The sequence below is a fragment of the Autumnicola musiva genome (assembly GCF_031846585.1).
Lineage (GTDB): Bacteria > Bacteroidota > Bacteroidia > Flavobacteriales > Flavobacteriaceae > Autumnicola > Autumnicola musiva.
In genome coordinates, this window is the sequence record NZ_JAVRHK010000007.1 from 173,014 (window position 1) to 219,678 (window position 46,665).

General features: G+C 39.2%; 35 protein-coding genes, 1 tRNA gene and 5 pseudogenes (1 of these 41 only partly in view). 12 read left to right on the forward strand and 29 right to left on the reverse strand.

Translation table 11 applies throughout. The features are described 5' to 3' along the window. Positions 1–55: the start of a glycoside hydrolase family 78 protein gene (locus RM539_RS11365; RefSeq protein WP_311503518.1), read on the reverse strand. The gene continues 2,705 nt to the left of window position 1, outside the view; 55 of the gene's 2,760 nt are visible here — the first part of the coding sequence; the start codon lies at positions 53–55; its stop codon lies off the left edge, out of view. 216 nt (positions 56–271) lie between these two features. Here RM539_RS11365 and RM539_RS11370 point away from each other — a divergent pair. The 4 genes and pseudogenes from RM539_RS11370 to RM539_RS11385 all read left to right on the forward strand — a co-directional run. Beyond that, positions 272–493 (forward strand): annotated as a pseudogene (locus RM539_RS11370) (transposase); the annotation flags it as partial. Between the two features lie 974 nt (positions 494–1,467). Further along, positions 1,468–2,730, forward strand: a complete 1,263-nt coding sequence (locus RM539_RS11375) for an ROK family transcriptional regulator (RefSeq protein ID WP_311503519.1) — start codon at positions 1,468–1,470, stop codon at positions 2,728–2,730. Positions 2,731–2,777: 47 nt separating this feature from the next. After that, positions 2,778–4,697 carry a glucosamine-6-phosphate deaminase gene (nagB, locus tag RM539_RS11380; RefSeq protein WP_311503520.1) on the forward strand — a complete coding sequence of 640 codons (1,920 nt, stop codon included), beginning with the start codon at positions 2,778–2,780 and terminating at the stop codon, positions 4,695–4,697. A gap of 236 nt (positions 4,698–4,933) precedes the next feature. After that, positions 4,934–5,620: a carbohydrate-binding family 9-like protein gene (locus tag RM539_RS11385; RefSeq protein WP_311503521.1), complete on the forward strand. Its 687-nt coding sequence runs from the start codon at positions 4,934–4,936 to the stop codon at positions 5,618–5,620. Positions 5,621–5,712: 92 nt separating this feature from the next. Here the strand turns inward: RM539_RS11385 and uxuA are convergent, their stop codons facing one another. The 11 genes from uxuA to RM539_RS11440 all read right to left on the reverse strand — a co-directional run bounded on the left by uxuA (position 5,713) and on the right by RM539_RS11440 (position 20,870). Continuing rightward, positions 5,713–6,903: a mannonate dehydratase gene (gene uxuA / locus RM539_RS11390; RefSeq protein ID WP_311503522.1), complete on the reverse strand. Its 1,191-nt coding sequence runs from the start codon at positions 6,901–6,903 to the stop codon at positions 5,713–5,715. A 17-nt stretch (positions 6,904–6,920) separates the two neighbouring features. Beyond that, positions 6,921–7,061 (reverse strand): hypothetical protein, encoded by a 141-nt coding sequence (locus RM539_RS11395; RefSeq protein WP_311503523.1) that lies wholly within the window; start codon positions 7,059–7,061, stop codon positions 6,921–6,923. A 60-nt stretch (positions 7,062–7,121) separates the two neighbouring features. Further along, the gene (locus RM539_RS11400) at positions 7,122–8,729 is read right to left on the reverse strand and encodes a beta-N-acetylhexosaminidase (RefSeq protein ID WP_311503524.1); all 1,608 of its coding nucleotides are present in this window, start codon (positions 8,727–8,729) and stop codon (positions 7,122–7,124) included. Positions 8,730–8,842: 113 nt separating this feature from the next. Then, positions 8,843–9,991 (reverse strand): N-acetylglucosamine-6-phosphate deacetylase, encoded by a 1,149-nt coding sequence (locus tag RM539_RS11405; RefSeq protein WP_311503525.1) that lies wholly within the window; start codon positions 9,989–9,991, stop codon positions 8,843–8,845. Positions 9,992–9,996: 5 nt separating this feature from the next. Continuing rightward, the gene (locus tag RM539_RS11410) at positions 9,997–11,469 is read right to left on the reverse strand and encodes a sodium:solute symporter family protein (RefSeq protein ID WP_311503526.1); all 1,473 of its coding nucleotides are present in this window, start codon (positions 11,467–11,469) and stop codon (positions 9,997–9,999) included. Positions 11,470–11,552: 83 nt separating this feature from the next. Further along, positions 11,553–13,121, reverse strand: coding sequence for a family 20 glycosylhydrolase (locus tag RM539_RS11415; RefSeq protein WP_311503527.1), 1,569 nt, complete (start codon positions 13,119–13,121; stop codon positions 11,553–11,555). A gap of 99 nt (positions 13,122–13,220) precedes the next feature. Next, entirely contained in the window at positions 13,221–14,018 is a 798-nt protein-coding gene (locus RM539_RS11420) for a 6-phosphogluconolactonase (protein WP_311503528.1), read from the reverse strand. A 125-nt stretch (positions 14,019–14,143) separates the two neighbouring features. Beyond that, positions 14,144–14,908 (reverse strand): glycoside hydrolase family 16 protein, encoded by a 765-nt coding sequence (locus RM539_RS11425; protein WP_311503529.1) that lies wholly within the window; start codon positions 14,906–14,908, stop codon positions 14,144–14,146. A gap of 12 nt (positions 14,909–14,920) precedes the next feature. After that, positions 14,921–16,363 carry a CBM96 family carbohydrate-binding protein gene (locus RM539_RS11430; RefSeq protein ID WP_311503530.1) on the reverse strand — a complete coding sequence of 481 codons (1,443 nt, stop codon included), beginning with the start codon at positions 16,361–16,363 and terminating at the stop codon, positions 14,921–14,923. A 31-nt stretch (positions 16,364–16,394) separates the two neighbouring features. Beyond that, on the reverse strand, positions 16,395–17,762 hold the full coding sequence (locus tag RM539_RS11435; RefSeq protein WP_311503531.1) for a RagB/SusD family nutrient uptake outer membrane protein: 1,368 nt from the start codon (positions 17,760–17,762) through the stop codon (positions 16,395–16,397). Between the two features lie 15 nt (positions 17,763–17,777). After that, on the reverse strand, positions 17,778–20,870 hold the full coding sequence (locus RM539_RS11440) for a SusC/RagA family TonB-linked outer membrane protein (RefSeq protein ID WP_311503532.1): 3,093 nt from the start codon (positions 20,868–20,870) through the stop codon (positions 17,778–17,780). A 248-nt stretch (positions 20,871–21,118) separates the two neighbouring features. Between RM539_RS11440 and RM539_RS11445 the strand changes: the two genes are divergently transcribed. Further along, positions 21,119–22,153: a LacI family DNA-binding transcriptional regulator gene (locus RM539_RS11445; protein ID WP_311503533.1), complete on the forward strand. Its 1,035-nt coding sequence runs from the start codon at positions 21,119–21,121 to the stop codon at positions 22,151–22,153. A 40-nt stretch (positions 22,154–22,193) separates the two neighbouring features. Here RM539_RS11445 and RM539_RS11450 read toward each other — a convergent pair. After that, positions 22,194–22,707 (reverse strand): annotated as a pseudogene (locus tag RM539_RS11450) (IS1595 family transposase); the annotation flags it as partial. Between the two features lie 234 nt (positions 22,708–22,941). Between RM539_RS11450 and RM539_RS11455 the strand changes: the two are divergent. Next, a complete protein-coding gene (locus RM539_RS11455) occupies positions 22,942–23,064 on the forward strand; it encodes a hypothetical protein (protein ID WP_311503534.1) in 123 nt (40 codons plus the stop codon). A 239-nt stretch (positions 23,065–23,303) separates the two neighbouring features. Here the strand turns inward: RM539_RS11455 and RM539_RS11460 are convergent, their stop codons facing one another. From RM539_RS11460 to RM539_RS11525, 15 genes and pseudogenes are all read right to left on the reverse strand, one after another. Continuing rightward, positions 23,304–23,852, reverse strand: coding sequence for an MFS transporter (locus tag RM539_RS11460; RefSeq protein WP_311503535.1), 549 nt, complete (start codon positions 23,850–23,852; stop codon positions 23,304–23,306). A 76-nt stretch (positions 23,853–23,928) separates the two neighbouring features. Further along, entirely contained in the window at positions 23,929–24,594 is a 666-nt protein-coding gene (locus RM539_RS11465) for an MFS transporter (RefSeq protein ID WP_311503536.1), read from the reverse strand. Positions 24,595–24,612: 18 nt separating this feature from the next. Further along, positions 24,613–25,488: an ROK family protein gene (locus tag RM539_RS11470; RefSeq protein WP_311503537.1), complete on the reverse strand. Its 876-nt coding sequence runs from the start codon at positions 25,486–25,488 to the stop codon at positions 24,613–24,615. Between the two features lie 255 nt (positions 25,489–25,743). Next, positions 25,744–26,510 (reverse strand): annotated as a pseudogene (gene mobB, locus RM539_RS11475) (MobB family relaxase); the annotation flags it as partial. 10 nt (positions 26,511–26,520) lie between these two features. Beyond that, on the reverse strand, positions 26,521–26,910 hold the full coding sequence (locus RM539_RS11480; RefSeq protein ID WP_311503538.1) for a BfmA/BtgA family mobilization protein: 390 nt from the start codon (positions 26,908–26,910) through the stop codon (positions 26,521–26,523). Positions 26,911–27,227: 317 nt separating this feature from the next. Beyond that, positions 27,228–27,446: pseudogene (locus RM539_RS11485) on the reverse strand (single-stranded DNA-binding protein); the annotation flags it as partial. Positions 27,447–28,703: 1,257 nt separating this feature from the next. Next, complete coding sequence (locus tag RM539_RS11490; RefSeq protein WP_311503539.1) at positions 28,704–29,267, reverse strand: site-specific integrase; 564 nt, start codon at positions 29,265–29,267, stop codon at positions 28,704–28,706. A gap of 5 nt (positions 29,268–29,272) precedes the next feature. Then, positions 29,273–29,548, reverse strand: coding sequence for a phage integrase SAM-like domain-containing protein (locus RM539_RS20115; RefSeq protein ID WP_432264627.1), 276 nt, complete (start codon positions 29,546–29,548; stop codon positions 29,273–29,275). 112 nt (positions 29,549–29,660) lie between these two features. Next, positions 29,661–29,735, reverse strand: a tRNA-Val gene (locus RM539_RS11495). A 229-nt stretch (positions 29,736–29,964) separates the two neighbouring features. Further along, positions 29,965–31,155: a bifunctional folylpolyglutamate synthase/dihydrofolate synthase gene (locus tag RM539_RS11500; RefSeq protein ID WP_311503557.1), complete on the reverse strand. Its 1,191-nt coding sequence runs from the start codon at positions 31,153–31,155 to the stop codon at positions 29,965–29,967. 30 nt (positions 31,156–31,185) lie between these two features. Continuing rightward, positions 31,186–32,010, reverse strand: a complete 825-nt coding sequence (locus RM539_RS11505) for an energy transducer TonB (protein WP_311503540.1) — start codon at positions 32,008–32,010, stop codon at positions 31,186–31,188. Positions 32,011–32,012: 2 nt separating this feature from the next. Further along, entirely contained in the window at positions 32,013–32,405 is a 393-nt protein-coding gene (locus tag RM539_RS11510; RefSeq protein WP_311503541.1) for an ExbD/TolR family protein, read from the reverse strand. A gap of 1 nt (position 32,406) precedes the next feature. Next, positions 32,407–33,108 carry a MotA/TolQ/ExbB proton channel family protein gene (locus RM539_RS11515; RefSeq protein WP_311503542.1) on the reverse strand — a complete coding sequence of 234 codons (702 nt, stop codon included), beginning with the start codon at positions 33,106–33,108 and terminating at the stop codon, positions 32,407–32,409. Between the two features lie 136 nt (positions 33,109–33,244). After that, positions 33,245–34,471: a Glu/Leu/Phe/Val dehydrogenase dimerization domain-containing protein gene (locus tag RM539_RS11520; protein WP_311503543.1), complete on the reverse strand. Its 1,227-nt coding sequence runs from the start codon at positions 34,469–34,471 to the stop codon at positions 33,245–33,247. A gap of 102 nt (positions 34,472–34,573) precedes the next feature. After that, positions 34,574–35,638, reverse strand: a complete 1,065-nt coding sequence (locus RM539_RS11525) for an anhydro-N-acetylmuramic acid kinase (protein ID WP_311503544.1) — start codon at positions 35,636–35,638, stop codon at positions 34,574–34,576. An 89-nt stretch (positions 35,639–35,727) separates the two neighbouring features. Between RM539_RS11525 and RM539_RS11530 the strand changes: the two genes are divergently transcribed. From RM539_RS11530 to RM539_RS11540, 3 genes are all read left to right on the forward strand, one after another. Then, entirely contained in the window at positions 35,728–36,870 is a 1,143-nt protein-coding gene (locus tag RM539_RS11530) for an acyl-CoA dehydrogenase (RefSeq protein WP_311503545.1), read from the forward strand. 310 nt (positions 36,871–37,180) lie between these two features. Continuing rightward, positions 37,181–41,701, forward strand: a complete 4,521-nt coding sequence (gene gltB / locus RM539_RS11535; RefSeq protein ID WP_311503546.1) for a glutamate synthase large subunit — start codon at positions 37,181–37,183, stop codon at positions 41,699–41,701. A gap of 2 nt (positions 41,702–41,703) precedes the next feature. Next, positions 41,704–43,164 carry a glutamate synthase subunit beta gene (locus RM539_RS11540; protein ID WP_311503547.1) on the forward strand — a complete coding sequence of 487 codons (1,461 nt, stop codon included), beginning with the start codon at positions 41,704–41,706 and terminating at the stop codon, positions 43,162–43,164. A gap of 280 nt (positions 43,165–43,444) precedes the next feature. On the opposite strand, the gene RM539_RS11545 is transcribed toward RM539_RS11540, so the two are convergent. Further along, positions 43,445–44,914 carry an SLC13 family permease gene (locus RM539_RS11545; RefSeq protein ID WP_311503548.1) on the reverse strand — a complete coding sequence of 490 codons (1,470 nt, stop codon included), beginning with the start codon at positions 44,912–44,914 and terminating at the stop codon, positions 43,445–43,447. Positions 44,915–45,387: 473 nt separating this feature from the next. Here RM539_RS11545 and RM539_RS20120 point away from each other — a divergent pair, with 473 nt between their 5' ends. The 3 genes and pseudogenes from RM539_RS20120 (at position 45,388) to RM539_RS20130 (ending at position 46,631) form a co-directional block, all read left to right on the forward strand. Continuing rightward, positions 45,388–45,621: an ISAon1 family transposase N-terminal region protein gene (locus RM539_RS20120; RefSeq protein WP_432264628.1), complete on the forward strand. Its 234-nt coding sequence runs from the start codon at positions 45,388–45,390 to the stop codon at positions 45,619–45,621. A gap of 249 nt (positions 45,622–45,870) precedes the next feature. After that, positions 45,871–46,038 (forward strand): annotated as a pseudogene (locus RM539_RS20125) (transposase); the annotation flags it as partial. A 116-nt stretch (positions 46,039–46,154) separates the two neighbouring features. After that, positions 46,155–46,631 (forward strand): transposase, encoded by a 477-nt coding sequence (locus RM539_RS20130; RefSeq protein WP_432264626.1) that lies wholly within the window; start codon positions 46,155–46,157, stop codon positions 46,629–46,631. Positions 46,632–46,665: the final 34 nt, after the last annotated feature.

Here is a 46,665-nt window from a genome sequence, read left to right on the forward strand (position 1 = left end):
AAAATAGTATTGATGTAAATAAGAGAATAAATAAAACTTTAACTCTACTTCTCATGTTTCTTAATATTAATATTTCATCCGCTCCTACGGTTTAAAAAATTCTTTTACATTCCAAATAATTCTGAATTACTTGTAAATAAAGTTAACTTTTCCCATATCTCTAACAAATAGTAATTAAAATGCGACTCCTTTTTAAAATAGCATGAAAACAATAGTAAATAAACCTTATGATTTACCTATCCTTCTGTGTCCTGCTATCTTCATAGTTAACAGGGACAATCGGGAAGACCTTACCGCCTTTAGCGTATTATCTATACCACGAATTATCGAGAATCTGAACGGGAAGATCAGAAAGTACACTAAATACAAATTATCATTCCCTACAGATGATGCTGTAATGAAATCTGTATATTTGGGTTTAAGAGAGGCCACAGAGAAGTGGACAATGGCCATTAGAAAATGGGGAGGATTAGGCTTGATCCCTGATCTGTAAAAATTCGAAAGAAAAACAAAAAAGGCTTCCCATATTAGGGAAACCTTTTATATAGTGGGCGCGAAGGGATTCGAACCCCTCCCGCAAGCACTATATTTAAAGACTTTTCCCTACAAAAACCTCTTTGTTGACCGAATTACAGCACAAAAAAATTTGTTTAACATTCGAGAAATCAAATATAATTATTTCCTATTAAATTTTGCCATTCCTTTTTGGTTTTTCGAATTTACTATCTTGTCCAGATAATAAAAAAAGATGAAGTTTGGATATAAGACATTAATCCTCTTTACAGTACCACTTTTATTCATTCTACTCCAATCTTTCGATTCCCCGGCAGGAATGGGAGAACCAGCCTGGGCTGTTGTTGGAGTCACTTTATAGATGGCCCTCTGGTGGGTAACCGAAATTGCACCAATAGCCGTAACAGCACTCCTTCTAATAGGGTTTTTTCCAAATGATCCTGTTGCTGAAATTTTTCTTAAACGTATATGACCATACGCGCGGCACTCCTTTTATCGTTTCCCTCCCTCCTCCGATTTTTCAGCGTGTGGTAGAAATGGGATATTCCGGAGTGCTAAATTTTCATAATGTTGTTCTTCGAATAATTGTCTCTGCCAAATGATTGTGATAATTTTTTATTGGCTGATTTCCAGAGTACCTGTGATAGAGCTGCTGACCAAAATCTGCTTATTAAAAACCATGATTTTAACTGTATCTCTCAAATAACTATCTAGATTAGTCCTACAGCTCAATATGGTTGTAAGTCTTTGGATAAAACATACAACTGTTTCCTCATTTTTATAATCTTATTAATTGAAATATGAATATATTTTTATTGTAATAAACACTCTTATGTAAAATTTTTAGAAAAGGTTGCTGTGATTTTCAATTTAATTATATTTTTATAAGCTCTTAAGATTTAACCGCTCTAAAAAAGAATATTTTTGTCCCTAAAAAAATGAATTTTTGCAAATATGACAAAGCCACAATTATTAACTGAAACAGAATATCTGGAAAGCACCAGTAATGTGGAGCGGAAAAAATACCTTCAAAAAATAAAGATCCTTGAGAATCTTTACTTTCAGGGCGCACAGACAAACACAGAGATATGCGATAGGTATAATATCAGCTCGCCCACATCCATTCGATTATTAAATCAGCTCATTGAAGAAGCTTGGGTCAAAAAAGATGGCGTTGGGAAATCTGCCGGAGGAAGGAAACCCGACCTCTACGGATTAAGAGAGAAATCTTTTTATATCATAGGGATTCAACTTGTAAAATTCAAAATCAAAATGGCCATTTTTGATAACCATAATAACAAGATAGCTGAATTTGAAGATCTTCCGTTTGAAATCGAGGCGGAACTGAGTATTGCCGATCATCTATATGAACAAACTAACGCCCTCCTGGAAAAATCGGGTATAGATATCGAAAAATTACTGGGAATTGGAATCAGTATGCCAGGTTTGGTTTCTTCGAAAGAAGGAAAAAACTTTACGTATTTTCTGAATGAAGAAGAACCAGAGTCACTTGAAGAGGTTCTAAAGAGAAAATTGGGCAAACCTGTCTTTATTTTAAATGATGCCAAAAGTGCATGTTTGGCGGAATCTAATTTTGGTCTTGCTAAACATAAAAAGAATGTACTGGTAATTTCGATGGATTGGGGAATAGGTCTGGGGATTTTAATAGAAGGAAAAATGCACCAGGGATCCTCAGGTTTTGCCGGTGAATTCGGTCATAATCCCTTAATTGACGACGGGATATTATGTTATTGTGGAAAAAGAGGGTGTTTAGAAACAGTAGCTTCAGGAATGGCACTTGCAAGAATGGCCAAAGAGGGCATAAAAGCTGGAGAAAGTTCAATCCTAAGCAAATTTTCAGAGAAGGACGTAGAAAAACTGCAACCTCAAACAATTATTGATGCTGCGAATAAAGGCGACCAATTTGCTATAAATATTTTATCACAAGTAGGAATTAACCTGGGGAAAGGGATCGCTATCTTAATTCAACTCTTTAATCCAGAGCTTATAATTCTGGAAGGCAAATTTGCAGAAGCCAAACAATTTATTACTACTCCAATTCAGCAATCGATCAACACTTATTGCATGGCCCAGTTAAGGGAAAAAACCACTATATCATTATCTAATCTAGGTGGAGATTCTGTCTTACTGGGGTCGGTCGCAATGGTTATGAAAAATATTTTTAAGAATCAAATTCTTAAAGCCAACAACATATAAAATTTGCTCAAGCAATTTGTACAACCTAAAAATTATCTGAACATATTATGGCCAGACTAAACCTTCTTGAAGAAACACGTTTCGAAAAAGTTCCTGTAACAGTATATGAAAATCAGCATCAAGCTTCAAAGAGAGTAGCCGAGCGCATCGCTACTTTAATAAAAAACAAACAGTCGCTAGGTGAGAATGCCGTCCTGGGTCTAGCCACAGGAGCTACTCCTGTAAGGGTATACGAAGAACTGGTGAGGCTCCACAAAGAAGAAGGCCTGAGCTTTAGTAACGTGGTTACGTTTAACCTGGATGAATATTATCCTATGAATCCGACCTCAAAGCAGAGCTATGTAACCTTCATGTACGAAAACCTCTTTGATCATATCAATATTGAAAAGGAGAACATACACATTCCCGATGGTACGCTTTCAAAAGAAAAAATAGCGGACTATTGTATTGCATATGAGAATAAGATAGGGGAATTGGGGGGGCTTGACCTTCAGGTACTGGGAATAGGTAGAACAGGCCACATAGGTTTTAATGAGCCAGGATCTGCACCAAATTCTGGTACCAGGTTAGTCACACTAGATGACCTTACCAGACGCGACGCTTCAAGGGATTTTGGAGGAAAAGAAAACGTTCCCACCAAAGCGATAACCATGGGCATAGGAACAATATTTAAGGCTCGTGAAATCATCCTGATGGCCTGGAATACTAAAAAGGCAACAATTATAAAAAAAGCAGTAGAAGGAGAAATTTCTAGTGACGTTCCCGCAACTTATCTTCAATTGCCAGAGAACACAGAGTTTGTTCTGGATAAGGATGCTGCTTCAGAACTTACCAGATTTGATACACCATGGTTGGTCAAAGATTGTGTATGGGATGAGAAATTAATCAAGAAAGCAGTTATCTGGTTATCGGGAGCAGTTAAAAAACCCATTCTTAAGCTCACAGATGAAGATTATAATAATCATGGAATGGCGCAGCTGGCTACAGAACAGGGACCAGCTTATAATATAAATATCAATGTCTTCAATAAACTGCAGCACAGCATCACCGGTTGGCCTGGTGGAAAACCTAACGCAGATGATTCACAACGTCCTGAGCGAGCAGAACCTGCAAGAAAAAGGTCTGTGATATTTTCGCCGCATCCCGATGACGATGTTATTTCCATGGGAGGGACCTTTAGCCGATTGGTAGATCAAGGACACGATGTGCATGTGGCATACCAAACCTCCGGAAATACAGCAGTGTGGGATACAGATGTACTGCGATACGTTGAGTTTGCAATAGATTTCAACAAGAGCATTGGGGAAGATGTTTCAAAGCTTGAGAAAACCTATGAGGAGATGAGAATTTTCATAGAAAAGAAGGAGCCTAACCAAATAGACGTTCCGGAAGTAAGAAACGTTAAAGCATTCATCAGAAAATCGGAAGCTATTGCCGGCGCAAGATATGTTGGACTTGAGGATAAGAACATACACTTTATGGCACTTCCTTTTTACGAAACTGGAAAAACAGTAAAAAATTCTGTTACCGAACTTGATGTGGAGTTGACTATGAAACTACTCCAGGAGATTAAGCCTCATCAAATCTTTGCTGCCGGAGATTTTGCTGATCCCCATGGGACTCACCTGGTCTGTTTTAATATAGTTATTGAGGCTATGGAGCGATTACGCAAAACAGAAGAATGGACTAGTGAAGCCAGGCTATGGATGTACAGAGGTGCGTGGCACGAATTCGCAACTCATGAAATTGAAATGGCTGTACCTCTTTCCCCACAGGAAGTGGAAAGAAAGAAAAATGCTATATTCCAACACCAGTCTCAGAAAGACCGTCCTGTTTTTCCGGGGGATGACGAAAGGGAATTTTGGGTTCGGGCTCAGGAGAGGAATAGGGAAACTGCCATTAATTATCACCAATTAGGATTAGCAAATTACGAAGCAATGGAAGCTTTTGTGAAATGGAAATTTTGAAAATGAGAAGATAATTTTCTTTTGTTTGAATTGATGCTCTCCTGTTATCCCTACTAATGGGCAAAGTGGTAAAGTGGACCGCTGATTAATTTTACTGAAAAAAATTTGAAAATGAAGAGCAATGTCATCCTGAGATTTATTTCATTATTCGATATCTATTCGGCTCGGAATACCCTTGTCCGACATATAATGCACAGTGCATAAAAAATTAGTTATACCTCGTAAGTAGCATCTCCATGAACAGCTTCTCCCGAAATAAGAATGTTGTAATCCATACACTTGGAAAACTGACTCAGCCAGTGGAGATAAACAATGACTGGTATAAATCTCCCTGGGAAGGGATCGAGCCGCTGGAAGTGAAAAAGTATATGGGCCCCAAACCTGTACATAAGCCAAGGGTTCAGGCCAAGATGGCTTATGATAAGGAGGCAGTCTACGTAATTTTTCGGGTGGTAGACCGCTATGTAAGATGTGTCAGGACAGATTACCAGAACCCGGTGTACAAAGATAGTGCGGTGGAGTTTTTCTTCAGTCCCTCGAAAGATCCTTCCAAGGGCTATTTCAATCTGGAGGTAAATTGCGGGGGAACAGCTTTGTTCAAGTTCCGGTCTGAGGAAAAAGGCAACGTCTTAATTCCTGAGTCTGATTTTAGGCAGATTGATATTGCCCATTCCCTTCCCAAGGTCGTGGATCCCGAGATCAAGAGCGAAGTTATCTGGACGATTGAAATGCGTATTCCAATTAATATTCTGAAGCAATATTACGATGTTACTCCTCCGGCACCAAGAGCAAAATGGAGAGCGAATTTCTACAAGATCGCGGATGAGAGTTCACATCCGCATTATCTCACCTGGTCTAAGGTGGATTATCCGAAACCTAACTTCCACCTTCCGCAGTTCTTTGGAATCCTAGTGTTTGAATAAGGAACTGGAAGATTGGCTGGCAAAAATATTTCTATTCATTGTTACTGAGCAATGCTTTCTCATCAATTTCACATGCTGCTGAAACTCAAAATCTATAAGCTGGTTAAGCTCCTTTCAACCCCCATCTCCAAACCTCGCAATTCAGCAAGACCTCTTAACCTGCCAATTGCCGAATAACCGGGATTCGTTTTTTTCTTAAGATCATCCAGTATTTGGTGCCCGTGATCGGGACGCATCGGTAACCGGTGATCTTTTCTTCCCTCAAAAATTCTTTTTTGCTGCTCCAGAACCAGAGCCTTCATTACAGCGTACATATCCACATCTCCGTATAAATGATCTGCTTCATGGAAATTCCCTTCTGCGTCCCTGCTCGTACTCCTCAGGTGGATAAAGTGAATACGGTTACCAAGCCTTTCGATCATTCCGGGTAAGTCGTTCTCTACTATCACTCCATAGGATCCGGTACAAAAACAAAGTCGGTTATTGGGACTGTCTACAGCTTGTAATAACTTATTTGCATCTGCCTCGGTACTAACGACCCTCGGAAGACTCAGGATCGGGAATGGCGGATCATCGGGATGAATGGCCATGAGAACTCCGGCTTCTTCGGCTGCAGGAATTATTTCCTTCAGAAATGTATAAAGATTCTCCTTAAGCTCCTGTTCCCGTATATCCTGATATTGATCCAGTACAGCCTGGAATTGATCCAGAGTATAGCCTTCTTCAGCTCCGGGCAGACCTGCAATTATGTTGTTGACTAGCAGGTTCTTTTCCTCTTCAGACAATTTCTCAAGTGCGGCTTTTGCAGTTTGCTGTTGTTTTTCAGAATAAACCTTTTCGGCTCCGGGTCTTTTCAGAAGGAACAATTCAAAGGCAGCAAACTGGGCGGCATCAAATCGCAAAGCCCTTGAGCCATCGGGCATTTCAAAGGCAAGATTTGTACGGGTCCAGTCAAGCACCGGCATGAAATTGTAACATACAGTATCAGTTCCGCAGCTACCCAAGTTCCTGATGCTCTGCTTATAATTATTTATATAATCCTGAAATCTTCCTGTACGCTTCTTAATATCCTCATGCACCGGAATACTTTCAACCACAGACCAGGATAAACCGGAAGCTTTCACCTCCTGTTTTCGCTTATTGATCTCTTCTACCGTCCATACTTCCCCGTTGAGGATGTGGTGTAATGCGATCACAACTCCTGTAGCGCCCGCTTGTTTTATATCCTGAAGACTAACGAGGTCCTTAGGACCATACCATATCCAAGTTTGTTCTAATGCCATAGAATGTATTTTAAGTATTAAACTCCGCTAAAGCTGCTGAAACCGCCATCTACAGGAATAACAATTCCTGTGACGAATCTGGAAACAGTCTGAGAAAACCTCAGGTGTTCCGGAGGGGATAGCCGCAACATTTCCCCGAATGTCACTACTTTTTTCATGTTATAGTTCAACCTTATCATTTAGATATTACCTGGTGCAAATGGAGGTACAAAAAGATTTTATTCTGTAGCTTCGTGGTAATTGATACCGGCCAAGTTCCACCTCTCCTTCAGAATTATCAGGGAATTTTCAAACCTTTCAAAATCCTTCTCTGATAAGGAAGTCCATCCCACTTCTGCATATGCCGCTAAACGGGGAAATATTTGTTGATCCATTTGAGCCACAGTGGGAATATATTCGCTCCACATCTGAGTTCCGAAACCAAGGATCTTCGAATGGTATTTTTCATCAAGCCCTTCCGGAATGGGATTAAAAGAATACGACCTGGACAAAGGTATCCTTTCATAAGTATAATCGAGGTAGGTATCCCAGTGATTCGAATTCACGACGTCATAACCTTCCTCAACAGCGTTATTAATAAGGTCCAGCTCTCCTTTCCAGAAATGCACAATTGCTGATTCTGCCAGTTTTTGCTCAACTTCCCCAATATCGGCTCCATGTTCTTTATGAATGTCATCCCCCATTATTTCATTCCATCCCATCATCCTTTTTCCGGCTTTATCTACATAATTAGAGATTTGGTTTGTAAAATATATCTGGAGATCAACAGGTGATTTCAGACCTTCTTTTTTCATAAAAGCCTGTATAGATTCAGAGTTTTTCCAGGGTTCAAAATTCACCTCATCTCCGCCTATGTGAATAACCTCACCCGGAAAAAGGGCCATCACCTCATCCAGAACATTTTTTAAGAAATTTATTACCTTGGGATCGGAAATATTGAAAGAATCATCCATTTTCCCAAAAATCGTCGCCACTTCTTTGGTCGTCCCAAGGGAACCTAACCACGGATAAGCTGCAACAGCTGCCATTGCGTGACCTGGCATTTCAATCTCAGGAACTATGGTTATATGTCGCTTCTTCGCATATTCAATGATTTCTTTGATCTCTTCCTGCGTATAAAAACCTGAATGTGGCTCTCCTGTGAACTGGTCACTATTCCTGCTTATTTGCGTATCCTTTCTCTTTGATCCTATTTCTGTCAATAGAGGATATTTCTTGATTTCTATTCTCCAGCCCTGGTCATCGGTAAGATGCCAATGGAATTTGTTCATCTTTAGTAGGGCCATCTGATCTAAGAGCTTCTTGACCTCTTTCATTCCTTTAAAATGTCTGGATTCGTCTAAATGAAATGATCTCCATGGAAACCGGGGATTATCAGCGATTTTGACTGCAGGGATTTCAATGTCATCAGTCTGTGGTTTGAATTCAAAATTAGGAGGCAAGAGCTGTCTGAAAGACTGGATCCCGTAAAAAATCCCGGTCTGATTTCCTGCTGCTATTGTTACTCCGTTTTTTTTGATTGTCAGAGTATAACCTTCTTCCCCAAGCTTATCTTTTAGGTCTGGTATTATTTTAAGAGCAATTCCAGCTCCTCTCTGCTGAATATCAGGTTTCTTTCCGAATCCTTTTTCTAATACAGATGCCAGATAATCAGCCTCACTTTTAACCGAGGAAATAGCAATGAGTTTTACATCTCCTTCAAGAAAATAAGCACCGGTTCCCATTTCTACTTTAGTGGGTTGAGGAATAACATTGATTCCGTCCTGGGAATGAATAGCAGTTGTGAATAAAAAGATTACTGCAAGAAGTAACTTATGAGGTTTCATAATTCGTTTGATTTAATTTTTTATATGTCATTTTTCTCTGGTTCAGGTTTTGTTCTTATAACCTCATTTTTAATGTTTTAAATATGAAGTATCACCTAAGAATCCAGTTCATTTTATTGTTCTTTAGAAAAAACAGGTCTTCCTGATTTAATGGTTTGTACCAGCTTAATTTCTTTATCCTTTCTCTCGAACAAAATAAGATCAGCTGATTTCCCTTTTTCTATTCTATTTGGAGCAGTCACACTAAGGGCTTCCATGGGCTTTACCGATGCCATTTCCAGCGCATTTTCCAAAGAGGTAATTCCTGAGTTCACCAAATGGTTTACACACCACAAAAGGCTCTGAGCAGAACCTGCTAATAGCTTGGGATTATCTCTAATGTAAAGGCGTCCTGCTTCATTAAGTTCAACCTCTCCTCCTATATGGCTCGTATAGGAACCGGGCTCTAATCCTGCAAAATTAGTAGCATCGCTTACCAGGAGACATTTTTCTGGTTTAACTTTCAGAAACACCTTCAAAACAGACTGAGGCAGGTGAAAGCCATCTGCAATAATAGTGGACCATAAATCATCTGCCGCAAGTTGATCCCAAATATAGTTCGGATGGCGGGGCAAAAGTAGATGTGCTGCATTTCCGAGATGAGTAGACATGGATGCACCGGCATCTATGGCTTCCTGGATCTGTTCAGAATTCGCCGAGGTATGGCCTATGGAAACAGTAACTCCTGATCGTACACAACGCTTAATAAAATCTATAGATCCTGGCCATTCCGGAGTAAGGGTTATTATTCTAATTCTTCCCCCTGCGGCCTCCTGCCACTTACAGAAAAGTTTCCAATCCGGTGCCTTTATGTATTTCAGAGGATGGGCACCTCTGGGACCATCTTCCTCAGAAAGAAAGGGTCCTTCCAGGTGGATTCCACCTATGGATTTATTAATCGTCCTGTTGTTCTCACATGTCGTGGCAATTACTTCTAGACTAGCCAGAATATTCTCATCACTGTTGGTTACAATTGTGGGGAAATATGTGGTGACCCCCTGTTCCCATATTAGGTGAGTTACAGCAATGACATCCGATTCTTTTAATTCTTTCCGATTAAAATTGAATCCTTTGTATCCGTTTATTTGAAGGTCAACCAACCCAGGTGCAATAAAACAGGATCCATTGTAACTGCTTTTTTCAACACTTACAATTTCACCGTTTTCAACCTCTATTTTAATAGGTTCCTTTGTTTTGTAGTCATACCCTTCATAAACTTCCATACAGATCAATGTTTATTGTCGAGATTGAGATGAAGCTCCCTCACCTCAGCAGGTACTTCCTTTTGGTTCAGGAATCCGAGGAGCACAAATAAGAGAAAGGATACAAGAGTAGGTCCGCCTATTTCTAATGCGAGGGATTGGGTTGGAAAAACTTTTAGGAAAATAAATGTTAGTAAGCCTCCAATTATTGAAATTACTGCGGCCGGACCATTACTCCGTTTGAAAATCGGTAAAAGACCCAGGATCATTGGTATGGAGATAGGTCCAAGTAAGGCTGCGAACCAGGTGATCAATAGCCCAAAAACACCACCGAAATGAGTTGCATTTAAGGCAGTAAGAATGGTTAATGCAGTAAAGCAAAAGGTCGTTATTCGTGCCATTCTCAGTGCTTTATTACTTGAAAATTTCTTTACGGATGGAAAAACCACTGGAAGGATATCGCGGCTTATAACAGCAGAAACAGTATTAGAATCCGAAGCTGTCATAGAAAGCGTATTTGCGAATAAAGAAGCCAGAACCAGTCCTACTAATCCGGCAGGCAGGAATTCTAAAACCATCATCCCGTAAGACAGGGTTGGATCTGACAGATCTTCAAAAAATAAAGGGGCAGCAAACATAGGGTAAAGCAAAACCAGAGGCCAGACGAAATATAAAAGAGAAGAAAGAACCGCAGCTTTCCTGGCAACCTTTCCGGAAGAGGAACTTATAAATCGCGTAGCCAGGTTCCAGGTTCCTCCGCTGTAACTAAAGAAATTTATCACTAGCATGACCAAGGCAAACATGATAGTATAAGGATCATTAAAGAAATCGGAATTTCCTTCCGGCAGTTGTTCCCACATACTGAAGATCCCACTAAAGCCATCTTCAAGCTGCATCATGATCATTACGAACATTGTAATTCCTGCAACAATCTGTACCAGAAACTGGGCAAAGTCATTCCAAACATCTGCCCATAGGCCTCCAATAGTTATATAGATAAGGGAGACAGTGCCAACAAGAACAATTCCGAAAGTAATACTGGCACCGCTAAAAACATTTAGCAGGACTGCTATGGCCGCAAGCTTACCTCCAGTATCAAAGACTTTAATTATGGCCCCTGCCCAGGCGATCAGCTGTTGGGTCGGCAGATTATATCTTATGAGGAGGTATTCTGTCGGAGATTGAATACCCGAATAAATCCTTAACCTGGCCCATCTTGGCGCAATGAAGAATCCTGCAATCATCGTTGCTATTCCCACTGTAAATGCCCACCAGACATAAAGGGTGAATCCGTGGGTATAAGCAATTCCGGCATAGGCTACAAACACAGCCCCACTATAACCTGAAACGTGGTGAGAAACACCCGATAACCACCACGGCAGCTTTCCTCCAGCCGTATAGAAATCGGCAGAGTTCTTTACCCGATAATACGCCCACAGGCCAATGGCCAAAAGCATGAGAAAATATAACGATAATACAATCCAGTCTGAAAGTTGCATTAATTAGGTTGTGTTGTTAAAATTATTTCCTGAGGATCCAATCCTTGTGTTAATTTCAACAGGTTCTGGGCACCTGAGATACTTTATTTTACCCCTTTAAGTTTTGAAAGGCGGCTGTAGAGTACTTCCACAGGCTGAATCCTGATTTCATTCTGATCTTTTATTTCAGCATCGTAAAGAAAGTCCTGATGCAGCTCCGCAAAACGTTCATTTAATTCCCCTGCCTCCTCGAATATCTCATCCAGTTTGGTCAATAGCTCCTGAGAATCTTCTCTCTCATAGTCTTTAGAATTATATTCAGCCTCTACTTCTTTGAATTTCAGATAATGCATCCTCAGATCGGCCATGAGTTTAAAATGAGCAAATTCCTCCAAGTTAGTTTTAGGTTTAAGTTTATACAACATTTCCCTAGCCTCACCGTAGGAATTTCTGATCTCCGAAATACTTTCGCTTCTGGCAGGTTTACCGTTCTGGATCAGTTCAGGACGAACTGATAAAAATTGCCAAAGTTTTTTTCCTTCTTCTTTTGTAAGACCAAACCTATGCTGGGCGTAATTCACAACAAAAGCTTCAGGATCCAGTGGTTCTTCCTGATCCAGTGCCTGTGCAAAGGCTGCGATCAAAATACGGAAACCTGCCATTGGATAAGTATTTCTTATTTGTTCCATGTCTATGACATGATCTCCCACATCCCAGGTAAATCCATAAACTCCCGAAGTTGACCAGGAGGTCATGATCATTCCCTCATATCCCGCTTCTCTGGCATATGGAACAAAATCCTTCTGATTTCTGAAATGTGTAGTCCAATTCGTCATGTACCAGTTATCTGGATGACTCCGAATAGAAGGGGCACCCCAGAAAGTAAATCCTTCTTTTTGAAGGGCTGAAACATCCCCGAAGTGATTAACCTTCCAGCCATAGTTCCAATCAACAAAAATTGTCTCCTCTGGTAATTCTCCGGCTGCTTCTGGATATTTCAGGATAATATCAGCCCACATTACTGGTTTTTTCCCTAGGTCTATGACTATTTCGGTGATCATTTTCATGTGGTCCACAAAGAGCTTTGACTTTCCCTGCTCTGCCACTTTCTTAGAACATTTCTCGCAATGCCCAAGAAGATAAGTTTCGTCTCCCCCAATATGTATATAATCGGAATTATGAACTTCGGCCATATCCGAAAATAGATCTGTATAGAGTTTTCTGGCTTCCACTGTTTCCATAGGACATAACTGGGAAATGTCTTTCCTATCCTCTTTTAAAACACTATACCGCGGATTTCTGAGAATATACTCTACATGCCCCAGACTCTGTTGTAAGGGAATGATCTCAATCCCAAGGCTCTCACAGTAGGAAATAAAATCTATCACTTCTTCTCTACTATAGGAGAATTCATTAGAGATAACTGGATGCTCCTTAAAAGGATAGGTTCCTTCCCATTCCACCACAAGGGTATTCATGCCGAATTCGGCGAGTTCATCTGCAAAATTTCGTAAAGCTTGTGGAGTCATTACCTGAATCCGTAAATCGACATGGAATCCTTTCCTTTTGAAATCTTCACTTATTGAAGGTAATGGAGCCTGTGCTCCACCCAAGAACGGTATATTCATAGCCAAAACGACTATAAATAATTTGAAAATCTTTTTATTGCTCATTCTATTGGTATTTTCGTTTAGTTAAGGATTTTTCCAGATTTCTTATTAAGAAACCAGGTGTTTCGAGGATGCCCTTCACCTTTTCACCAGTTGAATTTTCTAATATTTTGCTCCTGTTATTCTCTGCGCACTGCTTTCATCAAAGGAAATTGCTCCAAAAGCTTCTTCATCAAAAAAGAACTCACAATTCGGATGTTCCGTAAGTATAGATGCAGGGCACGAGGTGGCGATAGGCCCCGTAAGTGCATTTTCTACTGCTTCCGATTTATTTTCTCCCAGCACCACACAAAACAGGTGCTCCCCTTTCATGAGAGTAGGAATGGTTAAGGTAAGTGCCTTTTCGGGTACTTTTTCTAAAGAATCGAAAAGTCCTTCATTCACCTGTTGCAAACGACAGGCTTCGTCTAATTCAACTACTTTAATGATATCCGGGTCATTGAAATCAGCTACAGGAGGGTCGTTAAAAGCAATATGCCCGTTCTCTCCTATCCCTAAACATACGATGTCTATAGTACCATCATTAATCAGATCTGTAAATCTTCCAATTTCTTCCTGAGATTTTTCTTCACTATTGATGGTGAATCGTTCTTTAAGATCCACTTTAGAAAAAAGTCTCTTCTCTAAATAGGTCGCGAACAATTGAGGCGAATCCTTTGGCAATCCAATATATTCATCCATATTAAATGCAATTATTTTATGCCAATTAATTGTGGATGAGTGCACCAAATAATCCAACATCCCATCTTGAGAAGGGGCTGCAGCAAATATCATCCTAATCGTTTCTTTTTCTTCTTGTAGCTTTTCAATGCATTTTTCTACAGCTCTGCCCGCAGCCATTGCTGTCGATTCTCTATCCACGAAGACATGAACATTCTCCGGAAAATTAGCAATTTTCATTTCTTTCTTCTTTATTATATAATTTTTAAATTCAGAGATTAATTTCAGGAAATAGAACCCCTCCTCGAGCTTTACTCTTTTTTCAATGAGAAGATTTATTTCTAAGAACCGCCTATGTATCCTGATTAATAAATTTCGACCCGGTCTATAACCATTTCAGCCTCTTCAAGATCTGAAGGAGCATTTCCCCTGAAGAGCCATAGATTTATCTTAAGCCTTTCATCAACGTCCGGAGGAATATTATCTCCTGTATATCTCCATTCATGAATAATATCCTCCTCTTCCGGATCTAATGTATGTCCTCTGTAACTCGCAAATTCAATAAATGACTCCTGCCAGTCAAACCAATGTGTAGAAAAAGACCCCTCCAGGTTTAGATCATAGCGCACTTTATTGTTAGGTAAATAAGAAGGTTGTACTGCAAATTGTGAATCTTCATTATTCGGATCAGACCATCGTGAAAATTCGATATCAATCTCTTCTTCGTCATTTTTATAAGTAAATAAACCGGCTACCACATTAGGATCCAGTTGGTCGACCCGACTTGCTACATAAAACACATATTTATTATGTCCATAGTTTTTCCGCAAAGTTATACCAGAGCAGAACCAATTACCTCCTTTTTGTACGATCTTTAGATGTAACCGGCCCTGATCATCCACCCACACATTTTCTTCTGAATCAGAAAAAAGGTTGGGTCCTGGTCCTACAAAATTTTCTCCTGAAGTTCGAACTACCCATTCAAAACCAGAAAACTCAATAATTCTGGTCGTTGGCTCCTTTTCTTCTTCCCCCTCATTTTCCTGGCTACTACATGATTGCACTGTTAAATAAAGAAATAGAACAAGGCTCAATCTGAGCATTCTCTTGGGACTGCAACTGATCTTCATTAAATTATATAATTAATTAATAGTTATAGAAACATCAAAGGGTTCCACCCTGGAGCCGGCTCTATCTCTGGCAGAAAGAACAAAATTATCACTGCCTCCGCCATTATTGATGTATAGGATGTTCATAACATCGATATCATTCTGGGTAAAACTGGCACCTTCTTCAAGAATTGTCGCTCCCGTTAGAAGCCAGCCATTGGTCGGCACCTCTTCAACTGTATAGATAATATCCGCTACCGGAGCTCCGGAAATTTCCAGAATACTGTTATCAAGAGCGAAAACATCACCCTCATTCACAGTAAAACCGGAATTTGTTTCAAACACCAAGTTACTTTCCCCTGAGGCCAGTGTTGCTATGAGCATTGGAGCAGGCAGAGTTGTATTCTCCTTCGAGGCAAACTCATCCGTCTCATCTCCTCCGGCTGTCTGATCCAACATGAAGGACGCCTTACCTAACCCTTCTAAATCCAAGTAATAATCGGTGAGATCAAATTCAAATGTTGACATTTTCGAAGTTACGATACTGGCAATAGGTTCAGGGCCAGCCGCGGGAGCGTTGTCCCAGGTCAACCCCATTTCATTCCATAAAGTATCCGAAACGGAATGAACATAGAAGTCCAAACCTTTTCCATGGGTAAATCTTACAGCCAATTCCAGCTTCAAGTCCGTTATTACACCCTCTTTGTCAAATTCGCTGAGGTCAAACATCAGGTATGCCTTGCGATCATAAGGACCTTCACCAGTTACATTTTTAACCTTCAATAGTTGATCACTACCATAGTTATTTCCCGATAGGTTCCCTCCATTAACAAAAGCATCATGTAATGGATAAATTGTGTCCTTCTCAGCTACATAGTCAGGGACCCCGGTATCAACTTGTAAAGCTGAAAAATATACAATAGAAGAGGTTACGTGAACAGCGCCATTTTCGACCTCTAAATTAGAGGTGGTAATTGTCCATTGATTACTTGTCCCTTCATTTATCAGCCCCCGAAAATTACTGTCATGAGACAAATACATCACCTGTCCGTTTCCCGTTTCATAAGCAATAGGATTATTGGCTTCAAAAAGATCCGGATCGTTAAAGGAAACCTTTCCGTTTACAATGCTGTACTTTATGCTGTTCCGCAAGATTGGCCGAGGAATTTCTTCTAAGCTGGCATAACCATTATCGGACAAATAATTCTCAAAGGCACTATTATTTGGCGCTATAAACGTTCTTGAGGAATCTTCTTGATAAAAACTCTCAAGTCCAGTTAATCTTATAGCTTCTTCATACATTGCCAACGAATCATGGTTTTGAATAAACTCCCAAGCCGTTAATTCCGAGATATCTTCAGGATTACTTTTGGTATATTCAAAACTCTCTTGTATCTCACAACTACTCAAAAAGCTTAAACAACAGATGGCCATAATGAGATGTGAAAAATGTCTTATTTTATTATTTTTTTTCATCTTAATTTATTTTAACGGAAGACTCTCTATTCTATCTGTAAAAGAGATTCTGTTCCAGGTTAGGATTTCTATTAAACGCATCTTCATGTATAGGCCACACCAGGTTTCCTTCGTCACTTAATCCGTTTATAGGATTCATTACATCTATGGCTCTTCCTGTCCTTACCAAATCAAACCATCGGTGACCTTCAAAGGAGAGTTCAATAAGTCTTTCATGTAATATAGCAGATTCTAAATCACCGTAAAGGTTCACAGCCTCCTGTTCGTCTATTTCAGGCAAGCCGGCTCTTTCCCGAATTCGGTTTAACAATTGCAGAGCCTCCGCTGTTTCACCAAGCGCATTGTGTGCTTCGGCTTTCAATAAAATAATATCTGCTAATCTTAAAAGTACAATATTATTTCCTGAAGGGTCTGGACTTTCATCATTAAAGCCTTCTCCAAAAAATTTCCATATTTTTCGTGGTTCTTCTTCAGTAACATCATAAATTAGAGTTTCCCTTAGATCTCCCTCCTCGAAAGAGTTCCTAAAAGATTCACTTGGGAAATAATGACTATCCGACCCTAAGGCATAAAGAACTCTCAGAGAATTGGTCTGAGTTTCATTATACCCCACTTCAAAAATAGTTTCATTAGAATAACCGGAAGAGAAAATATTATTCCAATTAGTTATTGAGACTAGAGAATATAGATCATTATTCATAACTCTTTCTGCTGACGCAATTGCATCACCGTATTTTTGTCTCCACATATATACATGGGTCAATAGTGCATCTGCGCCTCCTTGAGTAAAAAGAATTCTATCACCGTCACCTCCATTACTTTCCCTAGCATTTTCTGAAGCATAGATTAAATCTGCCTCAATCTGATCTAGAACCATTTCTTTACCTGTTCTTTCCACAAAGAAATCCTGTTCCACACTTTCGTAAGGCTCTGTTATTAAAGGGACATCTCCCCATACTCTCACGGCATAGAAGTAGGACAACGCACGTAAGGCACGGGCTTGCCCAATTAATTGCCGACTAAAATCATTTTCTTCTTCAAAAACTGATGGAATATATTTTATGGCATAATTAGCGCGGCTGATCACTTCATATAAATTATTCCAACTGGCTGAATTGATCGTCTGGGTAAGATTGTTTTGTTTAAGGGCCAAAGGATCACCCGAATGTCTTGTATCAACAGCATCAGCTCTTCCTTCTCCCCAAAAGGAGAAATTTATACGCATAGCAGATTGTAGTGCATCATAGATTCCATTTACTCCTGCTCTTGCATCCGCTGTCGTTTTATAGAAACCCTGGGCAGAAAAACTGCTCTGTGGATCTTTCTCTAAGATTTCTTCCGAGCAGGAATATGCTTGAAACAAAATCAATACAACAATGAACTTTTTTATATTTTTCATAGTTCTCATATTTTTTTAAAATCCAAAATTTAATCCAAAAATGACTGTACGGCTTTGAGGGAAGGAACCCTCATCAACTCCAGCTCTTAATCCGCTATAAGAATTAACATCTGGATCATAACCGGTATAATTAGTCCATGTGATCAAGTTCGAGGCAGTGACATATGCCTCAAGGGTATTTAAACCCAAACGTTCGATCAAGCTGGGAGGCACGTTATATTGCAGATTGACATTTTTCAATTTTATATAAGAACCATCTTCAACCCATCGGCTTTGAATTCTACTGTCAGACTGCATAGGATCGTCACGCAACGGTCTGGGAAAATTAGTAACATCTCCCTGATTTCGCCACCGATCCAAAGCATCTGTGGAAAGGTTATTATAACTAACAACGGAATTCCTTTGATGATTGATCTCGCTATATATATCGCCCCCATAAGAATACTGGAAGAATATATTCAGGCTGAAATTTCTATAGTGAAAATCATTAGATATCCCTCCAAAGAAATCAGGCTGTGCATTACCTATAATTTGTCTATCATCTTCATCTATAATATTATCATTGTTCAAGTCATTCCAAATTGGATCCCCTCCTTGAAACTCTCTCCCTAATGCACCGTTAGTCACACCATTCACATTGTCCTCATCACGAGCATAGACTCCTTCAAATTTCCAGCCGTAAAAAATTCCGATAGGCATACCTTCTTGAAGAATATGATATCTCCCGTTCTGTATATATCCATTGGTAAGAAGATTATCCGGAAGATCTACTACTTTATTACGATTTAAACTGACGTTCAGACTGGTATTCCAACGAAATTCTTTATCAATATTGTGACTTGTGAGCAAAAATTCCAACCCTTTATTCTCAATGCTTCCAATATTTTGAGTTATGTAATTAAATCCGGTAGTCCTTGGAATAGGCACATTATAAAGTAAATCATTGGTTTCTTTCAAGTAAGCATCTGCAGTGAAAAGTATTCTATTATTAAACAGAGCAATATCAATTCCTGCATTGTACTGAGTTGTAGTCTCCCATGTTAATCCTGAATTAGGCATAACAGAAGGAGCAGCACCTGACATATCTAAATAATTAGTTCCCACAGAAAACTCTCCTTGAGAAGTATAGTTACCAATGGCTTCATTCCCGGTCTGTCCAACGCTGAAGCGCAACTTACTATCATTCAAGAATTCTAAATCATTCATAAAAAACTCGTCAGAGAACCTCCACCCGGCTGAAGCAGAGGGGAAATATCCAAACCTCTTATCTCTTCCGAACCTGGATGAGCCATCAGCCCTTAAATTAAATTCTAATAAATATCGTTCCATATAATCATAAGAAACTCGTCCGAAGTAAGACAACATAGAATGTTCTGTAGTAATGTTGACCTCTTGATTGGATATCGTCCCTGCTGCATTTAATGTTCTAATATTATCACTCGGGAAAAACATTCCGTCTAATCCTGTTCGTTCATATTTCCAGTTTTGAATACTTAACCCAAGTAGAGATGAAAAATTATGATCCCCAAACTGCCGGTCATATGTAATATAATTCTCATTAGCCCATGTTAAATTATTTATCGAACGCACTGCTCCTTCATTGTATCCTTCACGATAATCAAGAGTTGATGGAAAAAACTCATCCTCTTTCATGGAAAGATAATCGAGACTAACATTAGTTCTAAACCTCAGACCTTCTATGATATCATATTCGAGGTATTGGTTACCAATTACCCTATTAGTCTTATTTATATGTGTTGCCTGTTCTGCAAGTCCAACAGGATTCCTCCTTCCCCATTGATATCCATTTAGAGATCCATCTGGCAAATACATAGAATAGGAAGGTGGGCGAACAAGCAACTCTCTTACCAGACTGGTATTACCTGTTCCCGCAGCATTTATTCTATTATTAACACCATTAGTATAAGAAATACTTTGTCCGACTGTAACTTTTTCTGATATATCGAAATCAACATTAAGCCTGGATGTTACCCTTTGATAATTAGATGCTAAAATAATTCCATCCTGATCCAGGAAGGAAGAACTCCATGCATATCTCATATTTTCTGAACCACCGTTTACAGACAAATCAACCTTGTACTGGGGTGCTATCTGATACAGTTCTTCTTGCCAATCGATATCTCCATTATTTCTAGGGTTCAAGGAATCAATTACAGCCCAGGTGACTTCTATCGGATTTTCCATATTCCTATAGGAATCAACTATAACCTCCCGATATTGACTAGCATTTAAAACGCTTAATTTTCTAGTAATCTCACTTACCCCTGTGCTCACATTTAGATTTACTCTAGCTGCCCCCGCCGAACCTCGTTTTGTTGTAATCATGACAACTCCGTTTGCAGCCCTGGATCCATATATAGCTGTTGATGCTGCATCCTTCAAAATTTCTATCGACTCTATATCCCCTGGATTTATTGCTGCCAAGGGATTTAGACCATGGTTCTCAGAGCCATTTAATGTCGAGAGCTCGCTTGATTCAATCGGTACACCATCAATAACATAAAGAGGAGTATTTCCTGAGTTTAATGAAGAATTTCCTCTTACCCGTATTGTCATTCCGCCACCAGGAGCACCAGAATTAGAAATTACCTGAACACCCGCAGCTCTTCCCTGCAAAATTGAAACTGGATCATTAAGAGCCGATTGACTAATTTCCTCGCTATCAATAGAAGCAATAGATCCTGTCAAATTCCTCTTTTTCTTTTTCCCGTACCCAACTATTACTAATTCCTCTAATGCATTTGTAGCAGGTTCCATAGCCAAATTTATTTCAGTTTCTCCCTCAACCGCAACTTCCTTAGTCTCAAAACCTAAGAAAGAAAATACCAGTACATCATCTGGTGAAGCATTATGAATGACATAGTCACCATTAAAACCAGAAGACACACCATTAGAAGTTCCTTTTACAATTACATTAACGCCCATTAGAGGTTCCCCACTATTACCATCTATTATTTTTCCAGAAACCGTTTTCTCTTGAGCAAACATGTTTATTACAAAGAACATTAGTAAAAAAGTGATGTTTAACTTTGAGGAAAGCCTGAGCCTGAAATCTATAAAGGATAACAAACAATTTTTTTCGTTCATAATTTATTATTAATTAGTTTATAAATAGCGTTAAAACAAACTTAAAACCAAATCTAAAACAAACTTACATTAAATGCAAACGTTTGCATAAGTTTTCCGGAATTATTTATAATGAACCACGATTTTCACCAATTTATAATTAAATTTGGTGAAAATTTATAATATATAACTCCAGGCCTAGCTTGAACACAAAAAATATGAACACTCATTAGCTCTCTTTTTAATGCAAACGTTTGTCCTATAATGATATGAAAAAACGAAGAATTACCTTAAAAGACCTAGCTAATGAACTAAATTTAGCTCCATCCACCATTTCCCGTGCGATTGCCAATCATCCGGCTATTAGTGAGGCCACCAAAAAAATTGTGAATCAAAAAGCTAAAGAACTAGGCTTCATTCCCAACTCAATTGCTTCAAGCTTTAGAAAGAAAAAAACAACCTCTTTAGGCATCATAGTTCCACGAATTGACATTCATTTTCATTCACTCGTCATTAGTGGAATAGAAGAATTTGCCTATAAAGCTAGTTACAACGTTACAATATTTCAATCAAAAGATTCATTAGATCGGGAACTCGAAATTGTAAGAATCCTCCAAACAAAAATGGTGGATGGAATTATAGCCTGTTTAAGTCTAGAAACCGACAATTATGAACATTTTAAAAAGCTAGAAGTTCCTGTTGTCTTTTACGACAGGGTTCCGGAAAATTATGAGGCCAGTAAGGTAGTTATTAATGACTTTGAATCAGCTATTAAGGCCACCGAACACCTTATATCGATTGGCTGCAAAAGAATTGCTCATATTGCTGGAAATCCAGCAACCAGCATTTTCAAAGCTAGGTTAGAAGGGTACAAAGCAGCCTTAACAAAGAATAATTTACCTATAAAACATAACTTGATTGAATATACTAAAGAACTTAGCTATGAAGAAGGAGTTAAGTGTGCAAAAAGATTTCTCAAACTGCAAGGGAAGCCTGATGGAATATTCTGTGCTAATGACTATACTGCCGTAAGTGCGTTACAGGTATTCAAAAAAGCTAATTATGAAATTCCAAAAGATGTAGCAGTTATAGGTTTTAGTAATTATCCAATATCCAAAATTATCGAACCTAAAATAACTACTGTAAATGACAGGGCGTTCGAAATGGGACAGGCTGCAGCGAATTTATTAATTCGTCAAATAGAAGAAAAAAATGAAATTATTTCTTCAGAAACTATAGTCTTGGAGACACAATTAATTATACGCAAATCAACTAAAAAAAATATTCACACCAATACACCTTAAGCACCTTCCCTTTGAAAAAAGATTGACTCCTTTTCACCGTTTAGTTACTAGATCGTGAAAAATTGCAACCTTTGCTTTGGGCGCGACTGAACCCATTACAAAATTCATTAAATATCTATTGATATCGAAATCATTTACCTAGAAATAGATCGTTCTTGTAGAGCTTTTGAAATTTAAACCCACTGTTGCTGTTGATCTCGTGATATCCTAAACCTTGGTTATGGGACGGCGCCATCTCCATTTATCTGTTTTTATTCTTCGCATCCCGAATAATATGATTGACGAAGATATATGCCGGGATCTGGCGGAAAAATCCTCAATACGCATTGTGTATATCCACTTCACCTTGCCCTCCTCCGTTAAATCAACAGCCGTTATTGCTTTCTTTTTCTTTAGCTTTATAGCTTCTGCCAATTTGTTCTTTCTCCCGTCCACCCAGAACAATTCATCGACGTGGACATTTCTCCCATTGGATGATTGCCACTGCTCGATATGGTCTCCCGTACCTTGTGCATAAACAGACGGGCTGTTTTTCGTATTACCCCAAAACGCACAGAGAATAACTCCAACTTGATCCATGCAAGGTATAGTGGTTGGCACTGGCCTCTATCCTAGTGCCGCCTACATTGAGGAATTTCAGTGACAGCACCCTGCCCTGCCAATAAAAGCACCACCTGATGAAAATCTCTCTGAACCTCTTCTTTAAGCGTTTGCCTCTAAAATCATTGATGGACCCATGGTCGGCCTGCTCTGGCCGCTAAGCTATTACAAAGTGAACGTTCTGCTATATGGCTCGTTCGATTTTTCCGGAAAGAATAGGTTTTTCGCAAACAGACAAAGATAACAACTTCGGAAGCATCCGGGAGGAGGGTGTAACTGGAAGTGCCATCACCTTTGTAGCTCTTTTCTAAAGAAGGGGATATCAATATGATCAATTATTGTGTTTATAACGCGTACCGTATGGTTCTTTGGGACCAGACCATCATATGGCTTTCGCTCTTTATTAAATAGATTTGATAGCACAGTCTCGGATTGGAAAGGCTTTGGGTTCCTCGTTTTTATCATTATCGATTCAACAAAATTACGAAACTTAAAAAGTAAAGGTAACTTCATCATCTAAATTCTATATTGAGGAAATAAAGTATATCAATCATGCCTTTCTGATTTTATACCCCAAAATTGCAAAGTAGAGGATAAAAAGGTAACATGGTAACATTATCCAATAAGCATCCTGTGAATTCCATCTTTCTGCTAGGGCTCCATAAATCAACGGAAGAACTGCACCACCGGCAATTCCCATTACCATTAAAGAAGAGGCTGCTTTTGTAAATCTTCCCAGGTCTGCAAGAGCCATTGGCCAGATTGCGGGCCACATCAAGGAATTCGCCAGTCCCAGTAATGCAACAAAAGCGAGTGAAACGAACCCGCTGGTGACTATGGCAAGTAAAGAAAAAACCACACCTACAACAGCAGAGATCCGCAAAGCATTTTCTTGTTTCATGTATTTTGGAATAGTGATAATGCCTATTATATAACCAATGATCATGGCTATCATTGTTCCGGTTGCAAAATATTTAGCTGTAGTTAAAGCAATACCCTGGGAAGCTCCATAGCTTATAATACTATCTGCTGCAATCACCTCAACTCCTACGTACAGAAAAAGACTTATTACTCCCAGGACCAGATGCGGAAATTCCAAAACACTTTTCTTCCCTGCGTTTGAAGAGGATAAAGTTTCATCTTCTTCTTCGGCTTCTACTTTCGGCAGACTGGATTTATAAACCCACAGGGCAAGAAGTATTAAGACTATTATAATTCCAATATAAGGTGGTAACCCTCATTGCCATAGCGTTAAGTTCTTCATTCCTTTCAGAAAGAGAAAGTCCTGCAACTTCAGATCTTAATTCATCTGCCTTATCCAGTTGCAAAAAAAATCCAATAAGGATAGGGGCCACCGCTCCTGCAAGCTTATTGCATATCCCCATAATACTTATACGCTTTGCAGCACTTTCTGCAGGCCCCACAATGGTTATGTAAGGATTCGAAGCCGTTTGAAGAATCGCTAAACCGCTACCCATAATAAAAAGGCCTAACAGAAAAACAATATACGTTATGAAGATGGCAGCAGGAATAAAAAGCAAAGCTCCAAAAGCCATAATAATTAAAGCCACAGACATTCCTTTTTTAAAGCCTAACCAATTAAGGGTGCGAGTAGAGATGGGTGCCATTACCACGTAGGCAATGTAGAAAGCAAATGTGACAAAATACGATTGAAATTTAGTTAATTCGCAGGCTATTTCCAGGTAAGGTATGAGCAATGAATTTAACCAGGTAACGAAACCGAAGATAAAAAATAGGGCTCCTATAATTATTATTGATCGATTAGAATCTTTCGAAGAACGTCCCGGCTTGGTTTCTACTGTTATCTTTGATTTTGCCATGTGCGGATTGTATTGCTGTTAATTTATTTTTAAATAGGAGGTTTCTTCCGGATTCTTTGACGTCATGAGAGCGGCAGCACCGAGAATTGCAATATTTGAAGTATCTGAAGGTTGAATAACTAATTTTTCAATAACTCTTTTAAAGGGAAAAGAGAGAAGTGACTCATTGAGCGAAGCTTCAAAAAACCTAAACGATTTCCGAACAGAGCCCCCCAGAAAAATTGCTTCCGGGGAAAGTACATTTACTATTATTTTAAGTGCACTTCCCAGATGTTTTCCATATTCCTGAAAAATTTTAACTGCAGTAGGATCTCCTTTTTGAGCCAACATGGAGACTTCATTCCCTCTTAATCCGTACTCATTCAAAAAAAAAATTCCACTGCAGTAATCCTCCACAGTTTTATCCAAATAAGGAACACCTCCAATCTCACCTGCACTTGAAAGCGAGCCAGAATACAGCTTGTTATTAATGATTATACCGGTGCCGAATCCGCTTCCCAGTTTAACTCCAACCATGTTCTTATAAGCACGGCCTTTTCCATAAACCTTTTCACCAAGTGCAAAAACATTTCCGTCATTAGTAATACTGACAGGTCTTCTAAATTCCTTTTCCAGGTGTTGTTTAAGATGTACTTCTTCCCACGAGGGAATGTTCAAAAGATCGTAAATAATTCCTTTCTCCTCATCAACTAATCCAGGCACTCCTATTCCTATTCCATCAAAATTGGAGTCACTTACCTCTTTAATCCCTTTAAATAAATTTGAGATGATCTTTTCTTTGGAAGAATCTGCTGAAGTTGGGATTACAAGCTCATTTATAATTTTTGAATCCTCAATAACACCCATAAGAATTTTTGTTGCACCTATATCAATACCTATTGTTTTACCTTTCATTTATTAAATTTTCAGAGGCTCCGTTTATTTTACCCGCATCAAGACAAAGGATTGCAATTCTTCGAAAATAAAAAAAGTTACTTAAGACAAAGAAGGCGTTTTTTTTTAATATTATCCAAATACTTAAACTAATTTTTTATAAAAGTATTTCGACGATGCAAGATAAATTCGTTGCAGGGGCTGCTTTCTTAAGATCACACTTTTCTAGCGCAGAATATCCACGAGTGAGGCTTCATTAAAACACGCTTCTTCGATCTGATAGCCAAAGGTTTTATCAAAGGTCCTTTCCGCATTTTTAAAGAATTGATCCCTATTAAATCCCCGCTTAACAGATTTACCATTCAAGGTAACTTCAGAAGCTCTATACTTACTTCCCGGAGATAAGCTATATTTATTGGAAGCATCTTTTCTGCTGACGATAATATGGATATGGCTTTGAGGACCATCTTTCTCCATTCCCTGGACGATACGCTTGCCACTTTGTTGGTGTGGAGCTTCTTTTTCAAATTTGGGATCTGCTGTTCACAAGTTTTAATGTTCCCGTCCATTTCTCCACGTTCTATTTTGCGGATCTCGTTTTTAAGCTGCAGAATTTTAGTTGCGAATGGTTGGTTCTCCCGAACTTGTTTATCGTTCCCTTTGAACGTCCGTTGATGTTCTATTTTGGCGTAGTATTTAATATCTTCCAATTGTACGAGTCTGTCATTAATCTCCCGGTTAAAAGAAGCCACATAATCTTTCATCAGTTCCCGGGTATAGCGCTTCAAATCTTCGCTGCTGTTCTGTAGACGGCCTAGTTCGTATTTGGAGGGACTTACGGTAATAGAGTAAAATCGTGGTTTTGTCCTTTCCAGTTTAGCTGTGTTCCTATCAATTTCCCTGATCACCTCCTCTGCAGCAATCTCATCTCCGTACTGGTTAAAAAAGTGCTCCATCTCTTCCTTTTCCAGATAATCGACAAAACCAGCTGAGCTTTGGGAATAATTCCCTCCCATTTTTTGAGGTGTTATTGTGATATACAGGTCCAATAATTTAAAGTTCATTCTTATGGTTTTGCTTTTCCTGAAAACTGACTTCCCGTTTTTCTTTCAGGACTTTCTTTTCTAAAATCAGAGGCTTCTTTTTAGGTTCGGCTGCTTCAAAGAGTGATTGCATGAAAGCCAGGGTTGGATTCGCTTTGTTCTTTTCCATATCACGAATAATTGCGATAATAGCATTCAACCGCTTCTTTATAGATTGTTCAATCGTCCTTCCGGTAGGACCGAGTTTTTCCTTCGGGGAAAGTTCGTTGTAGAGGAAAAAGTCGAGCATGCAAGTCATTGCTTCCGTGTGCGTCTTGAAGTGCCTTTTGGAAAATTCCTGAAAGCGTTTGGCAGTTTCACGCTTAAACCTGATGGTGATGAAGGTGCCCGTTTTTTTCATTTTCGATGCTTTTGACGTAAATCCACCACTATTTACAAGGGCTGCAAAGGCATTTGACGCAAATTGTAGAAATTGATGAAAGTACTGATTTATAAATATTTATAAATCGGTAATTTATAATCAAAAAGGAATGCGAAACGGGGCTCTGCCCGTTATCCTCTTGCTATTCCATTTCGTCCGCCCCAGCGGACAAAATTTTTATACAATCTGGCTAAAGCCAATTGCAAATTTTGAGGATCAAAAATCCTCGGTCGTAAATTATAGATGGATATAGTTACCAGCGAAAGTCAAAAAATAGGATAACTATAAAATTTAATTCCTTTTGTAGCATACTTTTCGATGATTTCTGCAGTTCTTCCCCATGCCACAATGTTGTGCCATTGAGTTTCCTGCACCTTCTCCCCTTTTGAGTTTTTATAATACTCATTGGTGGCAAGTGAAAAATTTGCTACTTTCCTGCCGCTTTTAAGGGTGGTAATGGTTGGATCCTGCCCAACATTTCCGATTAACTGTACGTGATTTCTAATAGTACTCATAATAAAAGTATTTAAGGTCTGCCTTATGGACAGACGAGGTTAATAATGATTCTCCGAACTCTTCGAACATTTAAAACAGGTTTACTTATTGTATCCTGAGCGTTTTCCTCTTTTTGTTTTTTAGTTGCGCTTCCTTTTTGGATGTTTTGATATGATTTCATGATATTCATTTTAGATTTACTTCCCGTATTGCCTTCGCTGTTACCTTTTTTTGTTGCTGATACAGTTTTCAACATTTGAAATTGATTAGGACTTATAAAAAGGAGGTACGACTGGCTTATGCAGTCCGTCAACTTTCAAATGTTGGTATTTTTGCTTTCAAAAAAAGGGAAGGGACAGCGGAGGTACGGAAGTAGTTCTAAAGACTTACTGAAATCCAAAACACAGGAAGCGGAACTAAATGCAACTATGGAATTCCGATTCGGCGGACTCCATACCCAATTTTGGATTGGAATGCAGTGTCTCGTTCCGGTGAAGCGGATCGAGTTAACGAAATGAAGAGGAAAAATTGGGTATGGTGTCCAAGACATTTTCAGTGAAGCTCTTTCTCCGCAATGAAGCTTTTTCTGCGGAATGGAGCGGGAATGTGCTGAACGTAATTTATTGTCAACTCATTTAGGACGGGACATAGTATAAAAATAGGTTGAATTAAAATCAATTCCTTTTTTGGTTAATTCTTCAACAAAAAAGTTTATATTGAAGCGTTAAACGTACTACCAGAACAAGTGAACTTATCACAACTTTTTTAGTAATGGTAGTACGTTCTTCTGTAGCGGGCGCCCCATCTCCTTGAATAGCAAAAGTTGATTTTCCATCTCTTCCTTTCCTTGAAATAACCGATTAAAACTTGAATTTTCGATCTTTATCCTTACAAGATATATTTTTATATTGCTTAAAATTCTCACACAAAGCTATGAATTGCAGGAACTAGTCCCTTAACAACCTCATTATCTCCCTCTGAAGGAGTAGCAAATCAACTTAATGAAATTAAAAAACACCGAAGAACATTTCAAAATTATTATAATTAGACCCCATTCTGACTGCGGAAAAAAAATTCCAATGTTTTACTAAACGGAAGGTTGTATAGATTTTATAAGGAATTCAAGCAGGGTTTATTTTACAACCTCATTCTCTCAGCTCTGCACATAGGTTAGCAGCTAAGTTTTGCACTACTTACATCACTAAGAATCCAATCCTAAACTCTTTCAAATTTTAATCATTTTCAATTACTTCAACACCTTATTTTCTTAAGCTTGTCTAATTTTCAAGTTTCCTCTCCAAAGTTCTCATATCCTCACTTAATTTACAATCTAATACTCTTGCATAGATTTGAGTAGTAGCCAAACGGGTATGTCCAAGTATTTTAGAGACAGTCTCGATCGGTACTCCATTGTTTAAGGTAACTGTGGTAGCAAAAGTATGACGAGCCATATTGAGCTTTTGATTAGAGATACTTGGCAGCAATTTTTCAGGATTTCGCCTGGGGTGGTCTTTATACTTCTGAATAATTGCAAGTGCTGGTGCCAGCAAAGGGACCCTGACGGAATTATTCGTTTTCATCCGTTTGGTTACCCAGTAATTCTTATCGATTCCTAGTACCATCTGATCGCTTTTTAGAGCCATCACATCACAGTAAGCGATTCCCGTATAACAACTAAACACAAAAAGATCTTTAACGATCTGGAGGCGCTCAATTGACGAAAAATAATCACGAATGATATTAAGTTCTTCAGCGGATAAAAATTCCCGCTCCTTCTTCTGCATTCTGATTTTGAACTTTGCAAAGGGATATTTCTCGATCCATTCATTGTTAACAGCCATAGTTATCATTTTGCGTACCGTTGGATGTGCTTCATAGCACCATTATAAGTCATTTTATTTTGGTGCCTGGCGGGGTCTATGTTTCTTAAGTAGGTTTCAAATCCGACTATAAAACTATAATCCAAATCTTTAAGACAAAAATCTCTCCTGTTATAAACATCTACTATATAACTAAACAAGTATTTTTGAGTTGTTTTGTAGTGGCTAATGGTGGCTTTACTTAGTAAATGATCGGAATGTTGATTGTGGTACTGAAAAAGATCTTTTAAGGATTTCCGAATTGTAGACCAAAATAATGCAAATCAAACCATATTTTATGAAGGTCCAAAAACCACAAAACCTTGCAAATCAATAAGATATGCAAGGTTTTGTGTTAATTTAATCTCTATTAAGTGGGCGCGAAGGGATTCGAACCCCTGACCCCTTGGGTGTAAACCAAGTGCTCTGAACCAACTGAGCTACGCGCCCTATTTTATTACTTTCAGCTAAAAAACCTGATTACTGAATGCGGATGCAAATATACACTAGTTTTTCAATTCCTCAAAATAAATGATTAAAAAAATTAAACTATTTTTTCTTCATCTTATAATCTGCTCAAAATCAAATATCTTGACCTTATCCTATGTTTATTAGGCATGAATCGAAAAACGAGTTCAAAATTCGAAGTGAGGCTTGAGGAATTTTATCCTCAAAAGGATTAAATCACTTCGGCTACAGTAAAATTACTACCGCCTATAAAAATCAGATCTTCATCCAGGGCTTCTTCTTCCGCGGCAAATAGGGCCTCTTTAACAGAAGTGTAAATTCTGCCTCTCAATTTAAACTTTTCAGCTTCCTCCTGAAGATTCCCGGCATCAAGGCCACGTGGAACGTCTGGTTTGCAGAAATAATATTTTCCATTTTGAGGAAAAAGAGGTAGAATTATGGATAGGTCTTTATCATTTACCACCCCAAGAACAATATGCAAATGCTGAAATTTTTCCTTTTTTAACTGATTCATCACCATCTCAATACCTTCAGCATTATGTGCGGTATCACAGATCACCTTCGGCTTTTCCCGAAGAACATCCCATCTGCCCTGCAGCCCTGTATGAAGTTTCACATTGTTAAGTCCGTTTATCACCGCCTCTTCTGTAATGTTCCACCCTTTCTCCTGAAGTACCTGTATTGTGGTGAGAACTGTTTTCAAATTTTTCTTCTGGTAATCCCCTTTTAGATCGGTATGATAATTGGGAAAATTTAAATCGGAAGCGAAGATAATTTCACTTCCAACTTCTTCCGCTTTTTTGGTGAAAACAGGTGCTGTTTCTGTGTGCTTTTCGCCAATAATAACCGGTGTATCTTTTTTGATGATCCCCGCTTTTTCTGAAGCTATCTCAGCTAAAGTATTGCCAAGGAAAGCGGTATGATCTAGGCCAATATTAGTAATAATGGCTACTTCCGGGGTAATGATATTAGTAGAATCCAGCCGGCCGCCCATTCCTACTTCAATCACAGCAATATCCACCTCCTGCCTTGCAAAATAATCAAATGCCATACCTACTGTCATTTCAAAGAAGGAAAGCTCATACTTCTTCAGAAAATCTTCATTTTCATCTATAAACCTGACCACTTCTTGCTGGCTAATAACTTTGCCGTTAATTTTAATGCGTTCCCTGAAATCCTTTAAATGTGGTGAGGTATAGAGTCCAACTTTATAGCCTGCTTCCTGCATGATGGAAGCCAGCATATGGCTACTGGAACCTTTTCCATTAGTTCCGGCTACATGGATGTATTTAATGTCCTTTTCGGGATTATCCAGGTGTTTGGTAAGGGCTAGTGTTCTACTCAGGTCCTTTTTAAATGCCTGCGCGCCCACCCGTTGGAACATGGGTAACTGCTGAAACATCCAATCAACAGTGTCCTGGTATGTCTTCACTTATTCAGAAAGTTTAAAGTTATAGATAATGGTCCCTACCTGTACGGAAGGTGCATCGGGGTCGCTGTTAAAACGCGTAGCCATGGCAGCACGTTTTGCAGGATCGGTTAAACACGTAGCATTATTGGTGGTTCCTTTCATACCCGGCCTTGCACTAATTACCTGCCCGGCCTGATTTACTTCAATTCTAACCACTACAATCCCGGATTCGTTACAATCCTGCACGAACTTTTCTTTATTAAGCGCTTTCCTGCCGCTTAAACGGTAATTTCCGTCACCATCCAGTCCTGCCCCGTTTCCATAATATTTAGTGGCATTGGGATCTCCTGTAGGATCACCTTTATCCCCTGCAGCATTATCATTGCCCTCTCCTCCGGTTTGAGTTCCGTTTGTTTCGGGACCATTCAGGATGCTGCTCATGGCATCTGTAGTAGATTTATCCGGTTTTGGTTCTGGCTTTTTTGCTGGTACTTCTTCTTTAGGTTTTGGAGGCTCCTTTGTTTCTACGGGAGTGGTTATTTTTTTCTTTTTCTCTTCAATTACCGGGGCTTCCTCTATTTCCTGCGTCACCACTTCTTCCTTAATTTCCGGTTCCGGAGGTGTTACCTGGGGACTGCTGGTTTTTGGTGCCGATTTTACCGGTTCTGTAGGTTGTTCATTTCCCGAACCCACTTCAGAAGTACCAAAATTTACCGCAATTCCATTTTCCGGTGGCGGGTCCAGGTAAGTAAATCCAAAAAACAACAATAGCAATATCAGCAACACGTGCAGGGTTACCGTGATGGTAAAAGATTTCTTCTCGTGTTTTGTATTCAGCATTGCCATTTTTACTCAGGTTTTACCGCCAGTACTATTTTATAACTGTTCCTGTTCGCTATATCCATTACATTTACTGCCTTCTCGATAGGCACTCCTTCTTCAGCTCTTAAAATAATCGTGGGATTTTCCTCTCCGGCCAGCCTGCTGTTAAGAGTGCTTTCCAAAGCACTCTGGCTTATCCTTTCTTCATTTATATAAAACTGAAGATCCTTTGTGATACTTACCGCAAGGGTTTGATTATTGGTGGTTTTCCCTTTCGCCTTCGGAAGTATTAAATCCAGTGCTTCCGGAGTGATCGCCGGGGAGGTAAGCATAAAGAATATCAATAACAGAAAAACAATATCTGTCATTGAACTCATACTGAATTCCGGGCTTATTTTATTTCTTCCTCTTAAATTCATCTTAAGCAGGTTCGTTTAAAAGATCCAGGAAGTCTACTGCGGTAGCTTCCATCTGGTGCACTACTTTATCGGTTTTTACCACCAGGTGATTATACCCGATATAAGCAATAATCCCAACAACAAGACCAGCTACAGTAGTGGTCATTGCCGTGTAAATACCTTCAGCCAAAGCACCCATTTGCGCCTGACCACTGCTGGTGGCCAACTCATGAAATGCAATAACCATACCTATAACCGTTCCCAAAAATCCAATCATTGGTGCGGCTCCGGCTATGGTCGCAAGTATGCTTACATTTTTTTCCAGTTTATATACTTCCAGCTTACCCGCATTTTCAATAGCTGTATTTATATCTTCTAAGGGACTTCCAATTCGTGAAATTCCTTTTTCAGTTAACCTTGCCACCGGTGAATCGGTTTGGGCACAGCGCATTTTGGCCGATTCGATATTTCCGTTGAGCACGTTATCTTTAATTTGTAACATAAAATTTTTATCTACCTGGCTGGCAGATTTTATCGCAAAGAGTCTTTCAAAGTAAATGTAGACTGCTACAAAAAGAAGAATGAAAAGAATGAAGATTATAATTTGCCCTCCAATACCTCCGCTCATCAAAAGCTCAAATATAGATAGGGTTTTTTCTTCTACTGCCGGCTCTGTCTCCTGTACTGCGTTAGCAACACCGTCCTGCTGAAAAAAATATAGCATACTGTTTAGTTAGGGGTTTTTAAAGTAACGTGACAAATTAAATTTAATTGTAGCCAAATTTAGTAAAATAAAGATGAGGCTTTCAACAAATTACCACCTACTGTTAACTTTTATTATCAACATCAGGTTTAATAGTTTACACCAGTTGCTTAAGGGCCACTTCAAAAGCGCTTTTGCTTATATTTGTCCTGCTGCTGTTATTATTAAAAGTATTCTGAATGGCATTTTTAATAGTGATAGAAGTGTCATTAAAAATAGCCTCATCTGTCATTTGCACCCTTCGTTCCATAAAATAGGCAAAAACACGTGCCATTCCGCAGTTGGAAATAAAATCAGGAATAAGGCTTACCCGCTCATCTGTATATTCCATAATAGGACCAAAAAATATCTCCTTATCGGCAAACGGTACATTTGCCCCGCATGAAATCACTTCCAGTTTAGAATTAATCATTTGGGTAATCTGATCTTTGGTCACTAATCTTGAAGCTGCACAGGGCGCAAAAATTTCAGCTTCCATGCTCCATATTTTTTCGTTAATTTCTTCAAAGGGAACCATATCGGGATGCTTCAGCACATTTCCATCCTTATTAAGGAACATATCTTTAATTTCCTCAAAGCTAAAGCCTTTTTCATTTATTAATCCTCCCGCACGATCAATAATGCCTACTACTTTAGCTCCTTTTTGCGCCAAATAATAAGCCGCGGCAGAACCCACATTTCCAAAACCCTGTACAATGGCTTTTTTACCATTAATAACGCCTCCATATATTTCATAAAAATGATGTACGGCTTCAGCCACGCCAAATCCCGTGATCATATCAGCAACGGTATATTTGCGGGTTACATCCGGTGAATATGCTGTGTTTTCCAAAACTTTAATTACCCCTTGTCTAAGTTGGCCTATGCGGTTAATTTTATCAGCTTCCGAAGGTTGGAAATGCCCGTTAAAGACTCCTTCCTGCGGGTGCCACACGCCACAATTTTCGGTAATTGGGATAACTTCATTAATTTCATCTACATTCAAATCTCCACCGGTTCCGTAATAGCTCTTCAGCAAGGGAGAAACAGCTTTGTACCAGCGTTCCAATACTCCTTTTTTACGAGGATCTTTCGGATCAAAATTAATCCCGGATTTAGCCCCGCCAATTGCAGGTCCCGAAACAGTAAATTTTACCTCCATGGTTTTGGCCAGAGATAAAACCTCATTCATGTCAAGGCCCTGTCGCATTCTTGTTCCTCCACCCGCGGCACCGCCCCTAAGGGAATTAATTACCGTCCATCCTTCAGCCCCGGTTTCGGGATCTTTCCAGTTAAATACAATTTCAGGTTCTTTATTTTGGTATAAATTAAGCAGATCTTTCATGTGTGTTTGTTTATGCAAAATGATTTGTTTCAGTTAATATTAAAACAACCGGAGCAAATATATAGACTCCAAAGATGCCTATCCTTAACCTGTTTCATAATTTTAGGGATTAAAAATCACTCCTGAACTATGATCTTTTTTTGCCCCGGTAACCGATTTCAGAACATTGTTCTCTCCTCTCAATTTCAGCGCTCCTAAAAATGCAAATATGAGCGCTTCTTTAAAATTGATAAGTTCTGCGGAAGGAATCACAAATTCGGCAGATGATTTTCTTCCCAGTTCCCTCATTAAAAAATCATTAAAAGTGCCGCCGCCGGTCACCAGCACTTTTACTTCTGAAGAGTTTTTCACCACTTCTGAAATTTGAAAAGCAATATGTTTAATATAAGTATGAAGAATATCAGGAATATTTTCTTCATAATTAGAAAGTAAAGGAAGGATTTCCCTGTTCACCCATTCTATTCCTAATGACTTTGGTGGTTTTTCATCATAAAATTTTATGGTATTCAATTTCTCCAAAAGTCCGGGAATTTCTCTACCTGATGCTGCTAACTTTCCGCCTTCATCATACTCCATAGCCATTTTTCCGGCGTAATAATTTAGAACCGTATTAACCGCACAGATATCGTAAGCAATTCTTTGGTTCTTTTCTTCTGTAGAAATATTGGCAAAGCCGCCAAGATTTAAACAATAATTATATTCCGAAAAAAGCATTTGATCTCCTATAGGAACCAGCGGGGCCCCTTGCCCTCCAAGTTTCACATCCTGAACCCGGAAATTACATACAAGAGTATTCCCGGTGATTTGGGCCAGTTCCCGTAAATTGCCAATTTGAAGTGTATATTTATTTTGAGGTTCATGCTTTACAGTATGCCCATGGCTGCAGATTGCATCAAGATTGTGAAGCTTATTTTTTGTGATGAAATTATTTAAAACACCGCCCAGATATTGGGTATATTCCCGGTTAAGAGATTTTAACTCCTGTTCTTTCAGATTTATTGCCGAACTCAGTTTTTTCTTCCAGGTTTTATCGTAAGGAATCGTGGCAGCATGTAATATTTCATAACTTGTTCCTGAATTAAAATCGAATTTGACCGCAAGAATGTCTATTCCATCTAATGACGTTCCAGACATTACGCCAAGTAATTTAAATTGAGTTTTTTCCATATTCGTAAAAATAGTTAATACTGATTGAAAAATAAGTATCAAAAAGTTATCTTTGGACGGCAAAATTGATTTTTCGTAAAAATTTATATATGGATTTTAAACTTACAGAAGAACATATCATGATTAGGGATGCTGCCCGCGATTTCGCAAATAATGAATTATTGCCGGGAGTAATTGAAAGAGACGAAAAACAGGAGTTTCCCAAAGAACAGGTGAAAAAGATGGGTGAACTCGGCTTCCTTGGAATGATGGCTTCCCCAGAATACAATGGCGGCGGTATGGATACAATTTCTTATGTACTCGCTATGGAAGAGATTTCCAAAATTGATGCTTCTGCCTCTGTGGTAATGTCTGTTAACAATTCTCTTGTCTGCTGGGGAATAGAAACTTTTGGCTCGAGCGAACAAAAAGAAAAGTACCTTTCCAGGCTTACCACTGGTGAAGCCCTTGGTGCTTTTTGCCTTTCAGAACCGGAAGCCGGAAGTGATGCCACTTCCCAAAAAACCACAGCTATAGATAAAGGTGATCATTACATCCTTAACGGGACCAAAAACTGGATCACCAACGGGAATTCTGCCGATTATTACATTGTAATTGCGCAGACAGACCGCGAGAAGAAACATAAGGGCATCAATGCCTTTATTGTAGAAAAAGGCTGGGAAGGTTTTGAAATAGGACCAAAGGAAAATAAACTGGGAATTAGAGGAAGTGATACACATTCTCTTAATTTTAATGATGTAAAAGTTCCCAGGGAAAACAGGATTGGGGAAGATGGCTTTGGCTTTAAGTTCGCAATGAAAACACTTTCCGGAGGAAGAATAGGGATCGCCTCCCAGGCTTTGGGCATAGCTTCCGGGGCTTATGAGCTGGCAAAAAAATATTCAAAACAAAGAAAAGCATTTGGTACGGAAATTTGCAATCACCAGGCGATTGCCTTTAAACTAGCCGATATGCATACTAATATTGAAGCATCACGCCATCTGGTGATGAAAGCTGCATGGGATAAGGATAATGGCAATAATTACGATCTTTCCGGAGCAATGGCTAAATTGTTTGCTTCCAAAACAGCTATGGATGTTACTGTAGAAGCTGTGCAGGTTCACGGAGGAAACGGTTATGTTAAAGAATATCATGTAGAAAGGCTTATGAGAGATGCTAAAATCACTCAGATTTATGAAGGCACATCTGAAATTCAGAAAATCATAATTTCCAGAAGCGTACTCCATGATTAAAACTTCTGGGGCTGTGTAAATGTTATTAAATTGTGTTTTACAAAGAAATAAAACCCTTGTGATCAAATAGTTAAAAAGCAAAGTAACAGGTTTCAGCTGAGGAAGATTCACTCTTATAGAAGCTTCTGAAATGAGAAAATATATAGATTATATTAAGAATATAGTAACAGGAAGGGGTTTGTAGTATTAAATTATCATTAATTATTGCTTTAATTACTTTTCCTGAATTTCTTCTTTTGTTTCACCTACTTCTCTTTATTTTCTTTACGAAAAAAGATATTTTTGTAGTAATAATTTAAGGAGGACGGATATGACACCAAAACAACAGGGACTCTATTCCCCAGAGTTCGAGCGCGATAATTGCGGAGCAGGATTTATTTGTAATTTAAAGGGGAAACGTACAAATGACATAATACACAAAGCGCTGGATATTCTCATCAGGCTTGAACACCGTGGTGCTGTAAGTGCAGATGGAAAAACCGGTGATGGTGCCGGAATTTTGATTGAAATTCCACATGATTTCTTTAAGAAAGTATGTGATTTTAAAATTCCGGAATTTAAATCCTACGCTGTAGGAATGACATTTTTACCTAAATCTGCCAATCAGGCTAAGATTTGCCGGGAAATTTTTGAAAAAGAAATCACCGGTCAGGGTCTAAATGTCCTTGGCTGGAGAAAAGTACCAATTGATAAAAGCTGTCTTGGCAGCATTGCTGCTCTTTCAGAACCAGGCGTAGAACAAGTGTTTATTGAAAAAGGAGAAGAGCTTTCTGAAGAATTTTTCAATGCCAAACTTTTTGCAGCGCGAAAAATCACCGAACATAAAATTTACAAATCTGAACTGGCTGAAGCTGAATTTTTCTATGTTTCCAGTCTTTCAACAAATACCATTATCTATAAGGGACTCTTGATGCCACAGGACATCAACACTTATTACCAGGATCTAAATGATCCCGATCTGGTTACCAAACTAGCCCTTGTGCACCAACGATTTTCTACCAATACATTCCCAACCTGGGATCTGGCCCAGCCTTTTCGTTACATGTGCCATAATGGAGAAATCAATACCCTTAGAGGTAATTTAAGCCGGATGAAAGCCCGGGAAGAACTTTTCGAAAGTGAGAAATTTGGCAATGATCTGAAAGAGATTAAACCGATTGTTCTGGAAGGAAAATCAGATTCCGCATCTATGGACATGGTGTTGGAACTGCTGTTGCAAACAGGAAGGTCCCTGCCTGAGGCTATTATGATGATGGTCCCTGAAGCATGGGAAAGAAATCCTTCCATGACTGAAAACAAAAAAGCCTTTTACGAATATAATGCCTGTATCATGGAGCCGTGGGATGGCCCTGCTTCAATTCCGTTTACAGACGGGAATTATATTGGAGCCCTGTTGGACAGGAATGGACTGCGACCTTCCCGCTATACGGTGACTAAAGACGGGTATGTGATTATGTCTTCTGAAACAGGTGTGATTGATATAAAACCTGAAAATGTAGAACTACACGGGCGCCTGGAACCCGGCAAAATGTTCCTTGTGGATATGAACGAGGGACGGATTATTGGTGATGAAGAAGTTAAAACAGACATCGTTTCTAAACTTCCATACAGAAAATGGCTGGACAAAAATCTATTGCCGCTGGCTGAAGTTCCATACACCGGAAATAAAACTCCTGTAGAAAAAGAAGATTTCTTAACCCGGCAAAAATTGTTTGGGTACACCATTGAAGATATTAAAACTATTATTACTCCTATGGCCGTAGGTGGAAAAGAAGCTATCGGTTCTATGGGTGCCGATATTCCGCTTGCTGTACTTTCAGACCGGCCACAGTTGCTTTTTAATTACTTTAAACAATTATTTGCCCAGGTTACCAATCCGCCGCTGGACGGGATCAGGGAAGAGATAGTTACCGATATAAGCCTTGCCATTGGGGAAGACAGAAATATTTTTGATATCCTTCCTGAAAACTGTAAAAAACTCAGAATCCAAAATCCGGTAATTTCCAATGAAGACCTGGATAAAATAAAATATATAGATCATCCCGATTTTAGAGCTACTTCAATTTCCATTTTATATGAAGCTGAAAAAGGTTTAAACGGACTTGAAGCCAGGCTGGACGAAATAGTTCTTGAAATTAAAAAAGCTGTGGATAATGGCTGTAATGCTATTATTCTTTCAGACAGGAATGTGTCTTCCAAGCTTGCACCAATTCCATCATTACTGGCCTGTTCTTTTGTGCATCACCGCCTGAAAAAACATCAAAGAAGATCCAGTTTTGGAATAGTTATAGAATCTGCCGAACCTCGTGAACCACATCATTTCGCACTCTTATTCGGTTATGGCGCAAGTGCCATTAATCCTTATATGGTAAACGAAATAATCTATAAACTGGCAGATTCAAAAGAAATTGAAACCGAAGATCCTGAAGTTGCCGTTCAGAATTTTAATAAAGCCATAGGGAAAGGTATTGTTAAGATTATGAACAAAATAGGGATTTCAACGCTGCATTCTTACCGCGGCTCGCAGATATTCGAAATCCTGGGTCTAAACCGCAAGTTTGTAGATAAATATTTCACTAATACCCCCACCAGAATTGAAGGCATCGGGTTGTATGAAATAGAAAAAGAAATTCAGAAGCGCTTTGACAGTGCTTTTAATCCGGCAGAATCTGAAGTAGGTTTAGACCTGGAAATTGGAGGAGATTACAGGTGGAGAAGGAATGGAGAAAGGCACATGTTTAATCCGGCCAGTGTGGCCAAGCTTCAGCAGGCGGTAAAACAAAATAATCCCAAGAGTTACGAGGAATATGCTGCCATTATTAATGAGCAGTCTAAAAACCTTATGACACTTCGGGGAATGTTTAAATTTCGTGATTTAAATCCTGTTCCCCTGGATGAGGTGGAGCCATGGACCGAGATTGTAAAAAGGTTTAAAACCGGGGCAATGTCCTTTGGATCTATCAGTAAAGAAGCACATGAAAATCTCGCCATCGCCATGAACCGCATGAAAGGGAAGAGTAATTCCGGAGAAGGTGGTGAAGATGCCAACAGGTTTAATAAAGATATAGATGGAAACTGGAGAAACAGTGCTATTAAACAGGTGGCTTCCGGACGTTTTGGGGTATCCATCAATTATTTAAGTAGTGCACAGGAAATCCAGATAAAAATGGCTCAGGGTGCCAAGCCTGGGGAAGGTGGTCAATTACCGGGTCCTAAAGTTAATCCTGATATTGCTAAAACAAGAAATTCGACACCATATGTTGGGCTAATTTCGCCTCCTCCCCACCATGATATTTATTCTATTGAGGATTTGGCACAACTTATATTTGACCTGAAGAATGCCAACAGGGAAGCCCGTATTAATGTAAAGCTGGTTTCAAAAGTTGGAGTGGGTACCATTGCTGCCGGTGTTGCTAAAGCTAAAGCAGACGTGGTTCTTATTTCAGGATACGATGGAGGTACGGGAGCCTCTCCTTTAACTTCCTTAAGGCATGCAGGCCTTCCCTGGGAACTGGGAATTGCTGAAGCACAGCAAACCCTTCTGCTAAATAATTTAAGGAACAGAATTGTGGTAGAAGCAGACGGACAGTTAAAAACGGGACGTGATGTTGCCATTGCCTGTTTACTTGGAGCCGAAGAATTTGGTTTCTCCACTGCCCCGCTCGTTGCTACAGGTTGTATAATGATGAGGGCTTGCCACCTGAATACCTGTCCCGTTGGGATTGCAACACAAGATCCTGAATTGAGGAAAAACTTTAAAGGTACTCCTGAAAATGTTATTAATTACATGTATTTCGTGGCTCAGGAATTACGGCAAATTATGGCTGATCTAGGCTTTAGATCGGTAAACGAAATGGTTGGACAAAGCCAAAAGCTGGATATGAATAAAGCTATTCAGCATTATAAAGCACAGGGAATAGATTTATCCAACATTCTTTATAAGCCAAAAATTGATCCAGACATGCCGCTTTACTGTACGCAAAAACAAGATCATCACCTGGAAAATGTGCTGGATTTTGAAATCTTGAGACAAGCGCATCCTGCAATTTACAGGAAGGAAAAAATGAGTCTCGATTTTCCAATTAGTAATATAAACCGTACAACCGGGGCTATAATAAGTAATGAAATTTCCAAAATTCATGGAGAAAATGGTCTTCCTCCCAACACTCTTAATGTAGATTTCACAGGATCTGCCGGACAAAGTTTTGGAGCATTCGCTACAAAAGGCCTCACATTGAATGTAATAGGAAACACTAATGACTACCTAGGAAAAGGGCTTTCAGGCGCAACTCTTACAGTAAGAAAGCCGCCGGAAGCTACCTTCAAATCAAATGAAAATGTAATTATTGGTAACGTAGCTTTATATGGTGCAATTGCCGGAGAGGCTTATGTTAACGGAATTGGAGGTGAACGCTTTTGTGTAAGAAATTCCGGGGCAAAAGCTGTAATTGAAGGAATTGGGGACCACGGCTGTGAATATATGACAGGTGGAATTGCCGTAATTCTTGGAAAAATAGGAAGGAATTTCGCTGCTGGTATGAGTGGTGGTATCGCCTATATCTATGATCCCGAAAATAATCAGGATTCCAATAATTTCAATATGGAAATGATTGGGTTGGAAAATCCTTCCGAAGAGAATCAGGAAGAATTATTAGGCCTAATTGAAAATCATTATCGCTATACAGAAAGTGACGTTGCGAAAGAAATTTTAAGCAATTGGGAAGAAAATAAAAATAAATTCATCAAGGTAATGCCAGTGGAATATAAAAAGGCATTACAGAAAATTGAAGAAGAGAAAATGAAGAACGAAAAAGAACTTAAAACAGTTTAAGCATGGGGAAGTTAAGAGGATTTATAGAGTATGAAAGAGCTGAAGAAGAAACCTATGCCGTTCCTGAAAGGGTTAGGAGCTATACCGAGTTCACCAAAGATCTTGATAATGAAGACTTAAAAAAACAAGGTGGGCGATGTATGGACTGCGGAATTCCATTTTGTCACAGTGGATGTCCTGTGGGAAATTTAATTCCCGATTTTAATGACGCTGTTTACCGCAATGACTGGCAGGGAGCATTAAAAATATTGCATACCACTAATAATTTTCCGGAATTCACCGGTCGCCTTTGCCCTGCACCCTGCGAATCATCCTGTGTACTGGGAATCATAGAGCCTCCCGTAGCCATTGAGATGATTGAAAAATATATAGCTGAAAGAGGTTTTAAAGAAGGCTGGATAAAGCCTGAACCACCTGCACATCGTACAGGAAAAACAATTGCGGTTGTAGGCTCCGGCCCGGCTGGTTTAGCCGCAGCCCAACAGTTAAATCGTGCGGGACATTCCGTAACTGTTTTTGAAAGGGACAAGAAAGTGGGAGGTTTACTGCGCTATGGAATTCCAGATTTCAAAATGGAAAAACACGTTATAGACAGGCGAATTAAAGTAATGGAAGGAGAAGGAGTCACCTTTAAAACCAATACCGATGTTGGCGTGGATTATGAAATCGATAAATTAAAAGAATTTGACGCTATTGTACTATGTGGTGGAGCGACGCAAAGGAGGCCTTTGCCAATCGCGGGTGCTGATGCAGAAGGTGTGGTACAGGCAATGGAATTTCTGAAACGAAATAATGAAGTGGTAGACGGACTTGCCGAACCTACCGAAAGATTGTATGCCGAAGGTAAAAACGTTATTGTTATAGGTGGAGGAGACACTGGTTCAGACTGTGTGGGGACTTCCAATCGCCAGGGGGCAAAATCTGTAACCAATTTCGAGATCATGCCTATGCCGTCTGAATCGAGAACAATAGACAATCCTTGGCCTTACTGGCCATTTACCCTTAAAACCAGTTCTTCCCATGAGGAAGGCGTAAGCAGAAACTGGAGTATTTCCACCAAAGAATTTATTAAAGACAAAAGCGGTAAGCTTACCGCTCTTAAAACGGTAAATATAGAATGGGTAAAAGGAGATAATGGCAGGCCAAAACTTCAGGAAGTACCAAATTCTGAAAAGGAATGGCCTTGTGATATGGTTTTGCTTGCACTTGGTTTTACCGGTCCCGAGAAAACACTCAGTGAAAAACTGGGACTTACATTAGATGACAGGACCAATATCAAAGCTAATAAAAAGTTTCAGACCAATGTCCCCAATATTTTTACGGCCGGTGATATGCGCCGCGGACAATCCCTTATTGTCTGGGCAATTTCAGAGGGGCGTGAAGCCGCATATAATGTAGATAAATATTTGATGGGCAAAACCAAACTGCGCACCAAAGGACAGGGAGATTTACCCGCCGTATAAAATTAATATTTCAAAATTTGAAAGGATCAGTTTTATTGCTGATCCTTTTTTATTTATAGCGTGCCCCTTCGGGTCGGGCTATCCACACTTTCTGCCTTGCCTATCGGCGTGGCAGGATAGCTGCTCCTATCCCTCACGCAAGTTACTGATTAATTCAGTTCTTAGTAAGTTTTGAATCAGGCATATGTGATTTGAGAAATTTCTTCTGATTCCGAACGAATAGAAACTGGAATTTCTTCATCTGGTCTATGGCTAAAATTAGCTAAAATCGCTGATGTTGTTACAACAAGGCTGGCGGAATTTCATGTATTTGAATATCCCAAAGCACCGGAAGCAAATAGCATACGATAAGGCTTATCAGGAGAATCGAAAGGATATTCATAAAGATTCCTGCTTTAACCATATCAGGAATACTTAAATGCCCGGATCCAAACACCACTGCATTTGGAGGAGTAGCTACCGGAAGCATAAAAGCACAGGAAGCAGCTAATGTTGCGGCTATCAACAGGAAATATGGATGAATACCGATTGCTACAGCCATAGGCGCCAAAATTGGTAAAAGCATAGCAGTGGTTGCAAGGTTTGAAGTGACTTCAGTTAAAAAATTGACTGCAGCCACCAATATTAAGATCAGGAGGAAAAATGGTAAATTTTCAAGGCTGGTTAATTCTTGTCCAATCCATATTGCCAGTCCGCTTACTTCAAAGGCTTTTGCCAGGGCCATTCCCCCACCAAATAAGATAATGATTCCCCACGGAATTTTAACGGCATCTTCCCAGTTAAGGATGCGTTCCCCCTTCTTCCCTGATGGAAGTGCAAAAAGAAGTATTCCTGCACCAATAGCAATAATGGTGTCATCTATATTAGGTATGAGCGGAGTCAAAAGAAAACTTCTTGTAATCCAGGCAAAGGCGGTACCTACAAAAACCGTTAAAACAATTTTTTCTTCCCGACTCATTTTACCAAGCTTACTGAGCATAGATGAAATTTCATCCTTTTCACCAGGTAATTTCATTCCTTTAAAGTCAAAAGCGAAAGAGGTAAGATACTTCCAACAGATATATAACAAGAAAATTGAAATTGGTAGCCCCAGAACAATCCACTTTACAAATGAAATTTCTATACCATATAATTTTTCTATAATCCCGGCAAGAATCAGGTTAGGAGGCGTACCTATAAGCGTTGCTATTCCTCCTATGGATGCACTATATGCAATGCCAAGCATTAATGCCTTTCCGAAGAGATCATTCTTATTATTTAAACCTGTATGTTCATCTTGCAGCTCACTTATTATAGCAGTCCCTATTGGTAGCATCATTACGGAAGTAGCAGTATTTGAAATCCACATGGAAAGAAAAGCTGTGGCAACCATAAATCCCAAAATAATGAACTTAACATTAGTCCCGATAAACTTAATAATTGAAAGGGCGATACGGCGATGCAAATTCCATTTTTCAATAGCAATTGCTAAAAGAAATCCACCAAGATACAGGAATATGTACTTATCTCCGTACGCACCGGTAGTTGGGCCAATATCCAACACCCCCGTAAGCGGAAAAAGAGCTATAGGCAGCAATGCGGTTGTTGCAATAGGCACAGCCTCAGTTACCCACCATACTGCCATCCAGAGGGTAATACTAAGTACATCCCATGCTGCACCAGGAATGGTGTCTGGATTTCCTGTCCATTGTAAAATCCAAAATAGCATTGGCCCCAAAAGAAGTATAACGAATTTAGTGTTGAATTTCATTCTGCAGATGTAAACACCGAATATATTAAATATTTTCTACGCAACCTCTCATGATCGTAATTCCACTATCTAAAACTATGAGATGAAAAACTCTTGTTCCCAAATTATATGCTTCCATAAATAATAAGATGCAATAGGCTTAATAATTATAATGGTTTGCCCATGGCAAGGCAGGATAACTGCTGCTATCCCTAACGCTGGGATTTTAACAATCCATAAAACGTAGATCAAAAATACCATTTCTCGTCCAATAGAAGAATTTTACAACAAGCTCTGTACGTTTCAGGGAAAATATGGATCATTCTCAAAAGTTGGGGAGGAATTGCAGTAAAGTTTGATATTTGCAAAAAATAGAGGCTTGGATAATTACCTGGAATTAATAAAACTTGTACTGCCACAATTTATAGTGAATCATTTTGATTTAGTAAGTAGAAAGAAAAGAAATCCTTCATCTCTATTTTGAAGAACGTAACATTCCTCCCAAAGAACAATCCTCCCGGATTTTAATTTCTAAAGGCTTACATAAGGAAATAACTGTTCAGGACTTTCCGCTGCGGGGAAGCACGGTATACCTCCATGTAAAGCGCCGAAGATGGACTGATAAAGAAAGCGCAGAGATCGTTCAAAGAGATTGGAACTTAGTAGCCCAGGGAACTCGTATGACCACAGAGTTTGCTGCTTTTTTAAAACAAATTAATCAATACTAAGGCTTCAGACTGCCATACCATAGGTTCCTTCTATGGGGTCAACGGTAAGAAATTACAACGTCAGTATAAAGATTACCTTAGTGACTTTAAAGAATGGAAAGAAAAGAAACACGAAAAGCAATGGCTGGTTTTTGATGAAAATATAGGGCCTTATTTATCCATAGATGAGACTGCTTTGTCAAGAGGAGAACTCTACACCATTATTACCAAAAGAAAGCCAGAGGAAAGAAAGGAGCCCTGGTAGCTATTATGGCAGGGACCAAGGTAGTACCCATTGTTAAACAACTGCTCAAAATCCCTTCTTCACAAAGCCAGGTTAAAGAAATCACCTTGGACATGGCTTACTCCATGAAACATATCGCAGAGAAATGCTTCCCTAAAGCCATACAACAGGTCACCGATAGGTTCCACGTTCAGAAATTAGCCATTAAAGCCCTACAGGAGCTAAGAATCAAGCATCGATGGGAAGCTTTAGATCTGGAGAATCAACAGCTTCAAAAAGCAAGTCCAGTGACTTTTAATATAAACTCCAGGTGCTTCCTAATTGGGACTCTAAAAAACAATTACTGGCAAGAAGTCGCTACTTACTCTATAAAGCGCTTTCCAACTGGACAACTAACCAACAACCAAGGGCTAAACTATTATTTAAAACCTACCCGGATATACAACAGGCATATTCCCTGGTAAATCAGTTAAGAAGTATTTTTAATGAAAACACGGAGGTTAAAATAGCTTACACCAAGCTGGCTCATTGGTATAGAGATGTGGAAGAATCAGGCTTCAAAGCATTTAATACCGTGGCAAATTCCATTAGTTTGAACTACAGATCCATCTTAAACTACTTCAACAACAGAAGTACAAATGTATCAACAGAATCAAAAGCATTTAGAGCACAGTTCAGAGGGAGTAAAAAATGTAGAATTCTTTCTATACAGATTGACTACAATTTTTGCTTAAACACAACAATTAGGCTTGATCCGAAAATATGCTTTGGTAGTGTGATAGTTTGATCCTTAAAATTGCCCATATTAAAAACCTATAAAC

Coding starts and splice junctions, on each gene's coding strand:
- RM539_RS11490 (WP_311503539.1), bottom strand. CDS start 29,267: ATGGCTGTTAACAATGAATGGATCGAGAAATATCCCTTTGCAAAGTTC.
- RM539_RS11520 (WP_311503543.1), bottom strand. CDS start 34,471: ATGAAAGATCTGCTTAATTTATACCAAAATAAAGAACCTGAAATTGTA.
- nagB (WP_311503520.1), top strand. CDS start 2,778: ATGGCCAGACTAAACCTTCTTGAAGAAACACGTTTCGAAAAAGTTCCT.
- RM539_RS11505 (WP_311503540.1), bottom strand. CDS start 32,010: ATGGCAATGCTGAATACAAAACACGAGAAGAAATCTTTTACCATCACG.
- uxuA (WP_311503522.1), bottom strand. CDS start 6,903: ATGGCATTAGAACAAACTTGGATATGGTATGGTCCTAAGGACCTCGTT.
- RM539_RS11405 (WP_311503525.1), bottom strand. CDS start 9,991: ATGGAAGTTTATGAAGGGTATGACTACAAAACAAAGGAACCTATTAAA.
- RM539_RS11385 (WP_311503521.1), top strand. CDS start 4,934: ATGAACAGCTTCTCCCGAAATAAGAATGTTGTAATCCATACACTTGGA.
- RM539_RS11425 (WP_311503529.1), bottom strand. CDS start 14,908: ATGAAGATCAGTTGCAGTCCCAAGAGAATGCTCAGATTGAGCCTTGTT.
- RM539_RS11375 (WP_311503519.1), top strand. CDS start 1,468: ATGACAAAGCCACAATTATTAACTGAAACAGAATATCTGGAAAGCACC.
- RM539_RS11500 (WP_311503557.1), bottom strand. CDS start 31,155: ATGTTTCAGCAGTTACCCATGTTCCAACGGGTGGGCGCGCAGGCATTT.
- RM539_RS11400 (WP_311503524.1), bottom strand. CDS start 8,729: ATGAAACCTCATAAGTTACTTCTTGCAGTAATCTTTTTATTCACAACT.
- gltB (WP_311503546.1), top strand. CDS start 37,181: ATGACACCAAAACAACAGGGACTCTATTCCCCAGAGTTCGAGCGCGAT.
- RM539_RS11515 (WP_311503542.1), bottom strand. CDS start 33,108: ATGCTATATTTTTTTCAGCAGGACGGTGTTGCTAACGCAGTACAGGAG.
- RM539_RS11395 (WP_311503523.1), bottom strand. CDS start 7,061: ATGAAAAAAGTAGTGACATTCGGGGAAATGTTGCGGCTATCCCCTCCG.
- RM539_RS11530 (WP_311503545.1), top strand. CDS start 35,728: ATGGATTTTAAACTTACAGAAGAACATATCATGATTAGGGATGCTGCC.
- RM539_RS11420 (WP_311503528.1), bottom strand. CDS start 14,018: ATGAAAATTGCTAATTTTCCGGAGAATGTTCATGTCTTCGTGGATAGA.
- RM539_RS11545 (WP_311503548.1), bottom strand. CDS start 44,914: ATGAAATTCAACACTAAATTCGTTATACTTCTTTTGGGGCCAATGCTA.
- RM539_RS11415 (WP_311503527.1), bottom strand. CDS start 13,121: ATGAGCAATAAAAAGATTTTCAAATTATTTATAGTCGTTTTGGCTATG.
- RM539_RS11510 (WP_311503541.1), bottom strand. CDS start 32,405: ATGAATTTAAGAGGAAGAAATAAAATAAGCCCGGAATTCAGTATGAGT.
- RM539_RS11540 (WP_311503547.1), top strand. CDS start 41,704: ATGGGGAAGTTAAGAGGATTTATAGAGTATGAAAGAGCTGAAGAAGAA.
- RM539_RS11480 (WP_311503538.1), bottom strand. CDS start 26,910: ATGAAAAAAACGGGCACCTTCATCACCATCAGGTTTAAGCGTGAAACT.
- RM539_RS11440 (WP_311503532.1), bottom strand. CDS start 20,870: ATGAACGAAAAAAATTGTTTGTTATCCTTTATAGATTTCAGGCTCAGG.
- RM539_RS11410 (WP_311503526.1), bottom strand. CDS start 11,469: ATGCAACTTTCAGACTGGATTGTATTATCGTTATATTTTCTCATGCTT.
- RM539_RS11435 (WP_311503531.1), bottom strand. CDS start 17,762: ATGAAAAATATAAAAAAGTTCATTGTTGTATTGATTTTGTTTCAAGCA.
- RM539_RS11455 (WP_311503534.1), top strand. CDS start 22,942: ATGGCTCGTTCGATTTTTCCGGAAAGAATAGGTTTTTCGCAAACAGAC.
- RM539_RS11445 (WP_311503533.1), top strand. CDS start 21,119: ATGAAAAAACGAAGAATTACCTTAAAAGACCTAGCTAATGAACTAAAT.
- RM539_RS11430 (WP_311503530.1), bottom strand. CDS start 16,363: ATGAAAAAAAATAATAAAATAAGACATTTTTCACATCTCATTATGGCC.
- RM539_RS11525 (WP_311503544.1), bottom strand. CDS start 35,638: ATGGAAAAAACTCAATTTAAATTACTTGGCGTAATGTCTGGAACGTCA.
- RM539_RS11465 (WP_311503536.1), bottom strand. CDS start 24,594: ATGGCAAAATCAAAGATAACAGTAGAAACCAAGCCGGGACGTTCTTCG.
- RM539_RS11470 (WP_311503537.1), bottom strand. CDS start 25,488: ATGAAAGGTAAAACAATAGGTATTGATATAGGTGCAACAAAAATTCTT.